Raw genomic sequence first — 51,689 nt, 5'->3', positions numbered from 1 at the left:
CGGGGGCGGCCTTGCAGCGCAGGATGCGCGGGCGGTAGGGCCCGGCGGGCTGTCAGCCCTCGGTGCCCAGCACCTGCTTGAGCTCGCCCGATTCGTACATCTCCATCATGATGTCCGAGCCGCCGATGAACTCGCCCTTCACATACAGCTGGGGAATGGTGGGCCAGTTGCTGTATTCCTTGATGCCCTGGCGGATTTCCTCGTCTTCCAGCACGTTGACGGTGGTCAGCGCCTTGGTGTCCACGCCGCAGGCCTTGAGGATCTGGATGGCGCGGCCCGAGAAGCCGCACATCGGAAAGCTGGCATTGCCTTTCATGAACAGCAGGATGTCGTTGGACTTCACGAGGGCGTCGATGCGTTGTTGGGTGTCGCTCATGGGGGTTCTCCTTGAAGGGGCTGACGGGCGCAGGCCCGCAATGGGGGGATTATTTCACTGTTGGCCACTGCCCGCCGGTGCAACGCGCGATGCCGGCGAGGTCATTGCGGCTTTGCACCTGTGCAAAACCCTGTGCCTGCAGCAGCGCTCTGACGGTGCCGGCCTGGTCATGGCCATGCTCCAGCAGCAGCCAGCCGCCAGGCTGCAGGTGCGCCGGGGCCTGGGCGATGATGGTGCGGATGTCGTCCAGGCCGTCGGTACCGCTGGCCAGGGCCTGCAGGGGCTCGTGGATCAGCGCGGCCAGGTGCGGGTCGGCGGCGGCAATGTAGGGCGGGTTGGAAACGATGGCCTCGAACCGGCCTGGCACTGCAGCCAGCCAGTGGTCCTGCAGGAACCGCACGGGCAGTGCCAGCCGCTGCGCATTGGCCTGTGCCACGGCCAGTGCATCGGCGCTGGCATCCACCGCCAGCACCTGGGCCGTGGGGTGCTGGTGTTGCAGGGCCAGCGCAATGGCGCCACTGCCGGTGCCCAGGTCCAGCACGCTCGGGGCGGGCAGGGGGGCGATCACTTCCAGGGCCCAGTCCACCAGTGTTTCGGTGTCGGGACGCGGGTCGAGCACGCGGGCGTCCACCTGCAGGGGCAGACCGTAAAACTCCTTGCGGCCCGTGAGGTAGGCCACGGGCTCGCCTGCGGTGCGGCGCTGGCACAGGGCCAGGAACTGCGCGTGCACCGCGGGGTCCAGGGCGTCGGTGTCGTGCGCCAGCAGCCAGGCGCGGCCGGCGTCGGGGCGGGCCAGTGCGTGCAGCAGCAAAAGTTGGGCATCAATGCGTTCCAGGCCGAGGGTGCGGGCCTGGTCCAGTGCCTGCGCCAGGGTGGAGGTTGTGTCGGTCACTCTTGTTTTGATAGCTGTTGACGCTTGATGGGTAAACGCCAGAGGTCCATCTGATTCAAATACTGGTTGCAGATCGTCAGCCCGCGGCGCCCATCTCCAGCTCTTCGAGCTGTTCGGCCTCGCGCGCGTGGGCCAGGGCCTGCAGCACGTCGGCCAGGTCACCGTCCATCACGTACTGCAGCTTGTACAGAGTGAGGTTGATGCGGTGGTCGGTCAGGCGCCCCTGCGGGAAGTTGTAGGTGCGGATGCGGTCGCTGCGGTCGCCGCTGCCGATCAGGCCCTTGCGCAGCGCGGCCTCCTTGGCGGCGCGTTCGCTGCGTTCCTTTTCCTGGATGCGCGCCTGCAGCACCTGCAGCGCCTTGGCCTTGTTGCTGTGCTGACTGCGCCCGTCCTGGCATTCGGCCACGATGCCGGTGGGCAGGTGCACCACGCGCACGGCCGAGTCGGTCTTGTTGATGTGCTGCCCGCCCGCACCCGACGCGCGGAAGGTGTCGATGCGCAGGTCTGCCGGGTTGAGCTTGATGGCCTCGGTCTCGTCGGGCTCGGGCATCACGGCCACGGTGCAGGCGCTGGTGTGGATGCGTCCCTGGGTTTCGGTGGCGGGCACGCGCTGTACGCGGTGGCCGCCGGACTCGAACTTGAGAGCGCCATACACATGGTCACCTTCGATGCGCAGCACGATTTCCTTGTAGCCACCCAGCTCGGCCGCGTTCTCGCTGACCACTTCGACTTTCCAGCCCACGCGGTCGGCGTAGCGCGTGTACATGCGCGTCAGGTCGCCGGCAAACAGGGCCGATTCATCGCCGCCCGTGCCTGCGCGGATTTCCACAAACGCATTGCGTGCGTCGTCGGGGTCCTTGGGCAGCAGCAGGCGCTGCAGTTCGTCTTCGAGCTGCAGCAGCTCGGTCTCGGCGGAGGTGATTTCTTCCTGCGCCATCTCGGCCATGTCGGGGTCGGCCAGCATCTCGCGCGCGCCCTCCAGGTCGGTCTCGCGCTGCTGGTAGCGGGCATAGCGGCCCGCAATCTGTGTGACCTCGGCGTGCTCGCGCGAGATGGCGCGGTACTGCGCCATGTCGGCCATGATGTCCTCGCGCGAGAGCAGAAAGTCCAGTTCGCCCAGACGCTGTGCATAGCGTTCCAGCTGGCTTCGGAGAAAGGGTTTCATGCGAGGGGGAAAGTGAATGCTACTGAATGTGTAGCTTAATGCGCCTGTTGATCAGGCGTCAGGGCTGATCTGGCTTGAAATTCGGAGCAGGCGGGCGCCGCTACAGCCTGGTCTTGCTCTGCGAGCGCAGGAACAGGCGCGAGACGGTCTGCGCGGTTTGTGCGCGCATGTCGGCGTCGCCGGCCCGCAGCTCGGCCATGGTGCCGTGCAGCATCTTCTGGGCCAGGCCGCGCGACAGGGCCTCCAGCACGGCATCGACATCCTCGCCCTTGGCCAGCAGCTTCTTGGCACGGGCGATCTCCAGGGCACGCCACTCGTCGGTCTGGGCGTTGATCTGCTGGATCAGGGGTACCACGCCGCCGACCTGTCCGATGGGGCTGCGCAGCTCCATCCAGTGCATGAAGCTTTGCACGCCGGCATCGATGATGGCCTCCGCCTGCGCCACGGCGGCCTGGCGGTTGGCCTGGGCGGTCTGCACCACGCTGGCCAGATCGTCCACGGTGTACAGGTACACGTCGCCCAGGGCCTTGACCTCGGGCTCGATGTCGCGCGGCACGGCCAGATCGACCATGAACATGGGGCGGTGGCGGCGCTTCTTGAGGGCACGCTCCACGGCGCCCAGGCCGATGATGGGCAGGGTGCTGGCCGTGCAGCTGATGATGGCGTCGAATTCGTGCAGGCGCTCGGGCAGGTCGGACAGGCGCATCACCTCGCCGCCAAAACGTGTGGCCAGCTTTTCGCCGCGTTCGAGCGTGCGGTTGGCGATGGCAATGGATTGGGGGTTGCGGGCCGCGAAGTGCGTGGCCGCCAGCTCGATCATCTCGCCCGCGCCGACAAACAGTACGCGAATCTTGCTGAGGTCTTCAAACAGCTGGCCCGCCAGGCGCACGGCGGCGGCGGCCATGCTGATGCTGTGTGCGCCGATCTCGGTGCTGGTGCGCACTTCCTTGGCCACGGCAAAGCTGCGCTGGAAGAGCTGGTTGAGCGTGGTGCCCAGCGCCCCGGCGGTTTCGGCGGCGCGCACGGCGTTTTTCATCTGCCCGAGAATCTGGGCCTCGCCCAGCACCATCGAGTCGAGCCCGCTGGCCACGCGAAAGGCGTGGCGTGCCACCAGGCTGTCTTCGAGGGTGTAGGAGTGCGAGCGCAGCAGTGCGGGGCTCACGCCGCCGCTTTGCGCCAGCCAGCCCAGCGTGTGGTCCATGGCGGCTTGCTCGCCCGCGCAATAGATCTCGGTGCGGTTGCAGGTGGAAATGATGGCGGTTTCAACGCCTGGGTGGCGGCTGCTCTGGCCCAGCGACTGGCGTAGGCCCTGCAGCGTGGGCGTGATCTGGTCGAGCGCAAACGCAAACCGGCCGCGCAGGTCGAGCGGCGCGGTGGTGTGGTTGATGCCGAGGGCCCAGACTGCCATAAGCGCCAATTATAAAATTGTTCGCAGCGCCGGGCACCGTGTCTGCTCAAGCCTTGATCTGGGTCATGTTCTATGGGTCCTCTGGACGCTTTTTACCACGCTGTGAATTTCATTGCGCCCGCTGCGGCGCTGGCCCTGCTGCTGGTGCTGGGCGGGCGGTGGATACGACCCAAAGGCCAGTCGATGCTTACGTGGCGGGCGCAGATAGCTATTAATTTCGTGGTTGGCTGTGCCGTGCTGGTGGCCGGGCTGGTGCTGCTGGGCCGCGACGGCAAGATGCTCACCTATGCGACGCTGGTGCTGGCCTGTGCCAGTTGCCAATGGGTGCTGGTGCGCGGCTGGCGCGCGTAGGGGCGGGGTCTCGGGGCCGTTTCGCTGCGTTCGCCTTGCTGCCGCACGGGGGCCATGCAGACCCTGGTTGGGCCTGTGCCAGCAGCCACAGCCGAAAATCCTGCAACGCGGCCGGGGCGGCCCGGCCCGCTGGCTGGCACAGATAGTAGCCACGGTCGATCACCACGGGTTGCGGCACCGCAATGGCAATGCGACCGGCCGCCAGGTCTTTTTCCACCAGGCAGTGCTGGGCGACCGCGACGGTACCACCTGCGCGCCCGAATTCATCCATCTCATCGGCGACACGCTGCGGGGCTTTGGCTACAGCGTGGCCTGCAACGAGCCCTACAAGGGTGTGGAGCTCATCGGCCACATCGGCCAGCTGCTGGGCGTGGTCGCCGGCTATGTGCTGGCGCAGCGGACGGTTTGAAACCCAGTTGGCCGTGAGCGCCGGTATGGCAAGCGCAAGAAGCTATTGAAAAAGGAGCGTCATGCGGGTTCCGGCAGCGGCGGCTCCGGCGTGGTGTCGCGCTGTGCCTGGGCCACCGAGGTGGTGGCTGGCGGCGACAGCGCCAGGCCTGCCTCGCGCAGCGCATCCAGGATGGCGAACAGCACGTCGCTGCGCACGCCCGCGGCGTTGCGCGGGCTGCTCACGTAGCCGATCGCCAGGAAGGTGAGCGTGCCGCTCTGGACGCCCTCCAGCGTCACTGACGGTGCGGGGTTCTCCAGGATGTCCTCGTGCGCATGGAAGGCCTGCAGGATCAGCGCGCGCATGCGCCGCGCGTCGGTATCGAGCGGCGCGGGCAGGCGCAGCAGCACGCGGCCCTGGGCGCTGCCCAGCGTCATGTTGCGCACGGTCTTGGTGATGAACTCGGAGTTGGGCACGATCACCGTGGAGCGGTCGCCCAGCTGGATCTCGGTGGCGCGCACATTGACGCGGCGCACGTCGCCCTCGGTGTCGCCCAGCACCACCCAGTCGCCCACCTTCACCGGCCGCTCGGCCAGCAGGATCAGGCCCGATATGAAGTTCTGCACGATGGCCTGGAGGCCGAAGCCGATGCCCACCGACAGCGCGCTGGCCACCCAGGCGATGCGCTCCACGCTGATCCCCAGGCCTGCCAGCGCCACCGCGATCACCACCACCCCGCCCACATAGCCCAGCAGCGTGACGATGGAGCTGCGCATGCCCGGCTCCAGCGAGGTGTGCGGAAAGTAGCGTTCGCTGAGCCAGTGCTTGCCAATGCGGATGGCGACAAAGCCCGCGCAAACCACCGCCAGCGCGGTCAACAGCGCTTGGGGAGCGAGCGTCAGATCACCTACCTTCAGGTTGTGGTCCACATTGCTGCCGCGGCGAAAGAGTTCGTCCGGGTTGGTGCCCAGCGGTGCCATCAGCGCGATGACCATGTAGAAAAACAGCAGCACGCGCAGCAAGCCCGAGAGCACCACCGCGGACTGGTCGAGCAGTTGCGCGCTGATGCCCAGCGTGTTGTGGATGCGTGCGCCGACGCGTCCCTTGGACGACAGCAGCGCCTGGCTCAGATCGTCGGCCAGCTGGAACAGAAGATAGGTGGTGGCAAAGACCACGCCAGACCACACCATCTGCCGCGCCAGCGTGCCGGCCAGCGCGATGAAGCCGAAGACCACCGCCGCCACGGTGAGCACCACCGCAACGCCGGCACCGGCCAGGATCAGGCCCACCCACAGGGGCCGGCTGGCCTCGCTGTCTGGCCGTCCGTGGGCTGCCTCGTCGCCGGCCGCAGCGCCATCGGGCGTGGCGTGCAGACGGCCCAGCGCCACGGCCACCGAGAAGGACAGCAGCAGCGCGAAGACAGCGTGAACCAGCACCTCGGCCGCCAGGCTGGCGCCGATGATCGCGTTGACGTCGGTCACCACAGCGCCCAGTGCCGACAGCGCGGCCGTCCACCACGGAAGGGGGCTCAGGCGCCGGGCCAGATCGTCGGAGATGGGCAGCAGGCGCCAGGAGCTGCGCCGGCGCGACAGCAGCCCATGGCCCAGCGTGACCACGAAGGCGGCATAGGCGGCGGCGCGCACGGTGGCCTGCTGCAGCGCCAGCAGGTTGTCCGGCAGCGGCCCGCCGAGCTTGAGCGCGCTCCAGGCAAATTGCATGGCGGTGCCGATGATGAGCACGTTGGCCACGATGGCGGCCATGGCCAGCAGGGAGCGTCGCAGCCGCCCCGCCGGCAGGCGCGACGGCAGAACACGCACGAGGATGCGCTCGGCCAGCCAGGTGCCCGCCACGGCCAGCAGCAGGGCCAGCAGCAGGTAGCCCTGGAAGGCGTTGCGGTGCTTGGAGTCCAGCGCCGCGCGCGCTGCGCCGAGCAGATCTGCGCCCAGCACCTGCAGGCGCGCGAAGTCGCCCGGGGCGGTGTGGCGCAGGGTGCGCCAGAAGGAGGGGCTCAAGGGCGAGTCGGCGTGCGTGGTCAGCGCGGCCTGAAACTGCAGGCGGCGCTGGCGCACGAGGTCGGCACCGCGCTGTTCGGCATCCACGGCGATCAGGCGCGCGAGCTTGAGTTCGGCATCAATATCGGTGCGCTGCTTGTTCAGGCTCGCGCGTTGCGCGGCCACGTCCGGTGCTTCCGCCGGGGTGCCCTTGGCGGGCGCCGGGCCCAGGCCGGCGAGGCGCAGGTCCAGCTCGGCCAGCTCGGTGGTGCGATGGTTCGCCAGGCGTTCGGCCGCCGTGCCAACGGCGTTGATTTCATCCAGCAGCTGGCGGTTGCTGTCCGCTTCGTCCAGTTTCCTGGGAATGGCGTCCAGCTGCTTGCGCAGTTCGTCCACCTGGGGCAGGGGGGTGTTGTCCTTGCCGGTCTGGTCCATGCTGGACTTCGTCGACTGCTCCTGGGCCAGCGCAGGGGCCGGGCCCAGTGCCCCGAGCCAGCCCGCGAGCAGCCAGCACAGCAGCAGGCGCGCCAGCGGCCAGGGGGCTGCTGGCAGGCAGCGCAGCAGGGCGGGTGGCTTGGGCGGGGGGAAGGTGTGGCGGCGGTGCATGCACTTATTTTCAGCCTGCACGGGGTGCGACACGTGAGCAACCGTACGGGCGGGCCCACCGCTATCGGGCGGGGCTGAACAGATCGACGCGGTCGGTGATGATGCCATCGGTTCCCAGGTCGATCAGGCGTTGGGCAGCCCACTCGTCGTTCACCGTGTAGCTCAGGGCACGCAGGCCGAGTGCATGTACTTGTGCCACCAGGGCTGCATCCCACAGTGCGTGGTTGCACACCAGCGCCTGGCAGCCCAGTTGCTGCGCCAGGTCGAGGCAGCCCGGCTGCAGGGTGTCGATCAGCAGGCCGCGCGGCAACTGCGGCGCAGCGGCCTGGGCCGCCGCCAGCGCATCGGGCCGGAACGAGGTGAGCAAGGGCGCAATGGCTGTGGCGGGCCAGATGCGTGCCAGCAGCTCGGCCACGGCGCGGCCGGTGGCGGCTTCGGTGCCGGGCGTGGGCTTGATCTCCACATTCAGGCAGAAATGGTTGGCCAGGCACCAGCGCGCCAGCGCTTCCAGCGTGGGCAGGCTCTCACCTGCACCGGCGCGCGAATGCCAGCTGCCTGCATCCAGCTGCGACAGGGCAGACCAGGGCAGCTCGCCGCCCGTGCCGTGGCCGTTGGTGGTGCGCTGCAGCGTGGCATCGTGCAGCAGAAACAGCACGCCATCGGCGCTGAGCTTGGCGTCGCATTCGAACATGCGGTAACCGTATTGCGCGCCCAGTCGGAATGCCGACATCGTGTTTTCGGGCGCCAGCTTGCCGGCGCCACGGTGGGCGATCCAGCGGGGATAGGGCCAGGGGTTCTCCATGGGCTGCATCCGTCGGGGCAGGTCAGAGGCGCTTGCCGGACTGGGCATCGAACCAGTGCAGGCGGTCTGCGCGCGGCGTGATGTGGATGGTGTCGCCTGCCTGGGGCGAGGCGCTGCCTTCGTCAATGCGCACGATCAGGTGGTCGCCGCCCATGGTGGCGTAGACCAGGCGCTCGGCGCCCAGCAGTTCGACCGTGTCCACGCGCACCTCCCAGCCGGTGGCGGTGATGTCCAGGTGCTCGGGGCGAATGCCCAGAATGGCGCCGGGCTTGCTGTTGCGCGCGTGGCGCAGCAGGTTCATGGGCGGAGAGCCGATGAAGCTGGCCACAAAGATCGATGCCGGCGTGTGGTAGACCTCTTCGGGCGTGCCGAACTGCTCCATGTTGCCGGCGTTCATCACGATCATGCGCTGCGCCAGCGTCATGGCCTCGACCTGGTCGTGGGTGACGAACAGGCTGGTGATGCCCAGCTCGCGGTGCAGCTTCTGGATTTCGATGCGCGTCTGGGCGCGCAGTTTGGCGTCGAGGTTGGACAGCGGTTCGTCGAACAAAAACACCTGCGGCTGGCGCACGATGGCCCGGCCCATGGCCACGCGCTGGCGCTGGCCGCCCGACAGCTCGCGCGGCTTGCGTTCGAGCAGGTGGCCCAGTTCCAGGATCTTGGCGGCCTTGTCCACGCGCGTCTTGATCTCGTCCCGGGGCACGCTGGCGATCTTGAGACCGTAAGCCATGTTGTCGAACACGCTCATGTGCGGATACAGCGCGTAGTTCTGGAACACCATGGCGATGTCGCGCTGCGCGGGTTCGAGGTTGTTGACCACGCGCTCGCCGATGGAGATCGTGCCGTCGGTGATTTCTTCCAGGCCGGCCACCATGCGCAGCAGCGTGGATTTGCCGCAGCCCGAGGGGCCGACGATGACGACGAATTCGCCGTCGTGGATCTCGGCGTTCACGCCGTGGATCACCGGGTTGGCCTTGGGGCCGTGGCCGTAGCGCTTGATGATGTTGCGAAGGGTGATGGATGCCATATTTGCTATTGAATGAACAGCTGCAAGCGCTTTCTTCATAAGCGTTGCAGGTGGTTTTGACGCTTATTTCTCGGTATCTACCAGGCCCTTGACGAACCACTTCTGCATCAGGATGACGACGGCTGTGGGCGGCAGCATGGCCACGATGGCGGTGGCCATCACGATGTTCCAGTCCACGGCGGCCTCTCCGCCGGCCAGCATGCGCTTGATACCGATCACCACGGGGTACATGTCTTCCGTGGTGGTCATCAGCAGGGGCCAGAGGTACTGGTTCCAGCCGTAGATGAACTGGATCACGAACAGCGCGGCAATCGAGGTGCGCGACAGCGGCACCAGCACGTCCTTGAAAAAGCGCATCGGGCCTGCGCCATCCATGCGCGCGGCTTCCACCAGTTCGTCGGGCACCGTCAGGAAGAACTGGCGGAACAAGAAAGTGGCAGTGGCCGAGGCGATCAGCGGCAGCGTGAGGCCCGCGTAGCTGTTGAGCAGGCCCAGGTCGGCGACCACCTTGTAGGTGGGCAGGATGCGCACTTCCACGGGCAGCATCAGCGTCACGAAGATGGCCCAGAAGCACAGCATCTTGAACGGGAAGCGGAAGTACACGATGGCGAACGCCGACAGCAGCGAAATCGCGATCTTGCCCACGGTGATGACCATGGCCACCACGAAGCTCACCCACATCATGTGCAAAACGTTGGTGTTGGAGCCCAGCTTGCCCGAGCCGAGCAGCGCGGCGCGGTAGTTGTCCCACAGGTGGGCACCGGGCAGCAGCGGCATGGGCGACTGCACGATGGCGTCGGCCGTGTGGGTGGATGCGATCAGCGCCAGGTACAGCGGAAAGGCCACGATGGCCACGCCGAGGATCAGCACGGCGTGGGACAGGAAATTGAGCCAGGGATTGCGGTCAACCATGGGGCCTCAGTATTGGACTTTTTTCTCGACGTAGCGGAACTGCACCACGGTGAGCGCCACCACGATGCACATCAGGATCACCGACTGGGCGGCCGAGCCGCCCAGGTCCAGCGCCTTGAAACCGTCCTGGTACACCTTGTAGACCAGGATGGAAGTGGACTGGCCGGGGCCGCCCTGGGTGGCCGCGTCGATGATGCCGAAGGTGTCAAAGAACGCGTAGACGATGTTGATCACCAGCAAAAAGAACGTGGTGGGCGACAGCAGCGGCAGCTGGATGTTCCAGAACCGGCGCCAGGGACCCGCACCATCGATGGATGCGGCCTCGATCAATGCCTTCGGTATCGATTGCAGGCCCGCCAGGAAGAACAGGAAGTTGTAGGAAATCTGCTTCCACACCGAGGCGATCACGATAAGCGCCATGGCCTGCCCATCGTTCATCATGTGGTTCCAGTTGTATCCCAGTGCGCCCAGGTAGTAGGTGACCACGCCAATGGAGGGCGAGAACAGGAACACCCACAGCACGCCCGCAATCACCGGCGCCACTGCATAGGGCACGATGAGCAAGGTCTTGTAGACCAGGGCAAAGCGCACGATGCGGTCGGCAAAGATCGCCAGCGCGAGCGACACGACGATGCCGATGCCCGCCACCAGCACCGAGAACACGGCCGTGCGCTGGAAGGAGTCGAGGTACGAGGGGTTGTCCACCAGCTGGCGGAAGTTGTCCAGCCCCACCCACTCGGTGCTCATGCCGAAGGCGTCCTCCATCTGGAAGGACTGGATCACGGCTTGGGCGGCGGGCCAGAAGAAGAAGATGCCGATGATGAGCAGCTGGGGGGCAATCAGTACCCAGGGCAGCCAGGCCGAGCGGAAAAGTACGCGTTTTTCCATGACGGTCACAAACAAAAAAACCGCCGGTGCAGGGCTGCAACCGTCGGGAAAGGTGAAGCGGCCCCCAGTTTCGGGGCCGCAGAGGCAGGGCAGGCACCCAGTGGCGCCCGGCCCCTGATCTTATTGCTTGTACGAGCGCTCGAAGCGGGCCAGCAGCTCGTTGCCGCGGCTCACGATGGCGTCCAGGGCTTCCTTGGCCGTCTTCTTGCCGGCCCACACCTGTTCCATTTCCTCGTCCTCGATGGTGCGGATCTGCACGTAGTTGCCCAGGCGGATGCCGCGCGAGTTGTCGGTCACCTTGCGCACCATCTGGTTCACGGCCACGTCGGTGCCGGGGTGCTTGGCGTAGAAGCCGGACTTGTCCGTCAGCTCATAGGCGCCCATGGTGATGGGCAGGTAGCCCGTGCGCTGGTGGCTGGCGGCCTGCACCTTGGTCTGCGACAGGAATTCGAAGAACTTGGCCACGCCCTTGTATTCCTCGGGCTTCTTGCCGGCCATGACCCACAGCGAGGCGCCGCCGATCACGGTGTTCTGCGGCGCGCCCTTCACGTCGGGGTAGTAGGGCATGGGGGCCAGGCCGTAGGCGAACTTGGCGTTCTTGGCCACGTCGCCATAGAAGCCCGACGAGGTCTGGATCATGGCGCATTCGCCGGCGGTGAACGAAGCCTGTGCCGCGGAGCCGCGGCCCTTGTACAGGTACTCGCCCGCCTTGGCGGCCTTGGCCAGGTTGTCGATGTGCCGCACGTGCAGCGGCGAGTTGATCTTCATGCGGGCCTTGTGGCCATTGGCGCTCAGGCCGTTCTTTTCGGTGGCGAACTCGACGTTGTGCCAGGCGGAGAACGACTCCAGCTGGGTCCAGCCGTTCCAGGCCAGCGTCATGGGGCAGCTGTGGCCGCTGGCCTTGAGCTTCTTGGCGGCTTCGAATACTTCGGGCCAGGTGGCGGGGGCCTTGTCGGGGTTCAGGCCGGCCTTCTTGAAGGCGTCCTTGTTGTAATAGAAGATGGTGGTGGAGCTGTTGAACGGGAAGCTCAGCATCTGGCCATTGGGGGCCGTGTAATAGGCCGCCACGGCGGGGATGTAGGCCTTGGGGTCGAAGTCGGCGCCGGCGTCCTGCATCACCTTGGCCACGGGCACGGTGGCGCCCTTGCTGGCCATCATGGTGGCTGTGCCCACCTCGAACACCTGCAGGATGTGCGGTGCGTTGCCCGAGCGGAAGGCCGCAATGGCGGCGGTCATGCTTTCGTCATAGGCCCCCTTGAAGGTGGGCACCACCTTGTATTCCTTCTGGCTTTCATTGAACTGCCGGGCCAGGTCGGTGACCCACTCGTTGTTCACGGCCGTCATCGAATGCCACCACTGGATTTCGGTCTGTGCTTGGGCAGAAACGCACACGGTGGTGGCAAGTGCGGCGGTCAAGGCCAGGTGCTTGAATTGCATGAATACTCCTCCAGGATGACGAAGACATAAAAGGACCATGCTAGGTAGCCCCTGTGTCAGTGGTGTGTCGTTGTCGCACAGGCCATTTACCCCGACAACCGGGGAAACCCGTTGCGTGTTCGTGGTGGTGCCGCCTTGTGACCGTCATGTAACAAATTGCGCGAATTCACCGTTGGTATCAAGGCCATTGCGGGCAGGGTGGCGGTTTTTTGTGCGATGCATCATGCTTGGTGCCTTGCCGGATTGCAGCGCCTCGTGCCCATGCAAGCCAGGTCTTTTCTCCATCCTCACTTCGCCATGGCCACCACTTCTCTGGACAAAAGCAAGATCAAATTCCTGTTGCTGGAGGGCATCCATGCGTCTGCAGTGGATGTGATACGGGCGGCGGGTTACAGCCAGATCGAGACGGTGTCTGGGGCGCTTGCCGATGACGACCTGCGCCGCAAGATCGCGGACGCCCATTTCGTGGGTATCCGCTCGCGCACCCAGCTGACGCAGGAGGTGTTTGCCCACGCGCCCAAGCTGGTAGCGGTGGGCTGCTTCTGTATTGGTACCAACCAGGTGGACCTGAACGCTGCGCGCGAGCGCGGCATTGCGGTTTTCAATGCGCCTTATTCGAACACCCGTTCGGTGGCCGAGCTGGTGCTGGCCGAGGCCATCCTGCTGTTGCGCGGCATCCCCGAAAAGAATGCGGTGGCGCACCGGGGCGGCTGGCTCAAGTCGGCCGACAACGCGTACGAGATCCGTGGCAAGACGCTTGGTATCGTGGGTTATGGCTCCATCGGCACGCAGCTGTCGGTGCTGGCCGAGGCGCTGGGCATGCAGGTGGCGTTTTTTGATGTGGTCAACAAGCTGCCCCTGGGCAATGCGCGCCAGGTGCAGCGCCTGCACGACTTGCTGGGTCAGAGCGACATCGTGAGCCTGCATGTGCCCGAGCTGCCGTCCACCGAAGGGATGATTGGTGCGGCTGAAATTGCGGCCATGAAGCCCGGCGGCATCCTCATCAACGCAGCGCGCGGCACGGTGGTGCAGATCGAACCGCTGGCCGAGGCGCTGAAGGCCAGGAAGCTGCTGGGCGCCGCCATCGACGTGTTCCCGGTCGAGCCGCGCACCAACAAGGACGAATTCGTGTCGCCCCTGCGCGGGTTCGACAACGTCATCCTCACGCCCCACATCGGCGGCTCGACCATGGAAGCGCAGGCCAACATCGGCCTGGAGGTGGCGGAAAAGCTCGTGAAATACAGCGATAACGGCACCAGCATCTCGTCGGTCAACTTCCCCGAGGTGGCGCTGCCCGCGCACCCTGGCAAGCACCGCCTGCTGCACATCCACCGCAACGTGCCGGGCGTGCTGTCCGAGATCAACCGCATCTTCTCGGACAACCAGATCAACGTCTCGGCGCAGTACTTGCAGACCAACGAGCAGATTGGCTATGTGGTGATCGATATCGACGCCGCTTCGTCCGATCTGGCGCTGGACAGGCTGGCCCAGGTGCCCGGAACACTGCGCAGCCGCGTGCTGTTCTGACGCCGCCGAGCGGCATCGCCCGGCCGTTTTGGCGTCGTGTGGCCTCCCCCTGCCCGGCAAGGCGCAGGCCGGTGGCTTAAAATCACGCCCCCACCCCAGGTAGACCCCCATGAATGTACCGATCGCGTTGGCGGCCTTGCAGACGCAGGCCGCCGAGCCTGCCCGACTGCGTGAAATTCCCTATAACTACACCTCGTTCTCCGACCGGGAGATCGTGATCCGCCTGCTGGGGGCGCCCGCCTGGGAGGTGCTCGATCAGCTGCGCAACGAGCGCCGCACGGGCCGCTCGGCCCGCATGCTGTACGAGGTGCTGGGCGATATCTGGGTGGTGCAGCGCAACCCCTACCTGCAGGACGACCTGCTGGACAACCCCGCGCGCCGCAAACTGCTGGTCGATGCACTGAACCACCGCCTGGGCGAGATCGACAAGCGCCGCACGCCCGACGACGACGCCGAGCGCGACCGCCTGGTGGGCGAGCTGGCGCAGGCCGCGCGCCGCGCGGTGGCGCAGTTCGATGCCACGTTCGAACAGGCCGCCACCCTGCGCCGCCAGATCCAGAAGACCCTGGGCCGCCTCACGGCCCGCGACAACATCAAGTTCGATGGCCTCTCGCGCGTCTCGCATGTCACCGATGCCACCGACTGGCGCGTCGAATACCCGTTTGTCGTGCTCACCCCCGACACCGAGGCCGAAATGGCGCACCTGGTCAAGGGCTGCATCGAGCTGGGCCTGACCATCATCCCGCGCGGGGGCGGCACGGGCTACACCGGCGGCGCGATCCCGCTGACGTGGAAGAGCGTGGTCATCAACACCGAAAAGCTCGAAGCCATGACCGAGGTGGAGATGCGCCGCCTGCCGGGCCTGGACCGCGAGGTGGGTACGGTGTGGACCGAAGCCGGTGTGGTCACCCAGCGCGTGGCCGATGCCGCCGAGCGCGCAGGCTTTGTGTTTGCCGTGGACCCGACCAGTGCCGAGGCCTCGTGCATCGGCGGCAACATCGCCATGAACGCCGGTGGCAAGAAGGCCGTGCTGTGGGGCACGGCGCTCGACAACCTGGCCAGCTGGCGCATGGTGACGCCCGAGGCACAGTGGCTGGAAGTGACCCGCCTGGACCACAACATGGGCAAGATCCATGACGTGGAGACCGCCACTTTCGAGTTGCAGTATTTCGAGGCCGACGGCAGGACGCCCGTGCGCACCGAGCGTCTGGCCATTCCGGGCAAGACCTTCCGCAAGGAAGGCTTGGGCAAGGACGTGACGGATAAGTTCCTCTCGGGCCTGCCCGGCATCCAGAAGGAGGGCTGCGACGGCCTCATCACCAGCGCGCGCTGGGTGGTGCACCGCATGCCCGAGCACACGCGCACCGTGTGCCTGGAGTTCTTTGGCAACGCCAGGAACGCCGTGCCCAGCATCGTCGAGATCAAGGACTTCATGTTCGCCGAGCAAAAGCGCAGTGGCGTTTTGCTGGCCGGCCTGGAGCATCTGGACGACCGCTACCTGAAGGCCGTCGGCTACACCACCAAGAGCAAGAAGCACGGCGGCGGCCTGCCCAAGATGGTGCTGTTCGGCGATATCGCGGGCGACAACGCCGACGACGTGGCGCGCGTGACCAGCGAGGTCGTGCGCATTGCCAATTCGCGCAGCGGTGAAGGCTTCATCGCCATCAGCCCCGAGGCGCGCAAGAAATTCTGGCTCGACCGCAAGCGCACGGCGGCCATCAGCCGCCACACCAACGCCTTCAAGATCAATGAAGACGTGGTGATCCCGCTGCCACGCATGGCCGAGTACACCGACGGCATCGAGCGCATCAACATCGAGCTCTCCCTGCGCAACAAGATCAAGCTGTGCGACGCGCTCACGGACTTCTTCGAGCGCGGCAACCTGCCGCTGGGCAGGCACGACGACGCGAGCGAAATCCCCTCGGCCGAACTGCTGGAAGACCGCGTGGCCCAGGCCCTGGCCCTGGTGGCCGAGGTGCGTGCGCTGTGGTCCGGCTGGCTGCAGAACGTGGAAACCCTGTTTCCGCAGCTGCAGGACCACACCCTGCGCGCGAGCTGGAAAACCCAGCTGCGCGCTCCGCTGCAGGGCATCTTCTCGGGCGCGGCATTCCTGCCCATCCTCGACGAAGCCACCACCATCCACAAGCGTGTGCTCAAGGGCCGCGTGTGGGTGGCCCTGCACATGCACGCGGGCGACGGCAACGTGCATACCAACCTGCCGGTCAACAGCGACGACTACGAAATGCTGCAGACCGCGCACCAGGCGGTCGAACGCATCATGGTGCTGGCGCGCAGCCTCGATGGCGTGATCTCGGGTGAGCACGGCATCGGCATCACCAAGCTGGAGTTTCTGACCGACGACGAACTGCGCCCGTTTGCGCAGTACAAGCAGAAGGTGGACCCGCAAGGGCGTTTCAACAAGGGGAAGCTGCTCCGAAATCAGGAGCTTTCAGCGCTGGATGGGCAGGCGAAAGAGGCCAGTTCGGCCTCCAATCCACTGCTGCATGCCGATCTGACCAACGCCTACACGCCCAGCTTTGGCCTGATGGGCCACGAGTCGCTGATCATGCAGCAGAGCGACATCGGTGCGATTGCCGATTCGGTCAAGGACTGCCTGCGCTGCGGCAAGTGCAAGCCCGTGTGTTCCACGCATGTGCCGCGCGCCAACCTGCTGTACAGCCCGCGCAACAAGATCCTGGCGACCTCGCTGCTGGTCGAGGCGTTTTTGTATGAAGAGCAGACCCGCCGGGGCGTGAGCATCAAGCACTGGCAGGAGTTCGAGGACGTGGCCGACCACTGCACGGTGTGCCACAAGTGCGAGAGCCCCTGCCCGGTGAAGATCGACTTCGGCGACGTCACCATGAACATGCGCAACCTGCTGCGCAAGATGGGCAAGAAGAGCTTCCGGCCCGGCAACGCGCTGGCCATGACCATGCTCAACGCCACCAACCCCGACACCATCAAGCTGCTGCGCACGGCCATGGTGGGTGTGGGCTTCAAGGCCCAGCGCATGGCGGTGGACCTGCTGCGCAAGGTGTCCCGCAAGCAGACGGCCAAGCCGCCTGCCACGGTGGGCACGGCGCCGATCAAGGAGCAGGTGATCCATTTCGTCAACAAGAAGCTGCCGGGTGGTCTGCCCAAGAAAACCGCGCGTGCGCTGCTGGACATCGAGGACAAGGACTACGTTCCCATCATCCGCAACCCGCAGGCCACCACGGCCGAGACCGAGGCGGTGTTCTACTTCCCCGGGTGCGGGTCGGAGCGCTTGTTCTCGCAGGTTGGCTTGGCGACCCAGGCCATGCTGTGGCACGCGGGCGTGCAGACGGTGCTGCCGCCGGGCTACCTGTGCTGCGGCTACCCGCAGCGCGGCAGCGGCCAGTTCGACAAGGCCGAGAAGATGATCACGGACAACCGCGTGCTCTTCCACCGCGTTGCCAACACGCTCAACTACCTGGATATCAAGACCGTGGTGGTGAGCTGCGGCACCTGCTACGACCAGCTGCAGGGCTACGAGTTCGACAAGATCTTCCCGGGCTGCCGCATCATCGACATCCACGAATACCTGCTCGAAAAAGGCATCACGTTGCCCGCGGGCCAGGGCGGCTACCTGTACCACGAGCCCTGTCACAACCCCATGAAGCAGGGCGACTCGATGAAGACCGTGCGCGCCCTGGTGGGCGACAAGGTGCTCAAGAGCGAGCGCTGCTGCGGCGAATCGGGCACGCTGGGCGTGACGCGGCCCGACGTGTCGACCCAGGTGCGCTTCCGCAAGGAAGAGGAAATCCGCAAGGGCGAAGCCCAGCTGCGCGCCAGCGGCGCCGTCGGCGCGCAGGACAACATCAAGATCCTGACCAGCTGCCCGAGCTGCCTGCAGGGCATCACGCGCTACGGCGACGACCTGCAGACCGGCCTGCTTGAAGCCGACTACATCGTCATCGAGATGGCCCGGCAGATCCTGGGCGAGAACTGGCTGCCCGAATACGTGCAGCGTGCCAACCAGGGCGGCATCGAGCGGGTCCTTGTCTGATGGCCTGCCCCTTGTGCGCCGAAGACGGTGGCGCCTTGATCTGGCGCGGCGAGCGCCTGCGTGTCATCCGTGCGCAGGAGCCAGGGTTTCCCGCCTTCTACCGCGTGGTCTGGAACGGGCATGTGGCCGAGTTCTCGGACCTGGCCGCCGCCGACCGCGTGCATTGCATGGAGGCGGTGACCGTGGTGGAGCTGGCGCTGCGCCAGCACCTGTCGCCGACCAAGGTCAACATCGCGGCGCTGGGCAACATGGTGCCGCACCTGCACTGGCATGTGATTGCGCGGTTTGACTGGGACAGCCACTTTCCGGCGCCCGTTTGGGCGGCTGCGCAGCGGCCCAGCCCGGCGGCGCAAGAGGCGGCCGTGCAGGCGCTGCTGCCAGCGCTGGAAGCGCACCTGCAGTCGCAACTGGCGCAGTGGGCCACCCGGTAACCCCGCATGCAGAGTGCGCCCACGCGGGTGGGACAATCGCAGCCGTCGTTTCTGACAACAGTTTTCTCACAGGTGATTCCATGGCAGGTTTGAAAGCGGGCGCCCCCACGCCACAGGCACTCACGGTGCACGAGACATCGCGGGTGCTGGAGGTGGGCTTTTCCGATGGCGCCACGTTCCGCATTCCATTCGAGCTGATGCGCGTGTACTCGCCGTCTGCAGAGGTGCAGGGGCACGGCCCGGGCCAGGAGGTGCTGCAGACGGGCAAGCGTGACGTGGCGCTGGTCAATCTGGAACCCGTGGGCAACTACGCCGTCAAGCCCACGTTCTCCGATGGACACGACAGCGGCATCTTCACCTGGGACTACCTCTACGAGCTGGGCCAGCAGCAGGATGCGCTGTGGGCGCAGTACACCGAACGCCTGGCCGCCGCCGGCGTGGACCGCGATGCGCCCATGGCGCCCAAGGGTGGTGCGGGCGGCCATGCGTGTGGCAGCCACTGAAGGCTGGCGGGCTGCCGTACCAGCGGAGCTTGCCCCTGTGGATCAGTCTGCTATTTAAAATGTAGCTATTGGCGCTTTATAAATGAGCGTTTTCGGCCATTTTTGTTGAAATGGCATTGTCTTAATTGCGACAGATGCCCCAAGTCAGTGCGGGGTTGTCGCTGTACCTCTGGCGTTCACGCGCCTAGCATGATTCTTATGAGCACCACGCATTTCGGTTTCCAGTCGGTGGACGAGCAGGACAAGGCGCGCCGCGTGCGCGGCGTGTTCGACTCCGTGGCCTCCAAGTACGACGTGATGAACGACCTCATGTCGGCGGGCCTGCACCGCGCCTGGAAGGCCTACACCGTGATGGTGGCCAACCTGCGCGAAGGCAGCCAGGTGCTGGACATTGCCGGTGGCACGGGCGATCTGGCGCTGGCGTTCTCCAGGAAGGTGGGCACATCGGGCCGCGTGGTGCACACCGATATCAACGAAGCCATGCTGCGTGTGGGGCGCGACCGCCTCATCGATGCGGGCGTGGTGTTGCCCACGCTGGTGTGCGATGCGGAAAAGCTGCCTTTCCCCGACGCGCATTTTGACGTGGTGAGCGTCGCTTTTGGCCTGCGCAACATGACGCACAAGGACCAGGCGATCGCTGAAATGTGCCGTGTGCTCAAGCCCGGCGGCAAGTTGCTGGTGCTGGAATTTTCCAAGGTGGCCCAGCCACTCACCAAGGTGTACGACTGGTATTCCTTCAAGGTGCTGCCCCGGCTGGGCAAGCTGGTGGCCGGCGACGATGCCAGCTACCGCTACCTGGCGGAGTCCATCCGCATGCATCCGGGGCAGGAAGAGCTCAAAAGCCTCATGCAGAAAAATGGCTTTGGGCATGTGGACTATCACAACATGACGGGGGGCATTGTGGCCTTGCATGTTGGAATCAAGTGCTGAGCAGATTCCGAGCGCTTCGCTCGGAATGAATTAACGGAGACGGAGAAATCATGATGAAACTGTGGTCTGTGGTGTTGGTGGCGATGCTGGCGTTTGCGCATGCCGATGCGGACGCCCGCCGCATGGGTGGTGGCAAATCGGTGGGCAAGCAGTCCAGCAACGTGACCCAGCGCGAGTCGGCCACGCCGCCTGCAACGCCGGGCGCACCGGCGCAGACGGCCACCAACACAACGGCTGCCAAGCCGGCTGCCGCCGCGGCACCGGCCGCAGCCACCAAGAAACCCTGGGGCGCCATGCTGGGCGGCCTGGCTGCCGGCCTGGGGCTTGCCTGGCTCGCCAGCTCCCTGGGTTTGGGTGAAGGCTTCGGCAATATCCTGATGATTGCCTTGTTGGCCATGGCCGCTTTCGCCGTCTTCAAGATGGTGATGCGCGCCCGCAGCGGCGGTGGAGCTGGCGCCGTGGCTGGCGGGGCTCCGTTTGCCTTCCAGGGTGCCGGTGCCGCAACGCCTGCAGCAGCGCAAGTGCCCCCCCAGTACAGCCCCGACAAGGTGGGTAACGATGCCTCGGCCCGGCCTTGGGAGCGCGGCGGCATGGCGTTCGATGCCTCGCGGCAACAGCAGGGCACGGGCACGATGATCGGCTCGGCTCTTTCGGGTTCGCAAAACTGGGGCATTCCAGATGGATTCGACACCGACGGTTTCCTCACGGCGGCCAAGCGCAATTTCGTCACGCTGCAGGCCGCGTGGGACCGCTCCGACATCGCCACGCTGCGCTCGATGATGACTGACGGCATGCTCGATGAAATTCGCACCCAGCTGACCGAGCGCGAATCGCACCGGGGCGACCAGCCCAACCACACCGATGTGGTCATGATCGATGCCCAACTGCTGGGCATCGAGGAACTGGACGACGGCTACATGGCCAGCGTGGAGTTCTCGGGCATGATCCGCGAAGAACCCTCGGCCGGGCCTAGCCCCTTCCGCGAGGTCTGGAACATGACCAAGGCCAAGACGGGCGCCAGCGGCTGGCTGGTGGCGGGCGTGCAAGCACTGCAGTAAAGCGTCAGGGCTTCCCGGTTCAGGGAATAATCGGGGACTATGGCAACACAGTCCCCTTTTTCATTTCTGGATGGTCTCCTTGACCGCGTGGCCGCCGGCCCGCAGCCACCGCAGTGGCTGGTGCACGAGGTGCAGCAGCGCCTGGTCCTGTTTCTCAACCATGTGTTGATGCAGGAAAAGGAGGCCATGGACCGCCTGGTGCGCCAGCGCGGCCGCGTGGCGCGCGTGCAGTGGCGCTCGTATTCGATGGCCTTGCTGGTCACGCCGGCGGGCTTGTTCAATCTGGCACACGAAGGTGCAGCCCCCGATCTGCAGCTGGAAGTGACCGAGCCCTCTCCCCTGGCACTGGCCAGCGTGGCGCTGCGGGGCGACAAGCCGGCCATCCGCATCGAGGGCGATGTGCAGCTGGCGGCCGAGATCAACTGGCTGGTCGATCATGTCCGCTGGGATATCGAAGAAGATGTGGCCCGCCTGATTGGCGATGCGCCCGCGCACACGCTGGGCCAGGTGGTTCGCAAGGCAGCGCTGGCGTTGCGCCAGTTCGTGGGCACGCGCATGGCGCCCATGGCCAGCACCCCGGCACCGGCCGCTGCCACGCCTGCGCCCGCGTCACCGCCGGGCCATGCTGACCGGACCGCTCCATGAGCCGTTTTTTGCGGGGTGCCACCATCGTCTGGGTGGTGTTCCGGTATGGGCTGGATGGCTTGGTGCTGGACAGCTTCCAGAAGCCCTGGCTGCGCTGGCTGTCGCGCCTGCTTTCGGTCGGCCGTAATCTGGATGCGCCGCGCGGCCAGCGCCTGCGCGAAGCGCTGGAGCGGCTGGGGCCCATCTTCGTCAAGTTTGGCCAGGTGCTTTCGACCCGGCGCGACCTGCTGCCCGCCGACATGGCCGACGAGTTGGCGCGCCTGCAAGACCGCGTGCCGCCTTTCGATCCAGCCATCGCCATGGCCACCATCGAGCGCGCGTTCCGCCGGCCGGTGGACGAGGTGTTCGTGGCATTCGATCGCACGCCGGTGGCCAGCGCGTCGATTGCCCAGGTGCATTTCGCCACCCTGCGCGACCGCGCAGGCGTCGAGCGCGAGGTGGCCGTCAAGGTGCTGCGCCCGGGCATGCTGCCGGTGATCGAGAAAGACCTGGGCCTCATGCGCATGATGGCGGGCTGGGTGGAGAGCCTGTCGGCCGACGGCAAGCGCCTCAAGCCCCGCGAGGTGGTGGCCGAGTTCGACAACTACCTGCACGACGAGTTGGACCTGGTGCGCGAGGCGGCCAACGCCGCGCAATTGCGCCGCAACATGGCTGGCCTGGATCTGGTGCTGATCCCGGAAATCTTCTGGGATTTCTGCCACCCCGAGGTCATGGTGATGCAGCGCATGAATGGCGTGCCCATCAGCCAGGTCGAGCGTCTGCGCGATGCGGGGGTCGATATTCCGAAATTGGCCCGCGATGGCGTCACGATCTTTTTCACCCAGGTGTTTCGCGACGGCTTCTTTCATGCCGACATGCACCCGGGCAACATCCAGGTGAGCCTGGAGCCGGCCACATTCGGGCGCTATATCTCGCTCGATTTCGGCATCGTGGGCACCCTGACCGAATCCGACAAGGAATACCTGGCGCAGAACTTCGTGGCCTTCTTCCGCCGCGACTACAAGCGTGTGGCCGAGCTGCACATCGAAAGCGGCTGGGTGCCGCGGGAAACCCGCGTCAACGACCTTGAATCGGCCATCCGCGCCGTGTGCGAGCCGTATTTCGATCGGCCACTCAAGGAAATCTCGCTGGGCATGGTGCTGATGCGCCTGTTCCAGACGTCCCGGCGCTTTCAGGTCGAAATCCAGCCCCAGCTCGTGCTGCTGCAAAAGACCCTGCTCAACATCGAGGGCCTGGGCCGCCAGCTCGATCCGGAACTCGATCTCTGGAGCACCGCCAAACCCTTCCTGGAAAAGTGGATGCTCGAGCAGATGGGCCCGCAGCGCCTGTGGCGCGAACTGCGGGCCGAGGCGCCGCACTATGCCAAGCTGGTTCCAGAGCTGCCGCGCCTGCTGTATGACTATCTGAGCCGGCGGCCGGCAGAGTCGCACGGTGCCTTGCGCGACTTGCTGGAGGCGCAAAAGCGCACCAACCGCCTGTTGCAAAGCATCATCTACGGTGGCCTGGGCTTTGTACTGGGGCTGCTGGTGATGCAGCTGATGGTCAGGATCCGGTTGTTCTGACGCGGACGGGGTCCGTTTCCTTTTTCTTTTTTTCCTACTGTTCGCGACATCGAGGAGCATGCCGTGCTGTTGACCCTGGTTATCGTCTATCTCCTGATCACCATCGCCATTGGCCTGGTGGCTGCCAAGCGGGTCAAGAACGCCGCCGATTTTGCGATTGCCGGGCGCCATCTGCCGCTGTACATGATCGTCACCACCACGTTTGCCACCTGGTTTGGTTCGGAGACGGTGCTGGGGATCCCGGCCAAGTTCATCGAGGGCGGACTGGGCAATGTGGTCGAAGACCCCTTCGGGGCGGGGTTCTGCCTGATTCTGGTGGGGCTGTTCTTTGCGGGCAAGCTCTACCGCATGACGCTGCTGACCATCAGCGACTATTACCGCGAGCGCTATGGCCGCGCGGTGGAGGTCGTGTGCTCGCTGATCATCATGCTGAGCTACCTGGGCTGGGTTTCGGCCCAGGTCACCGCCTTGGGACTGGTGTTCAATCTGCTGTCCGGCGGTGCCATCAGCATCCCCATCGGCATGACGATCGGGGTGGTGTCCATCCTGGCCTACACGCTGTTCGGCGGCATGTGGTCGGTGGCCGTGACGGACTTCATCCAGATGATCATCCTGGTGGTGGGGTTGATGGTGATCGCCGTGTTTGCCGGCAACATGGCCGGCGGGGCCGACAAGGTCATCGAACTGGCCGCGAGCCGCGATTTGTTCCGCTTTCTGCCGGAACCTCAATTCCACGACATCGTGTTCTTCATCGCGGCCGGCATCACGATGATGTTTGGCTCGATCCCCCAGCAGGACGTCTTTCAGCGCGTGATGTCGGCCAACAACATCCGGGCCGCCACGCGCGGCCCCGTGATTGGTGGCATCTGCTACATCCTGTTTGCCTTTGTCCCGATGTTTCTGGTGGCCAGCGCGCTCCTCATCATGCCCGCCGAGACCGCAGCGCTGCTCAAGGACGACCCGCAAAAGGTGCTGCCCACGCTGGTGCTGAACAAGATGCCCTTTGTCATGCAGGTGCTCTTTTTTGGCGCGCTGCTGTCGGCACTCAAGTCCACCGCGTCGGCCACCCTGCTGGCGCCCAGCGTGACGTTTACCGAGAACATCTGGCGCCAGTTCCGTCCGCATGCCTCCGACAGGCAGCATTTGCGCACCATGCGCATCACCACGCTGGTGTTCAGCGGCCTGGTGCTGGCCTATGCCATCCGCATGGAGGGCACTTCCATCTATGAGCTGGTCTCCGGCGCCTACCAGGTGCCGCTGGTCGGCGCCTTTGTGCCGCTGGTGTTTGGCCTGTACTGGAAGCGGGCCACCACCCAGGGGGCGGTTTTTGCCATCGTGCTGGGCCTGCTGACCTGGCTGCTATTTCTGGCAACTCCGGCCGGCCAGGTGTTTCCGGCGCAGCTGGCCGGTTTGCTGGCAGCGCTGGCGGGCATGCTGGCGGGCTCGCTGGGCCCGCAGGCCGTGCGCAACAGCCATGCCGGGCACCATCGCATGGTGGGAGTGGAATGAGCCAGGGGTGTTGAAGAAAGCGCTGCCGCCTATAATTGAAGGTTTTGCACTTTCCCCCAACACTCTCGTCATGCCTATATACGCCTACAAATGCGGCTCCTGCGGCCATGCCAAGGATGTGCTGCAAAAAATCTCGGACCCTCAGCTCACGGTGTGCCCCGCGTGCGGCGCCGAAACCTTCTCCAAGCAGGTGACGGCCGCAGGTTTCCAGCTCAAGGGCTCCGGCTGGTATGTGACGGATTTTCGGGGTGGCAACAGTGGCACCTCTGCCCCCGCCACCGATGCGAAGGGCGATGGCCAGGGTGCCGCTGGTGCTTCGGCTTCCGCGCCCGCCGCAGCCGATACCGGTGCCGCCAGGAAAGAGGCTGCCAGTGCAGCCCCGGCCACCACGGCTGCCAGCGCCACCACTACTGACTGAGTCCTTCAATGTCCGCTTTGCGCAAATGGCTGTTCACCGGCCTGCTGGTGATTGTTCCGGGGGTGATCACCATCGCGGTGCTCAACTGGATCGTGGGCACACTCGACCAGACCCTGCAGATCCTGCCCGGTGCCTGGCAACCCGACAAGCTGCTGGGATTCCATATCCCGGGCTTTGGCGTGCTGCTGACCCTGCTGATCCTGCTGGTGGTGGGGGCGACGGCCAGCAACTTCGCCGGGCGCAAGCTGGTGCAATGGGGCGATGCGCTGGTCAGTCGCATTCCGGTGGTGCGATCCATCTATTCGAGCGTCAAGCAGGTCTCCGACACGCTGTTTTCCGAAAGCGGAAACGCCTTTCGCACCGCCGTGCTGGTGCAATGGCCCCGTGAAGGGGTCTGGACCGTCGCCTTCGTCACGGGCACTCCCAGCGGCGAAGTGGCGGCGTATCTGCGCGATGAGTTCGTCAGCGTGTATGTGCCCACCACCCCCAATCCCACCGGTGGGTATTTCGTGATGGTGCGCAAGAGCGACTGCGTCGAACTCGACATGAGCGTGGATGCAGCGCTCAAATACATTATTTCGATGGGCGTGGTCGCTCCGTCCGACCCCGCCCTTGCCCCTGTCTCCTCCAAGTGAGTCTCTCTTAATGCGCCACAGCGGCGCTGGAAGTTTTGCCATGGCCATGCGTTCCCACTATTGCGGTCTTGTGACCGAAGCCCTCCTGGGCCAAACCGTCACCCTGTCGGGCTGGGTCAACCGCCGCCGCGACCATGGCGGTGTGATCTTCATCGACCTGCGCGACCGCGAAGGCTCGGTGCAGGTGGTCTGCGACCCCGACCGCGCCGAGATGTTCAAGACCGCTGAAGGCGTGCGCAACGAATTCTGCGTGCAGGTCAAGGGCCTCGTGCGTGCGCGCCCCGAGGGCACGACCAATGACAACCTCCAGAGCGGCAAGATCGAGGTGCTGTGCCACGAGCTGAACGTGCTCAACCCTTCGGTCACGCCTCCGTTCCAGATCGACGAGGAAAACCTGTCGGAGACCACGCGCCTCACGCACCGTGTGCTCGATCTGCGCCGCCCCTACATGCAGAACAACCTGATGCTGCGCTACCGCGTGTCCATGGAAGTGCGCAAGTTCCTCGATGCCAACGGCTTCATCGACATCGAAACCCCCATGCTCACCAAGAGCACGCCCGAAGGCGCACGCGACTACCTCGTGCCCAGCCGCGTGCATGACGGGCATTTCTTTGCGCTGCCCCAGTCGCCCCAGCTGTTCAAGCAGCTGCTGATGGTGGCGGGTTTTGACCGCTACTACCAGATCACCAAGTGCTTCCGCGACGAAGACCTGCGCGCTGACCGCCAACCCGAGTTCACGCAGATCGATATCGAGACCTCGTTCATGGACGAGCAGGAAATCCGCGACCTGTTCCAGGGCATGATCAAGACGGTGTTCCAGAACACGCTGGGCGTGGACCTGGGCGAATTCCCCGTCATGACATACCAGGACGCGGCCCACCGCTTTGGCTCCGACAAGCCCGACCTGCGCGTCAAGCTCGAATTCACCGAGCTGACCGACGTGATGAAGGACGTGGACTTCAAGGTGTTCTCGGGCGCGGCCAACATGAAGAACGGCCGCGTCGTGGCCTTGCGCGTACCCGGCGGCTCCCAAGAGAACGGCGGCATCAGCCGCGGCGAGATCGACGCCTACACCGAATTCGTCAAGATCTACGGTGCCAAGGGCCTGGCCTACATTCGCGTCAACGAGCTGGCCAAGGGTCGCGATGGTCTGCAGTCACCCATCGTGAAGAACATCCACGATGTGGCTCTGGCGGAAGTCCTCAAGCGCACCGGCGCACAAGACGGCGACCTGATCTTCTTCGGTGCCGACAAGGAAAAGATCGTCAACGACGCCATCGGCGCGCTGCGCATCAAGATCGGCCACAGCGAGTTCGGCAAGAAGAACGGCCTGTTTGACGACCGCTGGGCGCCGCTGTGGGTGGTGGACTTCCCCATGTTCGAGCACGACGAGGAAAACGACCGCTGGGTTGCCGTGCACCATCCCTTCACCGCCCCCAAGGACGGCCATGAGGACTACATGGTCACCGCGCCCGAGAAGTGCATTTCCAAGGGCTACGACATGGTGCTCAACGGCTGGGAAATGGGTGGCGGCTCCGTCCGTATCCACCGCGCCGACGTGCAGCAAAAAGTGTTTGATGCCCTCAAGATCACGCCCGAGGAAGCGCAGCAGAAGTTCGGCTTCCTGCTCGACGCCCTGCAGTACGGCGCGCCACCGCACGGTGGCCTGGCCTTTGGCTTGGACCGCATCGTCACGCTGATGACCGGTGCCGAGTCGATCCGCGACGTGATCGCCTTCCCCAAGACCCAGCGCGCCCAGTGCCTGCTGACCCAGGCGCCGTCCATCGTCGATGAAAAGCAGCTGCGCGAACTGCACATCCGCCTGCGCAACCCCGATGCCGTGAAAGCGGACTGAGCTGCCGGACTTTGTGCAAAATTCAGGGGCGCCTTCGGGGCGCCCTTTTTCTTGGGGAGACCAGATGGCCACGCGCCCCAGTCCTTGGATCCACAGTGCAGGCGCTGCGATGCAGGGGCCGAGCTTGCCGGAGCCGACGTTCAAGATCCCCCAGTCGGTGCTGGTGGTGATCCACACGCCGGCGCTCGAAGTGCTGCTGATCCGCCGCGCGGTCGATGCGCCCGATGGCCAGGCATTCTGGCAATCGGTCACCGGCAGCAAGGACAGCCTGCAAGAGAGCTGGCACGAAACCGCTGTGCGCGAGGTGTGGGAAGAAACCGGTATCCGCGCGGATGCCCCCGGGTGTACGCTGCGCGACTGGGGCCTGGAAAATGTGTACGACATCTATCCGCAATGGCTGCACCGCTACGCGCCGGGGGTGGGGCGCAACACCGAGCATCTGTGGGGTCTGCAGGTGCCTGCCGCCCTGCCGGTGGTGCTGAGCCCGCGCGAGCACCAGGACTGGGCCTGGTGGCCCTGGCGCGAGGCAGCCGATCGCTGCTACTCGCCGTCCAATGCCGAGGCCATTCTGTTGCTGCCACAATTTGCCCTGCCATGAACCCATCGCCCCACGTTTCCGACATTCTGCGTGTCGCCACCTACAACATCCACAAGGGTGTGCAGGGCATAGGCCCGGCGCGCCGCCTGGAGATCCACAACCTGGGCCTGGCGGTGGAGCAGCTCGATGCCGACATCGTCTGCCTGCAGGAGGTGCGCAAGTTGCACCGCCGCGAAGCCGCGTATTTCCAACGCTGGCCCGATGTGCCGCAGGCCGAATACCTGGCGCCCGAGGGCTACGAGGCAATCTACCGCACCAACGCCTTCACCAAACATGGCGAGCACGGCAACGCGCTGCTGTCGCGCTGGCCGGTGATCGGGCACCAGCATGAAGATATCTCCGACCACCGCTTCGAGCAGCGCGGCCTTCTGCATGTGGAAGTGGACGCGCATGGCCGCCGCGTGCATGTGATCGTGGTGCACCTGGGGCTGATTCCCGGCAGCCGCGTGCGCCAGGTCGAGCGCCTGCAGCAGTTCGTCGAGCGCGAGGTGCCACCGGGCTCGCCCGTGGTGGTGGCGGGAGACTTCAACGACTGGGGGCTGCAGATCAAGCGCATGCTGGCGGGCTTTGGCCTGTATGAGTTTGATGCGCCGCGCGCCTTTACCTACCCCGCCCGGCTGCCGCTGGTGCAGCTGGACCATGTCTATGTGCGCGGGCTGTCGCCCATCGGGCTGCATGTGCCGCGTGGGCGCATCTGGTGGCGCATGTCCGACCATCTGCCGCTGATTGCCGAGTTCAGACTTTGAGCGGCCGATGAAGCGGGTGGCCGATTTCGCCAAAGACCACCGGGTGCGCCTGCTGCAGGGAGCGCAGGAACTGTTTCCGGCCCTGATCGAGGCTATGGATGCGGCGTTTTCCGATATCCAGTTCGAGACCTACATCTTTGATTGCACCGGCGCGGGCGCGCAGGTGGCCGAGGCGCTGATCCGCGCCGGGCAGCGCGGCGTGCGCACCCACCTGGTGGTGGATGGCGTGGGCACCGGGCCACTGCCCAAGGCCTGGCAGCAGCGCCTGCGGGCGGCGGGTGTGCAGGTGCGGGTGTATTCGCCGCTGGGGCCGCTGGGGCTGCTGCTGCCCAACCGCTGGCGCCGCCTGCACCGCAAGCTGTGCGTGGTCGATGGCCTGCTGGTGTTTTGCGGCGGCATCAATGTGCTGGACGACCTGTACGACCCCAACCATGGCGAGCTGGATGCGCCGCGGTTTGATTTTGCCGTGCAGGCCACCGGTTCCCTGGCGGGGCAGGCCAGCCAGACCATGGAGCGCCTGTGGTGGCGCCTGCAGGCGGTGCGCGACGTGCGCCTGCACCGTTTGCCGCAGGCCGTGCGCGACCTGCGGGCCGCCAGTGCCACCCGGCACGCCGCGCAGCACGACCCGGACGCACCCGGCATGCGGGCGGCGCTGGTGCTGCGCGACAACGTGCGCAACCGCAGCCGCATCGAGAAGGCCTACCGGCGCGCCATTGGCGCCGCGCGCCACGAGATCATCATCGCCAACGCCTATTTCGTGCCCGGCGGCAAACTGCGCCGCGCCCTGGTCCTGGCGGCCCGTCGGGGTGTGCGCGTGCAGCTGCTGCTGCAGGGACGCTACGAATATTTCATGCAGTACCACGCGGCGCGGCCGGTGTATGGCGCGCTGCTGGCGGCCGGGGTGGAGATCCACGAATACGAGCCCAGCTTCCTGCACGCCAAGGTGGCGGTGATCGACGCCCACGGCGACAAACCCTGGGCCACGGTGGGCTCGTCCAACCTCGATCCTTTGAGCCTGCTGCTGGCGCGCGAGGCCAATGTGGTGGTCGAAGATGCCGCCTTTGCCGTTGACCTGCGCCAGCGCCTGGTGCATGCCATGCAGCATGCCGGGCGGCGCATGGACCCGGCCCGCTATGCCGGCCGCCCCCTGCGCCAGCGTGTGCTCGACCGCGTGGCCTTTGGCCTGATGCGCCTGGCCCTGTGGATCACGGGGAACCGGTACTGAGCGCATACGTATTGGTTTGCTATTGAATAAGTAGCTGTTGACGCTTGTTTTATAAGAGCTAGAGGGCTAAAACCCTTGAAGCCGGGAGGCTGACATTCACTGGTAGGATGCAGCCATGTCCAGTCAACCAGTTGCCGATATGACGCCCATTCCGCCGGATGAAGGCACGCCTGTTTCCGTGAAGATCCGCGAGCGCATCGCCGCGGCGCGCAAGCGCTTCAACGCCAACGACAACATTGCCGAATTCATCGAGCCCGGCGAGCTGGAGCGGCTGCTCGACGAGGTCGAGGTGAAGATGCAGGGCGTGCTCGACAGCCTGGTCATCAACACCCAGGACGACCACAACACCAACAACACCGCGCGCCGCGTTGCCAAGATGTACCTCAACGAGGTGTTCAAGGGCCGCTATGTGCAGGCGCCACCCATTACCGAGTTTCCCAACGCCGAGCACCTCAACGAACTCATGATTGTGGGGCCGCTCACGGTGCGCAGTGCCTGCAGCCACCATTTCTGCCCTGTCATGGGCAAGATCTGGATCGGCATCATGCCCAACGAGCACACCAACGTGATCGGTCTGTCCAAATACGCCCGCATCGTCGACTGGGTCATGGGCCGTCCGCAGATCCAGGAAGAGGCCGTGGTGCAGCTGGCCGATCTCATCATGGAAAAAACCCAGCCCGACGGCCTGGCCATCGTGATGGAGGCCAGCCACTTCTGCATGTCCTGGCGCGGTGTGCGCGACATGGACAGCAAGATGATCAACTCCGTGATGCGCGGCGTGTTCCTCAAGGACAGCGCCCTGCGCCGCGAATTCCTCTCGCTCATTCCAGGAAGGAACTGACATGCTCGTACGCCTGCTCTATGCCAGCCGTGCGGTGGACACTTCGCCTGCCGCCATCGAGGCCATCCTCACCCAGTCGCGCCAGCACAACCCGGGCTGCGGCATCACCGGCATCCTGTGCTATGGCGGCGGGGTCTTCCTGCAGGCCATCGAGGGCGGGCGCTCGGCCGTCAACGAACTCTATGGCCACATCCAGCGCGACCCGCGCCACCAGAACGTGGAGCTGCTGCACTACGAAGAGATCGCCGAGCGGCGCTTTGGCGGCTGGACCATGGGGCAGGTGAACCTGTCCAAGATCAACCACTCCATCCTGCTCAAATATTCCGAAAAACCCGAACTCGACCCGTATGCGGTGTCGGGCAAGGTGTCGTTTGCGCTGCTCGAAGAGCTGATGGCGACGGCGAGCATTATCGGCCGCGCCTGAAAAGCGGGCTTGCTTTGCTACTGCGCCAGCCGATTCCGGGCCTGCTGTGCTCGCTGTACGGGAGTACGGCTGCGCGCATCGACCCAGACTAGGCTGGCTCGCTACGCAAATCAACCCCGCTTTTAATGGTTGATGGGGGCCAATCCATTCCTTGGCCGCAGCCGCTAACAGCGTGCTGCGGCCTTTTGCATTCCTGCTTCTGCGATCTGTGACCTGTGCCCATGACGACCGACCTGGCCACCCCCATGCTGCTGGGCTGCGATTTTTCCAGCAGCCCCAGCCGGCGCAAGCCCATCGTGCTGGCGCTGGGCCAGCGCGTGGCAACGCGGGTGCAGCTGCGGGGGCTGGAAACTTTCGACACCCTCGATGGCTTTGCGCGCCGGCTGGCCCAGCCGCGTGCCTGGGTGGGTGGTTTTGATCTACCCTTTGGCCTGCCGCGCGCGCTGGTGCAGGCGCTGGGCTGGCCGCTGCAGTGGCATGCGTGCATGCAGCACTACCGCAGGCTCACGCGGGCGCAGATCCGCGACCAGTTCGCTGCGTTCTGTGACGCGCGCCCCGTGGGCGGCAAGTTTGCCCACCGGGCCACCGACGCTCCCGCGGGCTCCAGCCCCTCCATGAAATGGGTCAACCCGCCCGTGGCCTACATGCTGCACGCCGGCGTGCCGTTGCTGCTGGATGCGGGCGTGCACCTGCCCGGCCTGCACCCCGGCGACCCGCAGCGCGTGGCGCTGGAAGCCTATCCCGGCCTGCTGGCCCGCGAAATCCTGGCGCGCCGCAGCTACAAGAGCGATGACCGCGCCAAACAGACGCCCGACCGGCTGATCGCGCGCAAGGACCTGGTGCATGCACTCGAGATGGGCCAGACCCGCCTGGGCCTGCGGCTCAAGCTCAGCCATGCCCAGCGCGATGCGCTGGTGGATGATGCCAGCGGCGACCGCCTGGACGCCGTGCTGTGCCTCTTGCAGGCGGCCTGGGCGCAGCAGCGCCATGCGGCGGGCGATGCGCTCTATGGCTTGCCCCAGGGGCTGGATGGCCTGGAGGGCTGGATTGTCACGGCCTGACCTGCGCCGCCGCCCTGGTATTGCGGGCGCAGCCCGGTGGACAGCCACCGCATCTGCGCGCAGATCTCGCCCGGCAAGGGCTGGACGCGTGACGCATCGGCCGATGCGGTGGCAGCTTGCGGAGGGTTTGTGCCGCGACGTTGGCACAATGGACAACTCCGCATTTGTAGATTCTCCTGGCCATGCCTGCTTTCGAAACCCTGCTCACTTTCTTTGGCGTGTCGGTGCTGCTGGGCCTGACGCCCGGCCCTGACAATCTGTTTGTGCTGCTGCAATCGGCCCAGCGCGGCTGGCGCGCCGGCATGGCGGTGGTGGTGGGCCTGTGCGCCGGCCTCGTGGTGCACACCGCAGCGGTGGCCCTGGGGCTGGCGGCCGTGTTTGCCGCATCGGCCATGGCGTTCACCGTGCTCAAGTACTGCGGCGCGGCCTATCTGGCCTATCTGGCGTGGCAGGCCCTGCGGGCGCCCGCCGCCACGGCCCAGGAGTCCGCCGTCGCCACGGGCCAGGGCAAGCAGGGTGGCCCCAGCCTGGGGCGCATGGTGGGGCGCGGCATGGTCATGAACCTCACCAACCCCAAGGTGCTGGTGTTCTTCCTGGCCTTTTTGCCGCAGTTCGCCGACCCTGCGCGCGGCAGCGTGGCGCTGCAGCTCATGCTGCTGGGGGTGGTGTTCATGCTGGCCACGCTGCTGGTGTTCGGGGCCATCGCCTGCTTTTCCGGGGGCTTCGGGGCACTGCTGCAACGCTCGGCGCGCGCGCAGACCGTGCTCAACCGCGTGGCTGGCCTGGTGTTTCTGGGCCTGGCGGTGCGGCTGGCCACGGCCGAGCGCTGAAGCCTGCAACGGCCCCGCCGCTAAGCGGCAGATCGCACCATCAGCAGACTATCAAATCAATAGCTGCTGGCGCTTGTTGCATAAGCGCTAAAATCAAAAAATGCTTGAATTGTCATGTGCGGGTTTGATAATGGGCGTATGACCGAACTCCTCCTCATCCGCTATGGTGAAACCGACTGGAACCGCGAGTTGCGCTTCCAGGGCCAGGTGGATGTGCCGCTGAACGCCACCGGGCACGCGCAGGCGCACCGCCTGGCGCAGCGCCTGGTGGCGGAGAACCTGGCGGTCGATCATCTGGTGTGCAGCGACCTCATCCGCACCCGGCAGACGGCACAGCCCGCGCTGGCGGCGTTGCTGCCGCAGCTGTCGCTCGACGCCCTGACCGACCCGCGCCTGCGCGAGCAGCATTTTGGCGTGGTGGATGGCCTGCGCGTGGACGACATCAAGGTGCAGCACGCATCGGCCTGGGCGCAGTGGCTGCGCTTCGATGCCGATGGCAGCATGCCCGGCGGCGAGACCGCGCGGCAGTTCCACGCACGGGTGATGGAGGCGCTGCGCGGCCTGGCCCACCAGCATGCGGGGCAGACCGTCATCGTGGTCACGCACGGTGGCGTGCTCGACATGGTGTGGCGCACCGCGCGCGGCCTGGGACTGGGCGGTCCGCGCCAGAGCGATATTCCCAACGCGGGCCTGAACCACGTGCGCCTGCAGGGCGATGCCATAGAGATCGTGCGTTGGGCTGACACGCAGCACCTGGCCGGCATGCCGGCCCAGCCCGTGTACGACCAGACCCGGCTGCAGCGCGCCGAAGGCGTCAGGGCCGCTTGACGCCCTTGTCGCCCCTTACCAGTGCCAGATAGGCGCTGCGGGTCTGCGCCGACACTGAATTCACCAGCTGCTCATACGGCGTCTTGTGCCGCGCCAGCATGCGCGCCGTGGCGATGGTCTTGGACTTGCAGAACCAGTGGCAGGTGTGCTGCATCAGGAACAGCTCGGCCGACATCGTGAAGGCCTTGTCGCGCGGGGCCAGGTGCGCCGCGTTGCGGACCATGTTCTCGATGCCCCGGGCGTGGATCGCCAGGGCCTGGCGCATGTCGAAGGTGGTGGCGGGAAACAGCTGGCTGGCAAATGGAACCGCCATGGCGAAGCGGCTGACGCGGGCGTCGGCCTCGTTCACCTGGGAGAACTCGGCGGCGAATCGGTTGAACTGCTCGCTCAGCTGCGACTCGGTGCTGCCCAGCAGGCTCCAGATCTGGTCGCGCCGCTCGGGCGTGCTCTCGCCCAGCGCGCGCAGATAGCCCTCGGTCAGGGTCTCCATGAGCTTTTCGATCTGGTAATGGCCCAGGTGGCTGGCCAGCAGGGCAATGCGCTTGCGTTGCTGCTGGTGGTTGAGGATGTAGCTGCCGATGGCGATCAGGAGGGCGAGGGTGAGAATGTCCATGGCCTGTTTATATCCCCGGCGGCTGGGGCCAGGCGCGTTGCGGTGGGCGGATCTGCTCGAACGCGTGGGCCAGTTGCAGCACGCCCAGGTCGTCAAAGCGCCGCCCGGCGATCTGCAGGCCAATGGGCAAGGGATGCAGGCCCGTGGTGTAGCCGCAGTTCACCGACGCAGCGGGCTGCTCCGACATGTTGAAGGGCACGGTGAAGCCGATGTGCTCCAGCGGACGCAGCGGGTCGTCGGTGGGCGAGGGCAGCTCGGCCGCAAATGCCGGCATGGGCGCCACGGGCGATATCACGTAGTCGAAGGCGTTGCAGGCACGCACAGTGGCCAGGCGGGTCAGGTGGAACTGCTGGCTGGCGTGGAACACTGCGGTGCCGCTCAGGCCCGCGGCGCTGTCGGCCCAGGCGCGGATGTAGGGCAGCACCTTGCCCTGCTGCGCGGCGGGCAGGGCCTGCAGGTCGATGTACGAGCGCATGCGCCAGAAATGGTCCATGCCGTCGAGCATGGCCTGGGTCATGAAGGGCTGCATGGGCACGATGTGGGCGCCGGCCTGCTCTAGCCAGCGGGCCGCCTGCTCGATGGCGGCGCGCACCTCGGGCTCGACGGCGAGGCCGCAGCCCGCCTCCAGCAGCAGGCCGATGCGCAGACCACGAAGGTGTTCGACACCCTGGTCGAACCGGCCCCAGGCGATGTCCTGCGCGGGCAGGGCCATGCTGTCGCGCGCGTCGCTCTGGCTCAGCACCTGCATCATCAGTGCGGCGTCCGCCACCGTGCGCGTCATGGGGCCGGCGGCGCGGCCGGTGTAGGGCGGGTCGATGGGAATGCGGCCCAGGCTGGGTTTCAGGCTGAAGATGCCGCACCAGCTGGCCGGCAGGCGCAGCGAGCCGCCGATGTCGGTGCCGATGTGCAGCGGGCCATAGCCGGCGGCAGCGGCAGCGCCCGCCCCGGCGCTGGAGCCACCGGGGCCTTTGGAGAGGTCCCAGGGGTTGCGCGCCAGCGGGTGAAAGCTCGACAGTCCCGAAGACAGCATGCCGTAGTCGGGCATGGTGGTCTTGGCCACGACCACGGCGCCGGCTTCGCGCAGGCGCGCGGCGGGCGGGGCGTCGGCGGCCGCGGGCAGCAGCGCGGTGGCCGCGGTGCCCAGGGGCATGGGGTCGCCGCGCGTAGCGATGTTTTCCTTGATGGTGGCGGGCACGCCATCGAGCGCACCCAGGGGTGCGCCGCGCAGCCAGCGGGCCTCGGATGCCCTGGCCTGCGCCAGGGCGGCGTCGGGGCGCAGCAGGTAGGTGGCCTGGATGTGGGGCTCCCAGCGCCCGATGTGGGCCAGCACATCGGCGACCACATCGACCGGGGACAGGGTGCGCTGGCGATAGGCCGCGAGCAGGGCGTGGGCGGGCAGGTCGTGCAGGGCGCTCATGGTGCGGGTGGCGCCGGTGTCAGGACCAGGAAAGGGCCGAGAGATCGTTCACGAAGATGGGCATGTCTTTCCACAGCCCCCGGAGGTTCTTGTTCGCCACCGTCACCCATTGCGGCTGGTAGAGGAAACCGTGCACGGCCTCTTCGGCCAGCAGGCGCTGCGCGTCGCCCAGCAGGCGGGCACGGTCGGCCGGGCGGGGGGTGTTCTTGATCTTGTCGAACAGCGTGTTGAACTGCGGCGAGTTGTAGCCCCAGTAGTAGTCGGGCTTGGCAAAGTTGCCCAGGTCGAAGGGCTCGACATGCGAGATGAGCGTGAGGTCGTAGTTCTTGTTGCCGTAGGTGCCGCTGAGCCACTGGGCCCATTCCACGTTCTGGAGCTTGCACACGATGCCGATCTTGGCCAGCTGCGCCGCGATCACCTCGCCGCCCTGGCGGGCGTAGGGCGGCGGAGGCAGGGTGAGCGTAAGCTCCAGCGGGGTCTTGACGCCGGCCTCGGCCAGCAGTTTCCTGGCCTTGTCGATGTCAAAGGGGTTGATGCCCGTGGTGTCCACATAGCCAAATGCGCCCGGCACATAGTGGCTGCCAATGGGCACGCCAAAGCCGTCGCCTGCACCTTCGATGACGGCCTTGCGGTCGATGGCGGCGGCGATGGCGCGGCGCACGCGCACGTCGTTCAGGGGCTTTCGGTTGTTGTTGATGGCCAGGATGGTCTTGGCGCGCGAGCCGCTCACCACCACCTGAAAGCGCGGATTGGCCTTGAACTGGGCCACGCTGCGCGGCGTGACGCGGGCGAACAGGTCCACATCGCCCGCCAGCAGCGCCGCCACCTGGGCGGCGGGGTCGGAGATGAAGCGGAATGTGGCCCGGCGCATCCGGATGCTGCCGGGTGCCCGAAAACCTGGCCACGCGTTCAGCGTGATGGACGCACCCCGGTTCCAGGCGCCCAGCACGTAGGGGCCGGTGCCTACGGGCCGGGTGGCGTTGGTGGCGGCGCTTTGGGGCTCGGCGATGATGGCCGTGGCCTGGCCCAGCACGAACAGGAAGTCGGGGTCGATGTCTTTGTTGATGATGACCACGGTGTGGTCGTCCACCACCTGGGTGGTGAGGTTGGCAAAGGTGCGCTTGTCCTTGTTGGTGCTCTTGTCGCTGCCCGCACGGTCGAACGAAAACTTGACCGCGCTGGCAGTGAACGGCACGCCATTGCTGAACTTCACCCCCCGGCGCAGGCGCAGGGTGTAGGTTCGCAGATCGGGCGACACCTCCCAGCTCTCCGCCAGCAGCGGCGACACGCTGCCGTCGGCGTTGATCTTGGTGAGCGTCTCGAAGATGTTGTAGTGCACGATCTCGGCAATGGCCGAGGCGGCGCCGGCCGTGGGGTCCAGCCCTGGTGGCTCCAGCGTCATGGCCAGCACCACGCTGTCCTTGCTGGTTTTGGCCAGGGCGCCCCAGGGCGCAGCCAGGGGGGCGGCAGCGATGGCGCCAGTGGCCAGGACGGAGCGGCGGTTCAGCATGTTCGGGTTCTCCAGGCGAAACAGGTCGATGGGGCCCGCTTGCAGGGGCGCCCTTGGTCAGAAAGGATTCTTTTTACACCATGGGGCGCAGGGCTTCGCCGGCCCCTTGTGCCATTTCTGCCCGGAGTGCCCGGGCGCGCCCCGGCTCGATGCGCGGCACGGCGCTGACCAGGGCACGGGTGTAGGGGTGCTGCGCATTGAACAGCAGTTCCTCGGGCGTGCCGCGCTCCACGATGCGCCCCTGGTATAGCACCACCACCTCGTCGCACAGGTGGTTCACCACGGCCAGGTCGTGGCTGATGAGCAGGTAGGTGATGCCGAACTGCTGCTGCAAATCCAGCATCAGGTTGAGCACCTGCGCCTGCACCGAGACATCGAGCGCGCTCACGGGCTCGTCGGCCACGATGAGGCGGGGGTGGGTGATGAGCGCACGCGCAATCGCGATGCGCTGGCGCTGGCCGCCCGAGAACTCGTGCGGGTATTTGCCCAGGTCGGTGCTGCGCAGGCCCACCTGCGCCAGCACCTGCGCGGCCTGCTCGCGCTGTTCGGCACGGCTGGTGCGGCCCTGGGCCTGCAGCGGCTCGGTGACGATGCGCTCCACCTTCTGGTGCGGGTCCAGCGAGCCATAGGGGTCCTGGAACACCATCTGGAAGTCGCGCCGCGCATGCCGCAGCTCGGCGGCGGGCAGGCGGTGCAGGTCGCGACCGAGCAGGTGCACCGTGCCGGCGGTGGGGGTGTCGAGCGCCATCACCAGTCGGGCCAGCGTGGACTTGCCCGAGCCCGATTCGCCCACGATGCCCAGGCTGCGGCCCGACTCCACGCGCAAGTCCACGCCCTGCAGGGCCTGTACCTGCTGCGGCGTTTGACACAGGTGCGTGCGCGGCAGCGGGTAGTGGCGCACCAGTTGCGTGACCTGCAGCAGGGGGGGCTGCGAAGTGGCGGGAATTTTTGAGTCAGATGGCTCTGTGGCGTTTATGGAGTGCGCGCCAGAAGCTATCGATTCAGCAGTGTTTGCGGAATTCATGCGTTGGCCTCTTGCGCGGCGGCCACCGCATCCAGCCGGATGCAGCGTGCCAGGTGCCCCGCACCCCCAGCCGCCAGCGGCACGGGCGGCGGTGCGGTGCTGTGGCAGGCGGCCACGGTGAAACCGCAGCGCCCGGCAAAGGGGCAGCCGGCGGGCAGGTGGGCCAGCTCGGGCACGGTGCCCGCGATGGTGGACAGGCGGGGGCGTTCGCCGGCGCGGCGCGGCACCAGCTGCGGGCGCGCCGCAAACAGGCCGCGCGTATAGGGGTGGGCCATGGCCGAAAAAACTGCCTCCGTGGGGCCGCTCTCCACCACGCTGCCGCCATACATCACCAGCATGCGGTCCGCGTTCTGCGCAATCACGCCCAGGTCGTGCGAGATCAGGATCAGCGCCATGCCACGCTCGGCCACCAGGTCGCCGACGAGCTGAAGGATCTGCTGCTGCACGGTCACGTCGAGCGCCGTGGTGGGCTCGTCGGCAATCAGCAGATCGGGCCCGCAGGCCAGCGCCATGGCAATGGTGATGCGCTGGCGCTGCCCGCCCGAAAACTGGTGCGGGTAGTCGTCCAGGCGCCGGGCGGCGTCGGCAATGCCCACGCGCTCCAGCAGGGCCAGGGCCTCGCGGCGTGCGGCTGTGCGGCCCAGGCCGCGGTGCAGCCGCAGCGGCTCGGCCACCTGGTCGCCAATGCGGTGCACGGGGTTCAGCGCCGTCATGGGCTCCTGGAAAACCATGCCGATGCGGTTGCCGCGCAGGCGGCACAGCGCGGCGTCGTCCAGCCCTACCAGTTCCTGCCCATCCAGAAGAATGCTGCCGCTGGCCTGTGCGGCTTCGGGCAGCAGGCCCATGAGCGCCAGGGCGGTGAGCGACTTGCCGCAGCCCGATTCGCCCACCAGGCCCAGGGTTTCGCCGCGACGCAGCGTGAAGTCGATGCCGCGCACTGCATCGGCGGTGCCCCGGTGGGTGTGCAGGCGAATGCACAGCTGGGTGACCTGCAGCAAGGGCATGGGTGCGGTGGGTGGGTGGTCGGTCGGCATCAGCGTTGGCGGGTCAGGCGGGGGTCGAGCAGGTCGCGCAGGCCGTCGCCCAGCAGGTTCAGGCCCAGCACGGCCAGGGCAATGGCCACGCCGGGCCACACGGCCAGCAGCGGCGCCTGGAACATCAGGGTCTGGGCGTCGCTGAGCATGCGGCCCCAGGACGGCTGCGGCGGCTGCGTGCCCAGGCCCAGGTACGACAGCGCCGCCTCGGCCAGGATGGCAATGGCGAACTGCACCGTGGCCTGCACGATCAGCACCGAGGCGATGTTGGGCAGCACATGCTCGAGCGTGATGCGCACACTGCCCTTGCCGCAGGCCCGTGCCGCCAGGATGAAATCGCGCGACCCCACGGCGTTGGCCGAAGCCCGCGTCACCCGCGCAAAGGTGGGAATGTTGAAGATGCCGATGGCGATGATCGAGTTGATGGTGCCCGCGCCAAACACCGCCGTCATCATGATGGCCGACAGGATGGCCGGAAAGGCGAAGGTGAAGTCGGCCAGGCGCATGATGGCTTCTTCCACCCAGCCACGCCGCGCGGCGGCAAGCAGCCCGAGTGCCACGCCCAGGCCCATGCCAATGCCCACCGCGATCACGCCCACCAGGAGCGAGTTGCGCGCGCCCACCAGCAGCAGCGAGGCCACGTCGCGGCCAAAGGCATCGGTGCCCAGCCAGTGCTGGCTGCTGGGCCGCTGCAGCTTGGCCGGCAGGTCCATGTCGTAGGGCGACCAGGGCGTCCAGACCAGCGACAGGGCCGCGGCGGCCAGCAGCAGCAACACCAGCACCGCACCGGCAACAAAGCTGCGGTGGCGCAGGGCGCGACGCAGCCAGCCCGCAGTCAGGGCCGGGGCGGGCGGGGTGCTGGTGGCGGCGGACTGATTCATATGTCGCTGGCCTTTACCCGGGGGTCAATCACTGCGTACAGCAGGTCCACCACAAAGTTCACCACCACCACCATGGCCGCCAGCAGCATCACGCAGTTGCGCACCACGATCAGGTCGCGGTTGGCGATCGACTGGAAGATCAGCCGGCCCAGGCCTGGCAGATAAAACACGTTCTCCACCACGATGGTGCCGGCCAGCAGGTTGGCGAACTGCAGGCCCATCACGGTGATGACCGGGATCATGGCGTTGCGCAGCACATGGCCCCACAGCGCCGCCCGCCGCGAAAGGCCCTTGGCGCGCGCGGTGCGCACGAAATCCTCGCGCAGCACATCCAGCACGGCCGAGCGCGTGATGCGCGCCAGAATGGCCGCCTGCACCACGGCCAGGGCGATGGCCGGCAGCAGCAGCGCCTTCAGGGCTGCCAGCGGGCTGCCACCGCTGTCTTCGGTCCAACCCGGGAACCCGCCGGCGGCAAACCACTGCAGCTTCACCGAGAACAGCAAAATCAGCAGGATGGCGAACCAGAAATTGGGGATGGCAATGCCCAGCTGGGCCAGGCCCATCGTGCCCACATCGCCCCAGCGGTTGTGGCGCGCGGCGGCGTAAAGGCCGGCCGCGAGCGCCAGCACCGTGCTGAGCACCATGGCCATCAGCGCCAGCGGTACCGTCAGCGCCAGGCGCTCCAGCACCAGTTCCAGCACCGGGCTGCCATAGGTGTAGCTGTCGCCCATCTCGCCCACCAGCAGGCCGCTCATCCATTGCCAGTAGCGCTGCGCAGCGGGCTGGTCCAGCCCCAGTTGGGTGGCAAGGGCGGCCACCGCGTCGGGCGAGGCATCGGGCCCCATGAGCACCTGGGCGGCATTGCCCGGCAGGATGTCCAGCACCAGGAACACGACCACCGATGCACCGAGCAGCGTGGCCAGAAGGGTCAGGAATCGCTTGAAACGAAAGAAACCCATGGGTTGGTGCGGGTGGTGCTTGTCCGTGTGCTTCAGCCGGTTGGAGAAGGCGGCCTGCGCAGCATACCGGCAAAGCACCCATGATCGCAGTGGTGTGTTGTGCCGCAGGTCCAGGCGGTGCAGGGCAGGGGCGCGGGATAATCCAAGGCATGACCGTCTTCTTGAACTCTCCGTATCCGCATCCGGCCTGCCCGCTTTCCGCAGGGAGGTCCGCATGGCGCTGAGGATCACCGACGAGTGCATCAACTGCGATGTGTGCGAGCCCGAGTGCCCGAATCAGGCCATCTCTGTGGGCGAGGAAATCTACGAGATCGACCCCGACAAGTGCACGGAATGCGTGGGCCACTTCGACGAGCCCCAGTGCGTGCAGCTGTGCCCGGTGGCGTGCATCCCGGTGGACCCCCGGCATGTGGAGAGCCGGGAAACACTGTGGCAGAAGTTCCAGAGGCTGCAGGCGGCCACCAAGGTTTGAGGGTTTAGTGCCTCTGGCACTTGTCCATTCAGTGCCAGGCGCTATAAAAATAGTAGTTCCCGAGGGTGCAGCCGCTGCGGAATGTCACTGGCCTTCGGGGCGCGGCGGCTTGGGACGCGGGGGTTTGGTGGTATGGACCAGCAGCGTGGCTTTTTCCATGTCGCCCGCCAGCATGGCGGCATGGGCCTTGAGCGAATGCTGGATGCTGTCCTCGATCAGGGTGCGCTGGTCGGGCGAGGGTTTTTTCAGCACCCAGTTGGCCACTTCGGCCTTGACGCCTGGATGGCCGATGCCGATGCGCAGGCGCCAGTAATCGGGTGAACCGAGTTGGGCATGGATGTCCCGCAGTCCGTTGTGCCCGGCATGGCTGCCACCGCGCTTGAGCTTCACCTGGCCGGGCGCAATGTCCAGTTCATCGTGCGCCACCAGGATTTCCTCGGGCTGGATCTTGAAGAACCGCGCCAGCGAGGCCACCGATTTCCCTGACAGGTTCATGAAGGTCTGGGGCTGCAACAGCCAGACACTCTGGCCATGCACGCTGGTGCGGGCCACCAGGCCGTGGTAGCTGCGCTCGGGCACCAGCGTGGCCTTGAGTTCGCGCGCCAGTGCATCTATCCACCAGAACCCCGCGTTGTGGCGGGTGGCCTCGTAGTCGGGCCCCGGGTTGCCCAGGCCCACAAACAGTTTGATCATGTGCGCAATTATCGGTAGCTACCAATGAAAACGGCCCACACAGGTGGGCCGTTGGATGCGGCGCTGCCGAGGCAGGCCGCAGAGACCGGTGCGCCGGTCTTATTTCTTGCCCTTGCCCTTGCCCTTGGCATCGGCGGCAGGTGCTGCGTCGGCAGCAGGTGCAGCCACTTCCACCACGGGGTTGGCCACGGAAACCAGCACGGGGTTGTTGTTCTGGCCGCCACGGATCACGGCGTTCACGCCCTTGGGCAGCTTGATGTCCTTGAGGTGCAGGGAAACACCCTTCTTCAGCGTGCTCAGGTCCACGGCAATGAACTCTGGCAGGTCCGAAGGCATGCAGGTCACGTCGAGTTCGTTCACGATGGGGTTCACCAGGCACTTGTCCACCTTGACTGCGTCGGATTCTTCGGCGCCGCTGTAGTGCAGTGGCACCTTCATGTGCAGCTTGGTCTTTTCGTCCACGCGCTGGAAGTCGATGTGCAGCACCAGTTGCTTGTAGGGGTGGTATTGCACGTCACGCAGCAGCACCTTGGAGGTGGTGCCGGCCAGTTCCATGTCCAGCACGCTGGAGTGGAAGGCTTCCTTCTTGAGGGCGTGCCACAGTGCGTTGTGGTCGATCTCGATGAGTTGAGGTTCGGCGGAACCGCCATACACGATGCCAGGCGTCTTGCCCGAATTGCGCAGACGGCGGCTCGCACCCGTACCCTGCTTGGCGCGCTCAAAAGCGACGAAGTTCATAGTTAGCTCCTGAAAAGGGACGACCGCGACCAGTCATTCCCTGTTGAAAAAAGGCTTGTTGCGCCCGGATGGCGGCAAGCCCACAACAATGCCCCCGAACAGGCAAGCCTCCCGAGGGAGGCTTGCAAGCATCTGAACCGGCGACAACCACCATGCCTCGCGAGAGGCGGGGCCGACGCTCAGAAAAGATTCTCTTGGTCCGAGAACAAACTCATCACCGACTCACCCTTGGCAATGCGCTGGATCGTCTCGGCGATCAGCGGAGCCACGGAGAGCTGGCGGATTTTGGTGCATCCCTTGGCGTTATCGTTCAAAGGGATGGTATTGGTCACCACCACTTCGTCGAGGGCAGAGCCCTGGGCGATGCGTTCAATGGCGGGGCCCGAGAAAATGGGATGGGTGCAGTAGGCATACACCTTCTTGGCACCACGCTCCTTGAGTACCTCGGCGGCCTTCACCAAGGTGCCGGCGGTGTCGATCATGTCATCCATGATCACGCAGTTGCGGCCTTCGATCTCGCCGATCACATGCATCACTTCGGACACGTTGGCCTTGGGGCGACGCTTGTCGATGATGGCCAGGTCGCAGCCGAGCTGCTTGGCAAGGGCCCGGGCGCGCACCACTCCGCCCACATCGGGCGAAACGACGATCAGGTCTTCGTAGTTCTTCTGGCGCAGATCGCCCAGCAGAACGGGCGACGCGTAGATGTTGTCGACGGGAATGTCGAAGAAGCCCTGGATCTGGTCGGCATGCAGGTCCATGGTCAGCACACGGGCCACGCCTACGGCCTGCAGCATGTTGGCGACCACCTTGGCAGAGATCGGAACCCGGCTGGAGCGGGGACGGCGATCCTGGCGGGCATAGCCGAAGTAGGGGATCACGGCGCTGATGCGCTCTGCGGAGGCGCGTTTGAGCGCATCCACCATGATCAGCAGCTCCATGAGGTTTTCGTTGGTGGGTGCGCAGGTGGACTGCACCACGAAAACGTCGCGGGCCCGCACGTTCTGTTTGATTTCGACGGTGACTTCGCCGTCGGAGAAGCGACCCACATCCGCAGCACCCAGAGTGGTGCCAAGGTGTTGGGCAATTTCAGCTGCCATGCCAGGATTGGCATTGCCGGTGAAAACCATGAAGTCGGGTTGGTTGGCTTGCATAGCGTCCCAGCAGTCTGAAAAAAGAGCCCGTACGCGAAAAGAAATTTGGCAGGGGAGAAAGGATTCGAACCTTTGCATGCCGGAATCAAAATCCGGTGCCTTAACCAGCTTGGCGACTCCCCTACACAGGTCAACTGCAAAGCAGTCAACCTTCATTCTTGCCTGAAGCCCATCCTGCCAGAGGATGAACCATCAGATTTTCACATGTCCTGACCTGCCAGCCACTGGGGGCGTTTTGCAGATCAACAGCATGCGATATTTGCGCAAACACTGCACTGCCTGAACCGGTCATTCGCCCTTGCAAACCGCGTGATTCGAGCCACTGGAGGGCTTGGGTCACTTCGGGGCACAAGGCCTGGGCAACTGGTTGCAAGTCATTACAACCGAAATTGTAGTGTGCTGCAGCAAAGCCTAAGATTGTAGCACTATCTGAATCACGTTTCAGATCGGGAGCAGAAAAAATTGATTTCGTTTCCAGACCCGCCTCGGGCTTCACTACTGCAAAGCTCGCTTGCGGTAGTTGACTTGCCTTCTCAAGCGGCGTGATTATCTCACCAATTCCCTCTACCCAGGCGTTGCGGCCGCGCAAAAAAAATGGCACGTCGGCGCCCAGTTTCAATCCGATCGCTTCCAGCGCGGTGAGGGGCAGGTTGAGTTTCCAGAGGCGGTTGAGGGCCAGCAGCGTGGAGGCCGCGTCTGACGAGCCGCCGCCCATGCCCGCCTGCGCAGGGACTCTTTTCTGCACACCGATGTGAACGCCCAGGGGGCAGGTGGTGGCTGTTTGCAGGGCCTGTGCTGCGCGTACGGTCAGGTCGATGTCGGGAAGCGGAGGGCCAAGGTCCTCGCGGGTGATGCGGCCATCATTGCGCAACTCGAAATGCAGGGTATCGCACCAGTCGATCAACATGAAGACGGACTGCATCAGGTGGTAGCCGTCAGTTCGTCGGCCCGTGATATGCAGGAAGAGGTTGAGCTTGGCCGGAGCCGGCACGTCGTACAGGGCGAGCATGAAGTGGTATCAGCGGGTCAGGATGATTCGCAATGTGGCCTGTGGCGTCGGCGTGTGGCGTTGCGCCACCAACCGCCCGGCGGAGATGGCCGACAGATCGACCTGCCAGCCAACGGCATCCACATGGGTGCCTTCGAGCCAGTTGAACAGTGCCGCGACCGGAATATCCGTGCCCAGCACATCCCGCAGCAGGGCATCCAATGATTCGGACTCCCGGGTGTTTTGGCCCGTGGTGATCTCTGCGTGGCTGGCATTCCACTGGATCCGTGCGAGGGTGTTGCCAAGAGGGTTGAACAAGACGAATTGGCCTTGCTGCGCCGATCCGGAGAGCTCAAAAGATGCAGAAAAAGACTGCGACGCCGTTTCTTCCACTTGCAATGCCAGGCGTCCTGTCCACGGGGCGCGATAGGGGCTTTCTGGTGTGGCCGGCGGATGGGCGCAGCCGGCCAGCAGCAGAACAAAAACCGCGAGCAAGGAAGCAAACCAGTGGGGCAGCCTTTGGGTTGCGCCTTGCGGCTGCAGACCCTGTGGCGTGGCATGCGGCATCAGGGCATGGCTCCCAGTCGTTTCAGGGTGTCTTTGAGTGTTTCGTTGTCTGGGTTCAGGCGCAAGCCTTCGCGCCAGACACTGGAGGCCTGTGCCCGGTTTCCGGTGCTCCAGAGGACTTCACCAAGGTGCGCTGCAATTTCAGCATCGGGCCGGGCCTTGAAGGCGATCGATAACAGGCGCAAGGCCTCGGCGCTGTTGCCGAGGCGAAATTCGACCCAGCCCAGGCTGTCTGTGATGAAGGGATCGCCAGGCGCGTATTCCAGTGCCTTGGAGATCAGGCCTTTGGCTTCTTCCAGGCGCAAGCCCCGTTCTGCGAGGGAGTATCCCAAGGCGTTGTAGGCGTGGTGGTAATCGGGCTTCCGTTCAATCAGCTGTCGCAGCAACTGCTCCATCATGGCCGGATCGCCTGATTTTTCGGCCAGCATGGCCTGGTCGTAAACCAGTTCATTGTCTTCCGGGTCCTGGGCTACCAGTTCCGCCTGGACGGCCAAAGCCTCCTTGTACAAGCGCATTTCCTGTAGCAGCTGCACCTCTGCCTGCAGTTTCATGCGGGCATGGCTGGGGGTATTTCCTGGCAGTCCGCGCAGCAGGGCGCGTGCCTGAGGAAGTTTGCCCTGTTGTGCAAGCAGGGATGCGCGGCGGCGTTGTGCGCTGAGCATCTCTTCCGAGTTTTCGATGCGCCCGAGCCAGGATTCGGCCGCGGCGTAGTCTTTGTTCTTCTCGGCAATTTGTGCCGAGAGAAGGTAGGCCTGGGTCAGCCCACGCCGCTGCAGATCCGGGTCTGAAGTGGCGGCATTTGTCAGCTCCATGTAGCGTTGCAGTGATTTTTCCGCATTGCGTAGTCGGTTGTCCTGAAATTGCAGCGTGGCAAGGGCAAGCCATGCTTCCCGCAGATCCGGTTTGTCGCGCGTCACTGTCTCCAGTTGTTGGCGTGCGGCTGGGTAGCGTTGCTGGCCCAGCAGGACGCGGGCATATGCCGTGCGCAGGTCCGGGTCGGGGTGTTTGGCAAGGTGGGTGGTGACCAGCAACTCTGCTTCTGTCACCCTCTCTTCCATCAGCTCCAGGACCAGCGGCATGGCAACCGTGTTGGCTCCGTCGAGCGTCAGTGCCTGGCGAGCCGCATCCAGGGCGCCCGCCTTGTTGCCGGCCGCCAGGCGCATGCGGCCCAGTGCGGTCCACGCTGCAGGACCCGTGGCGGGGTGCAGAAGTTCATCGGTGAGCGCCCGCTCCACTACATTTGCCGCCAGTGACTTGTCGCTGGCGCGGCCATACATCTGGGGCAGGGCGGACAGGGCCTCGGCTTTGGAGGCGGCGGGCATTTGCGCCAACTCCTGTCGCAGCAGTTCCGGGGTCTCGCCGATGCGGTTGAGTGCAATGAGAATCTGCAACGTGTAGCGGTTGGCTTCTCGCGATTGGGGCTGCGCCTCTTTCCATGCCCGTGCCGCTGCCAAGGCGTAGTCGCCAGACCGGGCTTGCAGGGCAATATCGGCGGCACGCCGATACAAGGCGCTGTCTCCGCTGCGCCGCGCCGCTTCCAGCATCAGCGAGTAACCCGCTCCGGGATCTCCGGACTGGGTGGTCAGCTCGCCCAGAAAAATTTCATAGAAAAGCTCGGCATCGAGCTGTGCGCTGGGAATGTGCGGGGGGGCAACATCAGCGCTGCTCGGTTGTCCCCCGGACTGCGTCCATCCCGTGGTGGCTGTTGCCAGCAGAGCGGCGGTGAGGAGGGCTGTTCGAAAGCGATGAGATGGCACCATCGGGTCATAATAATCCATGCTCTTCAACCTGTTTGCAAGGCGGCGGCATGCCTGAGTTACCCGAGGTGGAAGTCACCCGCCGCAGTTTTGCGCAGGCCATTGCCGGGGCTCGGATCGAGTCGGTTCGGGTGGGCAAGCCATTGCGGTGGCCGTTGGGGTGTGCGCCGCAATCGCTGGTGGGGCGCAAGGTGGTTTCGATACGCCGAAGGGGCAAATATTTGCTGGTGGATCTGGATTCCGGCCTGCTGCTGCTGCATCTGGGCATGTCCGGAAGCCTGCGCTTCAGCCCTGATCTGCCCCCGCCGGGCGCGCACGATCATTTCGACGTGATGACCTCCCAGGGGACGCTGCGCTTGCATGATCCCAGGCGTTTTGGTGCCGTGGTGTATGCGGCAGACGAGCAGACTGCAGTTGCACAGAAATTGTTGGGCGGACTGGGGATGGAGCCGCTGTCTGACGTCTTTACCTACCCCGCCTTCGAGACAGGGCTCAAGGCGAGTCGTGCACCCATCAAGCAGGTGTTGCTGGCGGGGCGTCTGGTCGTGGGTGTGGGCAATATCTATGCGTCCGAGGTGTTGTACCTGGCGGGCATTCGTCCCACCGTGGCCGCGCAGCGCATAGGTCCGCAGAGGGCGCGCAGGCTTTTTGACGCCATCCGGACGGTGTTGGCGCGTGCGGTGGAACTTGGCGGCAGTACGCTGAAGGACTTTTCCAGCGCCGACGGGATGGCCGGGCATTTCCAGCACGAAGCGAATGTGTATGGGCGGGATGGCGCTCCCTGCCACCACTGTGGCAGCGCCATCCAGCTGCTTCGCCAGGGGCAGCGCAGCAGCTATTTTTGTCCTCGATGCCAACGCGCGTAACGGGGCGGTGCTGGCAGTCGGCACATAGAGCGCATCCACGACACCGTCAATGCTATATTTTGCGAATATCTACGCATAGACCGTGCATTGCACTCCGGGAGCAAAGTGGGACCATCATTCAACGAGCAGTTCGACGAGCACGGCCTCTGGCGGCGTGAGTTTGCGCACCAGATTCGCCGTCTGTCCGAGTGGATGTCTGATCACGAGCTCATGGATGCTGCGGTTCAGGAGCGGCTGAATCGCCTGGAAGCACAGGTGCGCAGCGATAAGGTGACGGTGGCTTTTGTTGCGGAGTTCTCGCGTGGCAAATCAGAGCTGATCAACGCCATCTTCTTTGCCGGCTATGGCCGTCGCATCATGCCTGCCAGCGCCGGCCGCACGACGATGTGCCCCACGGAATTGGGCTATGACGCTTCGGTGGCACCCTGCCTTCGGCTGCTGCCAATCGATACCCGGTTGCAGCTGCAGGGCCTTGCCGAATGGCGGTTGAAACCCGATCGCTGGGTGGAAATTCCGCTGGATGTCAACAATGCCGACCAGATCGCCAAAGCGCTGGAGAAGGTGGCCGAGGTTCGAAAAGTTACGCTGGATAACGCACGGGCGCTTGGGTTCTGGCACGACGAGCTGGCAGATGACAACCCGGTGCCTGATGCGGATGGCTTGGTGGAAGTGCCGATGTGGCGCCATGCCATCATCAATATCCCCCATCCCTTGCTGAAGCAAGGTTTGGTGATTCTGGACACCCCGGGATTGAATGCGGTGGGCGCCGAGCCCGAGTTGACCGTCAATCTCATTCCGCAGGCCCATGCGGTGGTATTCATCTTGAGTGCAGACACGGGAGTTACCCGTTCGGACCTGGCGATCTGGCGAGAGCACCTGGCGACGTCTGCTGAAAGCCTGGAAGCACGGCTGGTGGTTCTCAACAAGATTGACACCTTGTGGGACACCCTCAATTCGCCGCACGAAATCGTTGCGCAGATGAATCGGCAATGCGCGATCTCTGCGGAAATGCTGGGTGTGCCGCTGGCGCAGGTGGTGCCTGTTTCTGCACAAAAGGGACTGCTGGCAAAGATCACCTGTGACGATCTTCTTCTCGAATCCAGCGGCCTGCCTTCATTGGAAGGGGCGCTTGCCAGGGGGATCATGGGCCGTCGCCAAGCCATCCTGCGTGCTGCCGTGGCAACGGGGGTGGCGGGTTTGCGTGCTGAAACTGCGCGTGTCATCAACATTCGTCGCAGGGATTTGGATGATCAGATGGCCGAACTGCGAAGTCTCAGGGGCAAAAATGCCTCGGTGATCGCATCGATGCGCCACCGTGTTGAGCAGGAACAGCGCGAGTTTGATATGAGCGCTGCCAAGATTCAGGCGGTTCGTGTGGTGCATCTCAAGCTGTTGCGGGAGGTTTTTCATCAGTTGGGGGCGAAGTCCCTCAAGCTGGAGTTGACCGAGTTGGCGCAAATGCTCCAGCAAAAAGGGCTGAAGCTCGGTGTGCGCAAGATCTACGTCCAGACCTTTGAAAAACTCAGGGGAACGATGGATAAAGCGCAAGCATCCAGTATTGAAATACAGGCGATGCTAGGGGGCACGTTTCGCCAGTTGAATGCGGAATTCGGGTTTTCTTTGCAGGTGCCCCCCCCTCCGAAACTCGAACACTTTGTCCAGGAACTCTCGCAGATTGAGCAGAGCCATCTGCAATACCTTGGGGTCGGCAATGTCCTGAAGCTGGCGCAGCCTGAATTCGCCGAGCGCCTGGTTCGTGCCTTGGCCATGCGTTTGCGCACGGTGTACGAGTCGGCGGCCAATGATCTGGAGTTGTGGAGCAAGTCTGCTACGGCTCAACTGGACGCCCAGTTGCGTGAGCGCCGTCGGAGTTTTACCAGACGCATAGAGGCGGTTGACCGGATTCAGCATGCAGCCACTGGCCTGGTGGAGCGAATTTCAGAGATCGAGGCGGGTGAAGAGGAACTCATTCAACTGGAACGACGCTTGACCGAACTGACAGCCCAGTTGATAGCGTTGCCCGTCTCGGCGGAGGCCACAGAACGCCCCGGACTGATGCCTGCATGATTCTTTCGGAAACAGATGTTGCCACGCGGGTGGTTCGTTGGCAGGCAATCCACGGACGCAACCACCTGCCTTGGCAGCAGACACGCGATCCTTATCGGGTCTGGCTGTCTGAAATCATGCTGCAGCAAACCCAGGTCAGCACGGTGCTGGGCTATTACGCACGGTTTTTGGAGCGGTTCCCCGATGTGAGCGCATTGGCCAACGCCTCGCTGGATGAGGTCATGGCTCTGTGGAGTGGCCTCGGGTACTACAGCCGGGCACGCAATCTCCACCGCTGTGCGCAGACCGTTGTCAGCGAGCACGGTGGGGTTTTTCCCCGCAGTGCGCAGGTGCTGGCTACGCTGCCCGGAATTGGGCGCTCAACGGCCGGCGCGATTGCGGCTTTCTGTTTTGCGGAGCGCACGCCCATCCTGGACGCCAACGTGCGAAGGGTGCTGACACGCGTGCTGGGTTTTGATGAGGATCTCGCCGTGGCCCGGAATGAGCGGACATTGTGGGCACATGCGCAGGCCTTGTTGCCATCGGCGGACATTGATGCGGCGATGCCGCGCTATACCCAGGGTTTGATGGATTTGGGGGCAAGCTTGTGCATGCCTCGCAATCCCGCTTGTCCGCAATGCCCTTTGCAGACTTTGTGCGTCGCACATCGCGCTGGGGAGCCCGAACGGTATCCCGTGAGAACGCGCAAGCTCAAGCGCCGCTCAGAATCGTGGTGGCTCATGGTCCTGGAGGATCCTGCGGGAAAATTCTGGCTGTCCCGTCGCCCGTCGGCAGGCATATGGGCTGGCCTGTATTGCGTGCCAATCTTTCCCCTTCGGTCGGATGTGTCGGCATTTTGCGATGCAGCAGGGCTTCCCTCTGCGAAAACCATGGAGGAGGTGCCCCCCTTCCTTCATGTGCTGACCCATCGTGATCTGTACTTGCATCCTGTGATCGTGCGGCAATATCGCAAGACAACACCAGACGATGGCGGAGGCTGGTTTACTGCGCAACAGATCGCTGGCATGGGTCTTCCTGCCCCCGTTCGCAAGCTACTGGCCGGGCTGTAATTTC

48 protein-coding genes, 1 tRNA gene and 1 pseudogene are annotated in these 51,689 nt (G+C 65.1%); 26 read left to right on the top strand and 24 right to left on the bottom strand.

All coding sequences use genetic code 11. The annotated features are described in order from the left end of the window. Positions 1 to 52: 52 nt before the first annotated feature. From grxD to hemA, 4 genes are all read right to left on the bottom strand, one after another. Positions 53 to 376, bottom strand: coding sequence for a Grx4 family monothiol glutaredoxin (gene grxD / locus AC1RDS_RS17345; RefSeq protein ID WP_026437548.1), 324 nt, complete (start codon positions 374 to 376; stop codon positions 53 to 55). Between the two features lie 49 nt (positions 377 to 425). After that, positions 426 to 1,268 carry a peptide chain release factor N(5)-glutamine methyltransferase gene (gene prmC, locus AC1RDS_RS17340; protein ID WP_348682950.1) on the bottom strand — a complete coding sequence of 281 codons (843 nt, stop codon included), beginning with the start codon at positions 1,266 to 1,268 and terminating at the stop codon, positions 426 to 428. A 76-nt stretch (positions 1,269 to 1,344) separates the two neighbouring features. Beyond that, positions 1,345 to 2,433 carry a peptide chain release factor 1 gene (gene prfA / locus AC1RDS_RS17335; protein ID WP_348682952.1) on the bottom strand — a complete coding sequence of 363 codons (1,089 nt, stop codon included), beginning with the start codon at positions 2,431 to 2,433 and terminating at the stop codon, positions 1,345 to 1,347. Positions 2,434 to 2,533: 100 nt separating this feature from the next. After that, positions 2,534 to 3,841: a glutamyl-tRNA reductase gene (hemA, locus tag AC1RDS_RS17330; RefSeq protein WP_092700830.1), complete on the bottom strand. Its 1,308-nt coding sequence runs from the start codon at positions 3,839 to 3,841 to the stop codon at positions 2,534 to 2,536. A 72-nt stretch (positions 3,842 to 3,913) separates the two neighbouring features. Here hemA and AC1RDS_RS17325 point away from each other — a divergent pair, with 72 nt between their 5' ends. Further along, entirely contained in the window at positions 3,914 to 4,192 is a 279-nt protein-coding gene (locus tag AC1RDS_RS17325; RefSeq protein ID WP_348682955.1) for a hypothetical protein, read from the top strand. Next, positions 4,128 to 4,553, top strand: a pseudogene (locus AC1RDS_RS17320) (N-formylglutamate amidohydrolase); the annotation flags it as partial. The gene AC1RDS_RS17325 and the pseudogene AC1RDS_RS17320, both read left to right, overlap by 65 nt. Positions 4,554 to 4,660: 107 nt before the next feature. Here the strand turns inward: AC1RDS_RS17320 and AC1RDS_RS17315 are convergent. The 6 genes from AC1RDS_RS17315 to ugpB form a co-directional block, all read right to left on the bottom strand. Next, on the bottom strand, positions 4,661 to 7,177 hold the full coding sequence (locus tag AC1RDS_RS17315) for a DUF3772 domain-containing protein (protein WP_431603988.1): 2,517 nt from the start codon (positions 7,175 to 7,177) through the stop codon (positions 4,661 to 4,663). 61 nt (positions 7,178 to 7,238) lie between these two features. After that, on the bottom strand, positions 7,239 to 7,979 hold the full coding sequence (gene ugpQ, locus AC1RDS_RS17310; protein WP_431603989.1) for a glycerophosphodiester phosphodiesterase: 741 nt from the start codon (positions 7,977 to 7,979) through the stop codon (positions 7,239 to 7,241). 22 nt (positions 7,980 to 8,001) lie between these two features. Beyond that, a complete protein-coding gene (locus AC1RDS_RS17305; RefSeq protein WP_348682959.1) occupies positions 8,002 to 9,006 on the bottom strand; it encodes a sn-glycerol-3-phosphate import ATP-binding protein UgpC in 1,005 nt (334 codons plus the stop codon). Between the two features lie 63 nt (positions 9,007 to 9,069). Beyond that, positions 9,070 to 9,918, bottom strand: a complete 849-nt coding sequence (ugpE, locus tag AC1RDS_RS17300) for a sn-glycerol-3-phosphate ABC transporter permease UgpE (protein ID WP_092700845.1) — start codon at positions 9,916 to 9,918, stop codon at positions 9,070 to 9,072. Between the two features lie 6 nt (positions 9,919 to 9,924). Then, a complete protein-coding gene (gene ugpA, locus AC1RDS_RS17295) occupies positions 9,925 to 10,806 on the bottom strand; it encodes a sn-glycerol-3-phosphate ABC transporter permease UgpA (RefSeq protein WP_092700881.1) in 882 nt (293 codons plus the stop codon). A gap of 120 nt (positions 10,807 to 10,926) precedes the next feature. Further along, entirely contained in the window at positions 10,927 to 12,243 is a 1,317-nt protein-coding gene (gene ugpB / locus AC1RDS_RS17290; RefSeq protein WP_092700848.1) for a sn-glycerol-3-phosphate ABC transporter substrate-binding protein UgpB, read from the bottom strand. A gap of 297 nt (positions 12,244 to 12,540) precedes the next feature. Here ugpB and serA point away from each other — a divergent pair, with 297 nt between their 5' ends. From serA to AC1RDS_RS17190, 20 genes are all read left to right on the top strand, one after another. Next, positions 12,541 to 13,770 (top strand): phosphoglycerate dehydrogenase, encoded by a 1,230-nt coding sequence (gene serA / locus AC1RDS_RS17285; RefSeq protein WP_348682962.1) that lies wholly within the window; start codon positions 12,541 to 12,543, stop codon positions 13,768 to 13,770. 109 nt (positions 13,771 to 13,879) lie between these two features. Continuing rightward, positions 13,880 to 17,797: a DUF3683 domain-containing protein gene (locus AC1RDS_RS17280; protein WP_092700851.1), complete on the top strand. Its 3,918-nt coding sequence runs from the start codon at positions 13,880 to 13,882 to the stop codon at positions 17,795 to 17,797. After that, positions 17,797 to 18,228, top strand: a complete 432-nt coding sequence (locus AC1RDS_RS17275) for an HIT family protein (protein ID WP_092700854.1) — start codon at positions 17,797 to 17,799, stop codon at positions 18,226 to 18,228. Before AC1RDS_RS17280 ends, AC1RDS_RS17275 begins: the two co-directional genes overlap by 1 nt. An 80-nt stretch (positions 18,229 to 18,308) precedes the next feature. After that, positions 18,309 to 18,731 (top strand): gamma-butyrobetaine hydroxylase family protein, encoded by a 423-nt coding sequence (locus AC1RDS_RS17270; protein ID WP_092700857.1) that lies wholly within the window; start codon positions 18,309 to 18,311, stop codon positions 18,729 to 18,731. Positions 18,732 to 18,929: 198 nt separating this feature from the next. After that, positions 18,930 to 19,661, top strand: a complete 732-nt coding sequence (gene ubiE, locus AC1RDS_RS17265; protein ID WP_287879284.1) for a bifunctional demethylmenaquinone methyltransferase/2-methoxy-6-polyprenyl-1,4-benzoquinol methylase UbiE — start codon at positions 18,930 to 18,932, stop codon at positions 19,659 to 19,661. A gap of 50 nt (positions 19,662 to 19,711) precedes the next feature. Beyond that, positions 19,712 to 20,719, top strand: a complete 1,008-nt coding sequence (locus tag AC1RDS_RS17260) for a Tim44 domain-containing protein (protein ID WP_287879286.1) — start codon at positions 19,712 to 19,714, stop codon at positions 20,717 to 20,719. Positions 20,720 to 20,758: 39 nt separating this feature from the next. Beyond that, complete coding sequence (locus AC1RDS_RS17255; protein ID WP_348682966.1) at positions 20,759 to 21,364, top strand: hypothetical protein; 606 nt, start codon at positions 20,759 to 20,761, stop codon at positions 21,362 to 21,364. Further along, on the top strand, positions 21,361 to 22,926 hold the full coding sequence (gene ubiB / locus AC1RDS_RS17250) for a ubiquinone biosynthesis regulatory protein kinase UbiB (RefSeq protein WP_348682968.1): 1,566 nt from the start codon (positions 21,361 to 21,363) through the stop codon (positions 22,924 to 22,926). Before AC1RDS_RS17255 ends, ubiB begins: the two co-directional genes overlap by 4 nt. Positions 22,927 to 22,989: 63 nt before the next feature. After that, the gene (locus tag AC1RDS_RS17245) at positions 22,990 to 24,435 is read left to right on the top strand and encodes a high affinity choline transporter 1 (protein WP_092700872.1); all 1,446 of its coding nucleotides are present in this window, start codon (positions 22,990 to 22,992) and stop codon (positions 24,433 to 24,435) included. Between the two features lie 70 nt (positions 24,436 to 24,505). After that, entirely contained in the window at positions 24,506 to 24,853 is a 348-nt protein-coding gene (locus AC1RDS_RS17240; protein ID WP_092700875.1) for an FmdB family zinc ribbon protein, read from the top strand. 8 nt (positions 24,854 to 24,861) lie between these two features. Next, positions 24,862 to 25,488, top strand: coding sequence for a DUF502 domain-containing protein (locus tag AC1RDS_RS17235; protein WP_026437179.1), 627 nt, complete (start codon positions 24,862 to 24,864; stop codon positions 25,486 to 25,488). Positions 25,489 to 25,528: 40 nt separating this feature from the next. Beyond that, entirely contained in the window at positions 25,529 to 27,343 is a 1,815-nt protein-coding gene (gene aspS / locus AC1RDS_RS17230) for an aspartate--tRNA ligase (protein WP_287878936.1), read from the top strand. Between the two features lie 109 nt (positions 27,344 to 27,452). Further along, positions 27,453 to 27,941, top strand: a complete 489-nt coding sequence (gene nudB / locus AC1RDS_RS17225; RefSeq protein ID WP_287878941.1) for a dihydroneopterin triphosphate diphosphatase — start codon at positions 27,453 to 27,455, stop codon at positions 27,939 to 27,941. Continuing rightward, positions 27,938 to 28,687 carry an endonuclease/exonuclease/phosphatase family protein gene (locus AC1RDS_RS17220; protein ID WP_092701715.1) on the top strand — a complete coding sequence of 250 codons (750 nt, stop codon included), beginning with the start codon at positions 27,938 to 27,940 and terminating at the stop codon, positions 28,685 to 28,687. The genes nudB and AC1RDS_RS17220 overlap by 4 nt, the downstream gene beginning before the upstream one ends. Before the next feature lie 7 nt (positions 28,688 to 28,694). Beyond that, complete coding sequence (gene clsB, locus AC1RDS_RS17215; RefSeq protein WP_092701718.1) at positions 28,695 to 29,912, top strand: cardiolipin synthase ClsB; 1,218 nt, start codon at positions 28,695 to 28,697, stop codon at positions 29,910 to 29,912. Between the two features lie 115 nt (positions 29,913 to 30,027). After that, complete coding sequence (gene folE, locus AC1RDS_RS17210) at positions 30,028 to 30,753, top strand: GTP cyclohydrolase I (RefSeq protein WP_092699110.1); 726 nt, start codon at positions 30,028 to 30,030, stop codon at positions 30,751 to 30,753. Position 30,754: 1 nt separating this feature from the next. After that, on the top strand, positions 30,755 to 31,177 hold the full coding sequence (locus tag AC1RDS_RS17205; RefSeq protein ID WP_005799771.1) for a BLUF domain-containing protein: 423 nt from the start codon (positions 30,755 to 30,757) through the stop codon (positions 31,175 to 31,177). A gap of 221 nt (positions 31,178 to 31,398) precedes the next feature. Then, positions 31,399 to 32,238, top strand: coding sequence for a DUF429 domain-containing protein (locus AC1RDS_RS17200; protein ID WP_244273685.1), 840 nt, complete (start codon positions 31,399 to 31,401; stop codon positions 32,236 to 32,238). Positions 32,239 to 32,420: 182 nt separating this feature from the next. Then, positions 32,421 to 33,068, top strand: a complete 648-nt coding sequence (locus AC1RDS_RS17195) for a LysE family translocator (protein ID WP_092699112.1) — start codon at positions 32,421 to 32,423, stop codon at positions 33,066 to 33,068. A gap of 138 nt (positions 33,069 to 33,206) precedes the next feature. Beyond that, positions 33,207 to 33,896, top strand: a complete 690-nt coding sequence (locus AC1RDS_RS17190) for a histidine phosphatase family protein (protein ID WP_348682977.1) — start codon at positions 33,207 to 33,209, stop codon at positions 33,894 to 33,896. On the opposite strand, the gene AC1RDS_RS17185 is transcribed toward AC1RDS_RS17190, so the two are convergent. The 7 genes from AC1RDS_RS17185 to AC1RDS_RS17155 form a co-directional block, all read right to left on the bottom strand. After that, complete coding sequence (locus tag AC1RDS_RS17185) at positions 33,883 to 34,509, bottom strand: hypothetical protein (protein WP_092699116.1); 627 nt, start codon at positions 34,507 to 34,509, stop codon at positions 33,883 to 33,885. The genes AC1RDS_RS17190 and AC1RDS_RS17185 overlap by 14 nt on opposite strands. 7 nt (positions 34,510 to 34,516) lie before the next feature. Further along, positions 34,517 to 35,926 carry an amidase gene (locus tag AC1RDS_RS17180; RefSeq protein ID WP_348682980.1) on the bottom strand — a complete coding sequence of 470 codons (1,410 nt, stop codon included), beginning with the start codon at positions 35,924 to 35,926 and terminating at the stop codon, positions 34,517 to 34,519. A 19-nt stretch (positions 35,927 to 35,945) separates the two neighbouring features. Next, positions 35,946 to 37,436: an ABC transporter substrate-binding protein gene (locus AC1RDS_RS17175; protein WP_092699120.1), complete on the bottom strand. Its 1,491-nt coding sequence runs from the start codon at positions 37,434 to 37,436 to the stop codon at positions 35,946 to 35,948. Between the two features lie 73 nt (positions 37,437 to 37,509). Beyond that, positions 37,510 to 38,460: an ATP-binding cassette domain-containing protein gene (locus AC1RDS_RS17170; RefSeq protein WP_092699122.1), complete on the bottom strand. Its 951-nt coding sequence runs from the start codon at positions 38,458 to 38,460 to the stop codon at positions 37,510 to 37,512. Beyond that, entirely contained in the window at positions 38,457 to 39,464 is a 1,008-nt protein-coding gene (locus AC1RDS_RS17165; RefSeq protein WP_287878926.1) for an ABC transporter ATP-binding protein, read from the bottom strand. The genes AC1RDS_RS17170 and AC1RDS_RS17165 overlap by 4 nt, the downstream gene beginning before the upstream one ends. Positions 39,465 to 39,493: 29 nt before the next feature. Next, complete coding sequence (locus AC1RDS_RS17160) at positions 39,494 to 40,375, bottom strand: ABC transporter permease (protein WP_092699124.1); 882 nt, start codon at positions 40,373 to 40,375, stop codon at positions 39,494 to 39,496. After that, a complete protein-coding gene (locus tag AC1RDS_RS17155) occupies positions 40,372 to 41,334 on the bottom strand; it encodes an ABC transporter permease (protein ID WP_287878923.1) in 963 nt (320 codons plus the stop codon). Before AC1RDS_RS17155 ends, AC1RDS_RS17160 begins: the two co-directional genes overlap by 4 nt. Positions 41,335 to 41,548: 214 nt before the next feature. On the opposite strand from AC1RDS_RS17155, the gene AC1RDS_RS17150 reads away from it, so the two are divergent. Further along, entirely contained in the window at positions 41,549 to 41,806 is a 258-nt protein-coding gene (locus AC1RDS_RS17150; RefSeq protein WP_092699126.1) for a YfhL family 4Fe-4S dicluster ferredoxin, read from the top strand. Positions 41,807 to 41,890: 84 nt separating this feature from the next. Here AC1RDS_RS17150 and pth read toward each other — a convergent pair whose 3' ends face one another. The 7 genes from pth to AC1RDS_RS17115 form a co-directional block, all read right to left on the bottom strand. Then, entirely contained in the window at positions 41,891 to 42,499 is a 609-nt protein-coding gene (gene pth, locus AC1RDS_RS17145) for an aminoacyl-tRNA hydrolase (protein WP_092699128.1), read from the bottom strand. 99 nt (positions 42,500 to 42,598) lie between these two features. After that, positions 42,599 to 43,237, bottom strand: a complete 639-nt coding sequence (locus AC1RDS_RS17140; RefSeq protein ID WP_092699129.1) for a 50S ribosomal protein L25/general stress protein Ctc — start codon at positions 43,235 to 43,237, stop codon at positions 42,599 to 42,601. Positions 43,238 to 43,416: 179 nt separating this feature from the next. Further along, complete coding sequence (locus AC1RDS_RS17135; RefSeq protein WP_026437159.1) at positions 43,417 to 44,391, bottom strand: ribose-phosphate pyrophosphokinase; 975 nt, start codon at positions 44,389 to 44,391, stop codon at positions 43,417 to 43,419. Positions 44,392 to 44,437: 46 nt separating this feature from the next. Next, positions 44,438 to 44,514, bottom strand: a tRNA-Gln gene (locus AC1RDS_RS17130). A 22-nt stretch (positions 44,515 to 44,536) separates the two neighbouring features. Beyond that, positions 44,537 to 45,400 carry a 4-(cytidine 5'-diphospho)-2-C-methyl-D-erythritol kinase gene (gene ispE, locus AC1RDS_RS17125; protein WP_348682985.1) on the bottom strand — a complete coding sequence of 288 codons (864 nt, stop codon included), beginning with the start codon at positions 45,398 to 45,400 and terminating at the stop codon, positions 44,537 to 44,539. A gap of 9 nt (positions 45,401 to 45,409) precedes the next feature. Next, entirely contained in the window at positions 45,410 to 45,946 is a 537-nt protein-coding gene (locus tag AC1RDS_RS17120; RefSeq protein WP_092699133.1) for a lipoprotein insertase outer membrane protein LolB, read from the bottom strand. Then, positions 45,946 to 47,724 carry a tetratricopeptide repeat protein gene (locus tag AC1RDS_RS17115; RefSeq protein WP_287878911.1) on the bottom strand — a complete coding sequence of 593 codons (1,779 nt, stop codon included), beginning with the start codon at positions 47,722 to 47,724 and terminating at the stop codon, positions 45,946 to 45,948. Before AC1RDS_RS17115 ends, AC1RDS_RS17120 begins: the two co-directional genes overlap by 1 nt. A gap of 29 nt (positions 47,725 to 47,753) precedes the next feature. On the opposite strand from AC1RDS_RS17115, the gene mutM reads away from it, so the two are divergent. The 3 genes from mutM to mutY all read left to right on the top strand — a co-directional run bounded on the left by mutM (position 47,754) and on the right by mutY (position 51,685). Beyond that, a complete protein-coding gene (gene mutM, locus AC1RDS_RS17110; protein WP_287878939.1) occupies positions 47,754 to 48,569 on the top strand; it encodes a bifunctional DNA-formamidopyrimidine glycosylase/DNA-(apurinic or apyrimidinic site) lyase in 816 nt (271 codons plus the stop codon). A 105-nt stretch (positions 48,570 to 48,674) separates the two neighbouring features. Then, on the top strand, positions 48,675 to 50,636 hold the full coding sequence (locus AC1RDS_RS17105; protein ID WP_287878909.1) for a dynamin family protein: 1,962 nt from the start codon (positions 48,675 to 48,677) through the stop codon (positions 50,634 to 50,636). After that, the gene (gene mutY, locus AC1RDS_RS17100) at positions 50,633 to 51,685 is read left to right on the top strand and encodes an A/G-specific adenine glycosylase (protein WP_287878908.1); all 1,053 of its coding nucleotides are present in this window, start codon (positions 50,633 to 50,635) and stop codon (positions 51,683 to 51,685) included. Before AC1RDS_RS17105 ends, mutY begins: the two co-directional genes overlap by 4 nt. Positions 51,686 to 51,689: the final 4 nt, after the last annotated feature.

The organism is Acidovorax sp. GW823-FHT02H02, from assembly GCF_058797075.1.
This window is presented reverse-complemented; position numbering and strand designations above follow the sequence as displayed.

What these genes read in the sequence shown, in the direction of transcription:
- grxD (WP_026437548.1), bottom strand. Translation starts at nt 376, where the DNA reads ATGAGCGACACCCAACAACGCATCGACGCCCTCGTGAAGTCCAACGAC.
- AC1RDS_RS17260 (WP_287879286.1), top strand. Translation starts at nt 19,712, where the DNA reads ATGATGAAACTGTGGTCTGTGGTGTTGGTGGCGATGCTGGCGTTTGCG.
- AC1RDS_RS17160 (WP_092699124.1), bottom strand. Translation starts at nt 40,375, where the DNA reads ATGAATCAGTCCGCCGCCACCAGCACCCCGCCCGCCCCGGCCCTGACT.
- AC1RDS_RS17150 (WP_092699126.1), top strand. Translation starts at nt 41,549, where the DNA reads ATGGCGCTGAGGATCACCGACGAGTGCATCAACTGCGATGTGTGCGAG.
- AC1RDS_RS17205 (WP_005799771.1), top strand. Translation starts at nt 30,755, where the DNA reads ATGCTCGTACGCCTGCTCTATGCCAGCCGTGCGGTGGACACTTCGCCT.
- AC1RDS_RS17155 (WP_287878923.1), bottom strand. Translation starts at nt 41,334, where the DNA reads ATGGGTTTCTTTCGTTTCAAGCGATTCCTGACCCTTCTGGCCACGCTG.
- ubiE (WP_287879284.1), top strand. Translation starts at nt 18,930, where the DNA reads ATGAGCACCACGCATTTCGGTTTCCAGTCGGTGGACGAGCAGGACAAG.
- pth (WP_092699128.1), bottom strand. Translation starts at nt 42,499, where the DNA reads ATGATCAAACTGTTTGTGGGCCTGGGCAACCCGGGGCCCGACTACGAG.
- AC1RDS_RS17220 (WP_092701715.1), top strand. Translation starts at nt 27,938, where the DNA reads ATGAACCCATCGCCCCACGTTTCCGACATTCTGCGTGTCGCCACCTAC.
- AC1RDS_RS17325 (WP_348682955.1), top strand. Translation starts at nt 3,914, where the DNA reads ATGGGTCCTCTGGACGCTTTTTACCACGCTGTGAATTTCATTGCGCCC.
- ugpE (WP_092700845.1), bottom strand. Translation starts at nt 9,918, where the DNA reads ATGGTTGACCGCAATCCCTGGCTCAATTTCCTGTCCCACGCCGTGCTG.
- ugpA (WP_092700881.1), bottom strand. Translation starts at nt 10,806, where the DNA reads ATGGAAAAACGCGTACTTTTCCGCTCGGCCTGGCTGCCCTGGGTACTG.
- ispE (WP_348682985.1), bottom strand. Translation starts at nt 45,400, where the DNA reads ATGCTCGCCCTGTACGACGTGCCGGCTCCGGCCAAGCTCAACCTCTTC.
- AC1RDS_RS17185 (WP_092699116.1), bottom strand. Translation starts at nt 34,509, where the DNA reads ATGGACATTCTCACCCTCGCCCTCCTGATCGCCATCGGCAGCTACATC.
- nudB (WP_287878941.1), top strand. Translation starts at nt 27,453, where the DNA reads ATGCAGGGGCCGAGCTTGCCGGAGCCGACGTTCAAGATCCCCCAGTCG.
- AC1RDS_RS17190 (WP_348682977.1), top strand. Translation starts at nt 33,207, where the DNA reads ATGACCGAACTCCTCCTCATCCGCTATGGTGAAACCGACTGGAACCGC.
- AC1RDS_RS17275 (WP_092700854.1), top strand. Translation starts at nt 17,797, where the DNA reads ATGGCCTGCCCCTTGTGCGCCGAAGACGGTGGCGCCTTGATCTGGCGC.
- AC1RDS_RS17165 (WP_287878926.1), bottom strand. Translation starts at nt 39,464, where the DNA reads ATGCCCTTGCTGCAGGTCACCCAGCTGTGCATTCGCCTGCACACCCAC.
- mutM (WP_287878939.1), top strand. Translation starts at nt 47,754, where the DNA reads ATGCCTGAGTTACCCGAGGTGGAAGTCACCCGCCGCAGTTTTGCGCAG.
- AC1RDS_RS17115 (WP_287878911.1), bottom strand. Translation starts at nt 47,724, where the DNA reads ATGGATTATTATGACCCGATGGTGCCATCTCATCGCTTTCGAACAGCC.
- ugpB (WP_092700848.1), bottom strand. Translation starts at nt 12,243, where the DNA reads ATGCAATTCAAGCACCTGGCCTTGACCGCCGCACTTGCCACCACCGTG.
- AC1RDS_RS17120 (WP_092699133.1), bottom strand. Translation starts at nt 45,946, where the DNA reads ATGCCGCATGCCACGCCACAGGGTCTGCAGCCGCAAGGCGCAACCCAA.
- AC1RDS_RS17255 (WP_348682966.1), top strand. Translation starts at nt 20,759, where the DNA reads ATGGCAACACAGTCCCCTTTTTCATTTCTGGATGGTCTCCTTGACCGC.
- AC1RDS_RS17135 (WP_026437159.1), bottom strand. Translation starts at nt 44,391, where the DNA reads ATGCAAGCCAACCAACCCGACTTCATGGTTTTCACCGGCAATGCCAAT.
- AC1RDS_RS17175 (WP_092699120.1), bottom strand. Translation starts at nt 37,436, where the DNA reads ATGCTGAACCGCCGCTCCGTCCTGGCCACTGGCGCCATCGCTGCCGCC.
- AC1RDS_RS17240 (WP_092700875.1), top strand. Translation starts at nt 24,506, where the DNA reads ATGCCTATATACGCCTACAAATGCGGCTCCTGCGGCCATGCCAAGGAT.
- serA (WP_348682962.1), top strand. Translation starts at nt 12,541, where the DNA reads ATGGCCACCACTTCTCTGGACAAAAGCAAGATCAAATTCCTGTTGCTG.
- prfA (WP_348682952.1), bottom strand. Translation starts at nt 2,433, where the DNA reads ATGAAACCCTTTCTCCGAAGCCAGCTGGAACGCTATGCACAGCGTCTG.
- AC1RDS_RS17315 (WP_431603988.1), bottom strand. Translation starts at nt 7,177, where the DNA reads ATGCACCGCCGCCACACCTTCCCCCCGCCCAAGCCACCCGCCCTGCTG.
- AC1RDS_RS17180 (WP_348682980.1), bottom strand. Translation starts at nt 35,926, where the DNA reads ATGAGCGCCCTGCACGACCTGCCCGCCCACGCCCTGCTCGCGGCCTAT.
- clsB (WP_092701718.1), top strand. Translation starts at nt 28,695, where the DNA reads ATGAAGCGGGTGGCCGATTTCGCCAAAGACCACCGGGTGCGCCTGCTG.
- AC1RDS_RS17235 (WP_026437179.1), top strand. Translation starts at nt 24,862, where the DNA reads ATGTCCGCTTTGCGCAAATGGCTGTTCACCGGCCTGCTGGTGATTGTT.
- hemA (WP_092700830.1), bottom strand. Translation starts at nt 3,841, where the DNA reads ATGGCAGTCTGGGCCCTCGGCATCAACCACACCACCGCGCCGCTCGAC.
- AC1RDS_RS17270 (WP_092700857.1), top strand. Translation starts at nt 18,309, where the DNA reads ATGGCAGGTTTGAAAGCGGGCGCCCCCACGCCACAGGCACTCACGGTG.
- folE (WP_092699110.1), top strand. Translation starts at nt 30,028, where the DNA reads ATGTCCAGTCAACCAGTTGCCGATATGACGCCCATTCCGCCGGATGAA.
- AC1RDS_RS17305 (WP_348682959.1), bottom strand. Translation starts at nt 9,006, where the DNA reads ATGGCATCCATCACCCTTCGCAACATCATCAAGCGCTACGGCCACGGC.
- mutY (WP_287878908.1), top strand. Translation starts at nt 50,633, where the DNA reads ATGATTCTTTCGGAAACAGATGTTGCCACGCGGGTGGTTCGTTGGCAG.
- AC1RDS_RS17140 (WP_092699129.1), bottom strand. Translation starts at nt 43,237, where the DNA reads ATGAACTTCGTCGCTTTTGAGCGCGCCAAGCAGGGTACGGGTGCGAGC.
- AC1RDS_RS17170 (WP_092699122.1), bottom strand. Translation starts at nt 38,460, where the DNA reads ATGAATTCCGCAAACACTGCTGAATCGATAGCTTCTGGCGCGCACTCC.
- ubiB (WP_348682968.1), top strand. Translation starts at nt 21,361, where the DNA reads ATGAGCCGTTTTTTGCGGGGTGCCACCATCGTCTGGGTGGTGTTCCGG.
- aspS (WP_287878936.1), top strand. Translation starts at nt 25,529, where the DNA reads ATGGCCATGCGTTCCCACTATTGCGGTCTTGTGACCGAAGCCCTCCTG.
- AC1RDS_RS17280 (WP_092700851.1), top strand. Translation starts at nt 13,880, where the DNA reads ATGAATGTACCGATCGCGTTGGCGGCCTTGCAGACGCAGGCCGCCGAG.
- ugpQ (WP_431603989.1), bottom strand. Translation starts at nt 7,979, where the DNA reads ATGGAGAACCCCTGGCCCTATCCCCGCTGGATCGCCCACCGTGGCGCC.
- AC1RDS_RS17195 (WP_092699112.1), top strand. Translation starts at nt 32,421, where the DNA reads ATGCCTGCTTTCGAAACCCTGCTCACTTTCTTTGGCGTGTCGGTGCTG.
- AC1RDS_RS17200 (WP_244273685.1), top strand. Translation starts at nt 31,399, where the DNA reads ATGACGACCGACCTGGCCACCCCCATGCTGCTGGGCTGCGATTTTTCC.